The following is a 57671-nucleotide window of genomic DNA, read 5'->3' as shown; positions in this document are numbered from 1 at the left end:
TGCCAAAATACCTCGTTCAACCGGTAAAACGCGAGATATTACAGGTGGTTTACCACGTGTAACCGAGTTATTTGAAGCACGTAACCCGTCTAACCCGGCTGTAGTAACCGAAATTGATGGTGTGGTAACTTTAGGTGGTGTTAAACGTGGTAACCGCGAGATCACTATCGAAAGTAAAGACGGCCAGGTTAAAAAATACCTGGTGCCATTGTCTAAACACATCCTTGTACAGGATAACGACTTTGTTAAAGCAGGTATGCCATTATCTGATGGTTCTATCTCTCCGGCAGATATCCTTGCAATTAAAGGCCCTGCTGCGGTACAGGAGTACCTTGTTAACGGTATCCAGGAAGTTTACCGCTTACAGGGTGTAAAAATTAACGATAAGCACTTTGAGGTGATCGTTCACCAGATGATGCAAAAGGTTGCCATTGAAGATGCCGGCGATACCCGTTTCCTTGAAAGGGAAGCAGTGGATAGCTGGGACTTTATGACAGAGAACGACGAGATGTTTGATAAGAAGGTAGTTACCGAGCAAGGTGATTCAACTAACTTAAAATTAGGTCAGATCGTATCGCTGAGGAAACTAAGGGACGAAAACTCGATTTTAAAACGTAAAGATTTAAAATTGGTTGAGGTAAGGGATGCAATTGCAGCAACTTCAAGCCCGATGTTACAAGGTATTACCAGGGCATCATTAGGTACAAAATCGTTTATTTCAGCGGCATCGTTCCAGGAAACTACAAAAGTACTGAACGAAGCAGCCATAGCAGGTAAGAAAGACTTAATGCTTGGCCTGAAAGAAAACGTTATTGTTGGTCACTTAATTCCGTCAGGAACCGGTTTACGCGAATACGAAAATATCCGTGTAGGTTCTCAGGAAGAGTTTGACCGCCTGATGGCTTCAAAAACTGAGGAAGTGGAAGCTTAATCAGATTTTTTTAAATACTTTTGCAAAGCCTTCTATGAAAATGGGAGGCTTTGCTATTTTTATATCATCATGGAAGAACAAAACGAAAACCAGATCAACATTGAGCTTTCTGAAGAAGTAGCCGAAGGGGTTTACGCCAACCTGGCTATCATCACCCATTCAAGCTCGGAGTTCGTGCTCGATTTTATCCGCGTTATGCCGGGCGTGCCCAAGGCTAAGGTTAAATCGCGCATAGTATTAACACCCGAGCATGCCAAGCGCCTGTTAGCAGCTTTAGAAGATAATTTAGAAAAATTTGAAGCCATAAACGGCCGCATCAAAATTCAGAACGAGCCAACCGGCTTCCCCATGAATTTTGGCGGCACAATGGGGCAGGCGTAGGGCGAAAGTTCATGGATCATAGTTGATAGTTCATAGTATTTGAGCATTGCGATGATATGATCTATCAGCTATCAATCCTATCCGTTTTGGGCCAATAGTTCACCGTACTAATTCCTACTATGAACTATGAACCATCAACCATGAACCAACAAATGAATAAAAACGATAAAATATACATTGCCGGTCACCGGGGCATGGTAGGTTCTGCCATTATGCGCAAGCTGCAGGCAGAAGGTTTTACAAATTTTGTAACCCGCACCTCGGCCGAGCTCGACCTGCGCGACCAGGCCGCCGTGGCTGATTTTTTTGAGCAGGAAAAGCCCGGATACGTTTTTTTGGCGGCGGCGAAAGTAGGCGGTATTGTAGCCAATAACACTTACCGCGCCGAGTTTTTATACGATAACCTGCAGATCCAGAATAATATTATCAACTCAGCACATATAAACAACGTTAAAAAACTGATGTTCCTGGGGTCCAGCTGTATCTATCCTAAGCTGGCGCCACAGCCGCTTCATGAAGATGCTTTGCTAACGGGTTTATTAGAGCCAACAAACGAGCCATACGCCATCGCTAAAATAGCCGGTATAAAAATGTGCGATGCTTACCGGGCGCAATATGGCTGCGATTATATATCGGTGATGCCCACCAATTTGTACGGGTACAACGATAATTATCACCCGCAAAACTCGCACGTACTGCCCGCGTTGATCCGCAGGTTTCACGAAGCTAAAGAAAGCGGTGCGCCCGAAGTTGTTATCTGGGGGAGCGGTTCGCCATTGCGCGAGTTTTTATTTGCCGATGACCTGGCCGAAGCTTGTGTTTACCTGATGCAGAATTTTAGCGAGGCTGGTTTTATAAACATAGGCAGCGGTAAAGAGATCACGATAAAAGATCTGGCTTTGCTTATCAAAAAAATTGTAGGTTACCAGGGTAACCTAACCTTTGATGCCACCAAGCCCGATGGCACGCCACGCAAATTAATGGATGTATCTAAACTGGCAGCCCTGGGCTGGAGCTACAGGACTGAACTGGAAGAAGGGATTAAGCTTGCATACCGGGATTTCCTGGTGAAACATGTAGAACGATAAGCAGTTATATACATTACTTTGTAACCGATTGGATAATGAGTAAAACAATAGTGTTTGGTGCTTCGGGTCAGTTAGGGCAATGTTTTAAAAAGCTTGTTGCGGATAATGGCATCGATAATTTTATCTTCCCGGCAGAGGACGAGGCTGATATTTTGGATACCGACGGGCTGGAAAAGCTTTTTGCCCAACACAAACCCGCTTACGCAATAAACTGTGCCGCTTACACGGCAGTTGACAAAGCCGAAGATGACATCGAAACTGCTGTAAAGGTGAACAAAACAGGTGTAGAGAACCTGGCCAGGCTTTGCAGTAAACACGATACCGCGCTTATCCATATCTCAACCGATTTTGTTTTTAAAGGCGATGTATCCTCACCATTAACAGAAGATAGCGTAGCGAAACCTATAAGTGTTTACGGCCAAACCAAGTTAGACGGCGAGAAGGTGATACCTGTTTTGCTGGATAAATACTTTATCGTTCGCACGGGTTGGCTGTATTCCGAGTTTGCCAACAATTTTGTAAAAACCATGCTAAAGCTGGGCGCCGAACGCGATGAACTAAAAGTTATAGCCGACCAGGTGGGTACGCCAACCTACGCTATAGACCTGGCAGACTGTATCATCAAAATTATCCAATGCGACAGCACGGCATACGGCATTTACCATTACAGTAACGAGGGGGTAGCATCGTGGTACGATTTTTCAAAAGCTATTTTTGAGTTGTCGGGCACCAATGTAAAAGTTATCCCGATACCAACCAGCGAATATAAAACACGCGCCACAAGGCCCGCTTATTCGGTTATGGATAAATCAAAGGTAAAACAAACATTTGGCCTGCAAATTCCGTATTGGAGGGATAGCCTGGCTATTTGCATTGACAGGTTAAAGCAACAGAATTAATTAGGGATTTAAGACGGTCTCAAAATGTATGCGCTGATAGGAAATCACTATCCCGATAGCTCGGGACACTAACTCAATAAATCACTAATTACAACCATGAAAGGTATCATATTAGCAGGCGGATCGGGCACCAGGCTTTACCCAATAACCAAGGCCATAAGTAAGCAGCTGATGCCTATTTATGATAAGCCAATGATCTATTACCCGCTGTCGGTACTAATGCTGGCCGGGATAAACGAGATCCTGATCATTACCACTGCCGAAGATAACCCCGGTTTTGTGCGCCTGTTAGGCACCGGCGAAGAGATTGGCTGCCGCTTTGAGTATGCCATACAGGAAACCCCAAACGGGCTTGCACAGGCCTTTGTAATTGGCGAAAAATTTATTGGTGATGATAAGGTGGCGCTGGTGTTGGGCGATAATATTTTTTACGGTTCGGGCTTTAGCAAACTGATCCAGAGTTTTAATGATGTGAACGGCGCGGCCATATTTGCCTACCCCGTTGCCGACCCTGAGCGTTACGGTGTGGTTGAGTTTGATAAAGACCTGAAGGCAGTATCTATCGAAGAAAAACCGCAGAAGCCAAAATCCAAATACGCGGTACCCGGCTTATATTTTTATGATAACAGTGTAGTTGAGATAGCCAAAAACATAAAACCATCCCCGCGCGGCGAATATGAGATAACCGATATTAACCGCGTTTACCTGGAACAAGGCAACCTGCATGTTGGTGTAATGGACAGGGGCACAGCTTGGCTGGATACCGGCACCTTCGATTCCCTGAGCGATGCTACCGAATTTGTAAGAGTGATAGAAAAACGACAGGCAAAAAAGATAGGCTGTATTGAAGAAGTAGCCTACCTGATGGGCTATATTGATGCCGAACAATTGCAGGTATTGGCTAATAAATACATCAAAAGCGGCTACGGGGTGTATATACAATCGGTTTTGGATAACGGGTAGATTCAGTTTGCAGTTATTAGTTGGCAGTTTGCAGCGCCAGGTCAAGCATCCACGCTGATGGCCTACATTCGGCTAAGCCAAAACTCTAATGCCTTCATCAGGTGGTTGAAACCAACGGCAAGAAAAAATAAATTCATTGCCGCCCCATTTACGGGACGGAATAATGAGCGGATGATATTGGCTTTAGCCGAAATTTTACGCGCCGCTCCTCAAATATGTGCGCTTCGTCAACTCAAATGTTCACGCAATCATTTACTTAATTGATTGTTAATCAGATTTTTGCATAAAATTTAGACGAGTCTAAATTTTAAGTAACTGATAGTCAATTAATTGTGAAAATGCTGTATAGGTTTTGTATCGTGAACGTGAACACGATTGAATATCAAATAGTTAGGTGTTCATACGGGCGATCTCAGCCAGCATATTTTCAATAAGCTTTTCATCACGGGCATCCATCCAAACGATCTCTTTATCCTTACGGAACCAGGTAAGCTGCCTTTTGGCAAAGCGCCGGGTATTTTGTTTTATTTGCGCGATGGCCGTATCCAGGTCGGTTTTCCCATCCAAATAATCGAATAGTTCAGAGTAGCCTACAGTGTTCAGCGCGTTATATTGGCGGTATTGGGTTAAGCCGGCTACCTCTTCCAACAAGCCATCGTGTACCATCATATCAACGCGGCGGTTTATCCTGTCGTATAATTGCTCGCGCGGCATATCCAGCCCAAACTTTATAATATCAAAAGAACGCTTGTTGACTTTGGATGTGCGATAGGATGAGATAGGGTTACCCGTTGCCTCGTACACTTCCAGCGCCCGTATAACGCGCTGTGGGTTGCTGACGTCGACTTCGGCGTAATAGGCGGGGTCAACATCCTTTAATCGCTCCTGTAGCGCTGTTATACCGTCTACGGCTAATTCGGTATTTAAACGATCACGTATGTCGGGGTTTGCGGTAGGGAGGTCGTCAAATCCCTCGGTAACAGCCCGTATGTAAAGGCCCGAGCCGCCCGCCAGTATCACTACATCGTGTTTTTTAAAAAGCTCATCCAGCAATTGCAGGCATTCGCGCTCAAAATCACCAACAGAAAATGGCTCGGTGATACTATGCGAATTGATAAAGTAGTGCGGGGCAGCAGCCAGTTCGGCTACAGTAGGTTTTGCAGTGCCTATGGACATCTCGCGAAAGAACTGCCTGGAATCGGCAGAAACAACAACCGTATCGTAATGTTGCGCCAGCCGAATAGCCGCCGCCGTTTTCCCCGAAGCGGTTGGGCCGGCAATTACAATAAGGGTTTTTTTAAGAGGTTCATGGTTCATAGTTAATAGATCATGGTGGCTTCCATGCTTAATTTCGTGTTAGGGTTTACTATTAACCATAAACTATAGGCCATCAACTATTAATAGTCGTCGCGGCCGGGTTTATCTTCGTCTTCAAACTCTTCGTCGTCGCCAAAGCCAAATTCGTCTTCTTCTTCCTCTGCGTCGTCAACTTTCTTCTCGTCGGTATCATCAACGCCGGTATCGGTAACTTCGGTAAAATCTTCGGCATCGTCGGCACCATAGGCCATCTCGTTTAAAAAGTCGAAATCACCGTCGGGCGCTTCAGCGGTTTCAGCGGCAGGGTTAAATACATTGCCAAATTGTTTTGGCGCTTCGCCAACAGAGCGTACTACAGCCGGGTAAGTAACACCCGGTGCATCTTCCAGTATTATCTTCATCAGCTCCACATGAAAATCAAATGGCCTGTCGAAATTGAAGGTGTAATAGAATTTTTGATGCGGATCGTCAATAAAACTGCTCAGTTTTATTTTCTCCATCAAAGGTATTTTACGGTCGATCCGTTTTTGGTTTGGCATATAGGTGATCTCTTCACCCTTCATCCATTGGTCGTTACTGATGTAAAACGAGGACGGATACTCGTAGTTATAACCGGTGCTCTGGTGTATAGCTTTATGAAGATCCTCAAATGTCTGGTTAGATTTTACATCGATATCCCGGGTAACGTCGTCGTAATCTTCAAAAGTAACCCTGAACCTGTATAGTGCCATTGTTTAAGTAGTTTTTTGTCAAAAATAGTAATGTTTATTTTAATTTGTGTTTGCAACAACTTTCAAGCCAATTTCTGTGCCTTTTGCAATTGTAAAGTTTATTGCTGCTTCGCGTTCGTTGGGTATTTCGCCTTCCAGTATCGCTTCGCGGATCTTATTCTTTATAATTCCCACCTCGCGGCCCTCGCCAATGCCAAATAACTGCATAATATCCAGCCCGGTAACCGGCGGCTGCCAGTTGCGGATATTGTCCCGCTCTTCCACATCCTTTAACTTTTGCTGAACCAGCTCAAAATTGTTGCGGTATTTTTTAACCTTGTATTCGTTTTTTGTGGTTACGTCTGCTTTACACAACAGCATCAGGGCCTCTATATCATCTCCTGCCTCAAAAAGTAACCTGCGCACCGCCGAATCTGTAACGATGGATTGCGACAGTACAATAGGGCGCAGGTGCAGCTGCACCAGTTTTTGCACCAGCTTCATTTTCTCATTAAGCGGCAATTTCAACTGTGCGAAGATCTTGGGCACCATGCGCGCGCCCTTGTCCTCGTGCCCGTGAAACGTCCAGCCATGGCTTGGCTCAAAACGCTTGGTGGGTGGTTTGGCAATATCGTGCAAAATGGCGGCCCAGCGCAGCCAAAGGTCGTCGGTAGTTTCGCAGATGTTATCAAGCACCTGCAGGGTGTGATAAAAATTGTCCTTGTGGCCTTTGCCGTTGATGATCTCCACGCCGTACAGCGCCACCATCTGCGGGAATATGATATGCAGCAGCCCGGTATCAAACAGGTAATTAAACCCGATAGATGGTTTTGGTGAAAGGATGATCTTATTCAGTTCATCGGTTGTGCGTTCCTGCGATACAATTTTGATGCGGTGCAGGTTGCTTTTGATGGCGGCGATGGCCTCGTCATCGATCTTAAAATTAAGCTGACTGGCAAAACGTATCGCCCGCATCATCCTCAACGGATCGTCAGAAAAAGTTTCGACCGGGTTTAACGGGGTGCGGATCAGTTTTGCGTCCAGGTCGGCGATGCCGCCAAAGGGGTCTATCAGCGTACCAAATTCATCGCCATGTAAAGCTATAGCTAAAGCATTAATGGTAAAATCACGTCGTTTTTGGTCGTCTTCAAGTGTTCCGTTCTCAACAATTGGCTTGCGCGAATCTGACCGGTAGCTTTCCTTGCGAGCACCTACAAATTCAACCTCTACATCCTGGTAACGCAGCATGGCTGTACCAAAGTTTTTAAACACCGATACTTTTACGTTTAATGTTGCAGCCACTGCTTCGGCAAAGGCAATGCCGTTACCTAAAATTACGATATCAATATCTTTTGAGGGGCGCTTCAAAAATATATCGCGCACGTAACCGCCAATTGCGTAAGCCTGTACATCTTGTTCGGCAGCAAGTTTAGAAATAACAGAAAATACCGGATGTTGCAGGTGTTGTTTCATATAAAGAGGCTGCGAACAGGCTTGTATTACCGTGCAAATTTAGCGATTATAAAAAAATTAACGGCGAATAAATTCGAAACCGCCATTTGGGGCCAGGCGCATTATTGTAGATGGCTTTTTAATTTCGGTGCTATACTGGTCAATGTCAACTACATAATCTACTCCGTCTATGATCTCCTGGTCAATCTTTCCAAAATACTCAGGCGATGGTTGCCCGCTTATATTAGCCGATGTGGATACCAAAGGCTTGCGTAAACGCTGTATAAGCTGCTGGCAAAAGGGATGGCTTGTTACCCTGATACCTACGCTGCCATCTTCGGCAATTAAAGCGGGCGAGATGTTTTTGGCGCCGGGCATAATTAAGGTAAGCGGGTTTTCGGCGTATTCTATCAGGTCATAAGCAATATCGGGCACCTCGCTAATGTAACTTGGCAGCTTGTTATCAATATCAACTAAAATGATCATGCTTTTGCTTTCGCTGCGCTGTTTTAGCTGGTAGATCTTTTTAATGGCATCAGTGTTGGTAGCATCGCAGCCAATACCCCAGATAGTATCGGTAGGGTAGAGGATAATGCCGCCATCCTGTATAACCTTTAGGGCTTTGTTTATTTCGTCTTTAAGCATTGGCAGATAGGTTTTTATATAAATGCATCATTTGTGCAGCCAATTTATCATCGTCAAAATTACGTGAATATTCCTTGCCGTCAGCTATCATTTTTTCGCGAAGGGGGTTATCGGTTAAAACAAGCGCTATCTTTTCGGCAAGTCCGGCCGCATCATCCGGGTTAACGTATAAAGAACCCGGCCCTCCCGCTTCCTCCAGGCACGAACCTGTTGCCGCAATAACCGGTACGCCACTATTTAAAGCCTCTAACACCGGGATGCCGAAGCCTTCATATTTTGACGGATAAACAAACACATCGGCCAGCTGATAAATAACCGGCAGATCGGCAAATTCAACTTTATCCAAAAAAACCACCTGGTTTGTAATATTAAGTTTTGCCAGTTGGGCTTTTACTGCCGATGCGTAGGCAGTATGCCTGCCAACCACTACCACTTTAATATCGTTAATAAGCGGCAGGGCTTCTATTAATAAACCAAGGTTCTTACGTTCCTCTATAGTTCCTACGCTTAAAATAAATTTACCGGGCAGGTTGTATTTTTTTATTATTTCCTGCTTTTTCTCATCAGAGCAGGGGGCTTTAAATATCTCATCGCAGTTTTGGTACACCACTTCAATCTTATCCGGGGCTATATCCAGCAGTTCAACAAGGTCTTGCTTTGTTTTTTGGCTGATGGCAATAATGATATTTGCTGTTTTACAGGCATATGCAACCTTTAGCTTGTAAATGGCACGGCTTATAAGGCCAAAATACTGCGGAAAGCGCATGAAGATAAGGTCGTGAATGGTGACCACGCTTTTTATGCCCGGCGTTGTTATACCCAACGGCAGTTCGTGGCTTAGCCCGTGGTATATATCTATACCATCGTTACTCAAATTTTTTACAACACCCTTTGTACGCCACAGCGAGGTTAGCACACCCGGTTTTGGTAAAATGGTTATAACGTTTTTAATCAAGCGCAAAAGATCAGGCCATTTGCCGGGCCTGATCTTTGGGCTGTATAAATAATAAGTATTTTGAGGATAGCGGCTTGCCAGCAGCTTAATTAACCAGCGGCTGTAATTACCCAGCCCGGTACTGTTTAAAAAGGCCCTTTTAGCATCATAGCCTATTTTCATGAGCGTAGGCATGAGATCTGCGATTTTAGATAGGAGAGAAGTTGATTTGCTATACAGCGTGTTGCCTCATATCTCATGTCTAATATCTCAAATCTAAATTAAACTGCTACGTTATTTTCGCGCAAAGCATCATTTAACGATGTCTTTTTATCGGTAGACTCTTTGCGCTTGCCGATGATCAGGGCACAGGGCACCTGGTACTCGCCTGCAGCAAATTTTTTGGCGTACGAGCCGGGTATCACTACCGAGCGGGCAGGTACGCGGCCTTTATATTCAACAGGCTCGTGGCCGGTTACGTCAATTATTTTGGTAGATGCGGTTAATACGACGTTAGCACCTAAAACGGCTTCGCTCTCTACGTGTACGCCTTCAACCACAATAGCGCGCGAACCCAGGAAGCAGTTGTCCTCGATGATAACCGGTGATGCCTGCACAGGCTCTAACACACCGCCAATACCAACACCGCCGCTTAAGTGAACATGCTTGCCAATTTGCGCGCATGAACCTACAGTTGCCCAGGTATCAACCATTGTACCTTCATCAACATAGGCACCTATGTTTACATACGATGGCATCATAATAACTCCTTTAGCCAAGTATGCGCCATAACGGGCAATACCATGCGGTACAACACGTACACCAAGTTCTTTATAATTGGTTTTAAGCTTCATTTTATCATGGAAAACAAAAGGGCCGGTCTTAATTTCTTCCATGGCGCGGGTTGGGAAGTATAAAATAACGGCTTTTTTTATCCACTCGTTAGTATGCCAGCGGGTGCCTATCAGTTCGGCAACACGAATTTCACCTTTATCAAGGCGTTGTATAACAGTATTAATGGCATTAATGTAGTCACTTTCACTTAAAAGGGTGCGGTTATCCCAGGCATCCTCAATCATTTTTTTAAGGTCGATCATCACAGAATATAAATTTTGTCAAATTAAAGGAATTTTAAGGAGATTTGTTTTATAGTAGTGTTAAGAATATAGAGAGTGCAATGGCTGAGAAAGAAAAATTAAGGATAGACAAGTATTTATGGTCGATACGCGCGTTTAAAACACGTACCCTGGCTTCTGATGCATGCAAGGCAGGCCGGGTAAAATTAGATGGTAATAATATCAAACCATCGCACGAGGTTAAGGTGGGCGAAGTGTACCAGGTATCAAAAGGGCCGGATAAAAGGGTATTAAAAGTTACCGGCTTGTTAGAAAGCCGTACTGATGCTAAAACCGCGGTAATGTTTTACGAGGATATTACTCCCGAAGAGGAAACGCATGCATTTAAGTCTATGTTTCACACGCCTTTACTAACTCGCGACCGTGGTACAGGCCGCCCCACCAAGCGCGACAGAAGGGAAATTGACGACCTTAAAGATGATTTTTTTAAATAACTAAAAACAATTATCTTGTAAAGATGTTTAAACCACGCGTTGTAAGAGAATCCTATTTTTAATAATTATAATTTAATAGCCCGTTTTATTATAAATAATTCAATAAATACGGTAATACATATGCATTATATTAATTAAAAACCAGTTCATAAATGCCGCGGGCATTATTAACATTGGTTTATTTGATAAAAAAATCTATTTTTGCGCCAAATACACAGTAACCTATGAAAAAAAATATCTACCTTAATATTTTTTTGTTCTTAAGTATTATAGTTACATCCTGCACAAGTCAAAAAGAAATCGTTTATTTTCAAAAAGGGCTTAATCAATCCGACACCATAACGGTATCGCAGGTATATGTTCCTAAAATACAGCCGGGCGATATATTATCTATACCAGTAAATTCCTTAAACGCAGCCGCGAGCAGCTTTTTTAATCCATATAGCAATGCAGCACCCACCACCGGCGAAACCGGCGGAATAACTGCTGCCCCAACGCTTACACAATCGGCCGCAAGCGGTTACCTGGTAGATGCATCGGGTTTGATCGAGTTCCCCATTATAGGTTCTATTAAAGTGGGCGGCCTTACTACGGCCGAAGCGCGCGAGGTGATCAAAAACAAGCTTAAGGAATATGTTAAGGAACCTACTGTCAGCATCAGGTTTTTAAACTATAAAATATCGGTAATGGGCGAGGTGACCCGCCCATCGGTATATGTTATACCAAATGAAAAGGTTACCCTGCCCGAGGCTTTATCTATGGCCGGCGACCTTACCATTTATGCCAAGCGCGATAATGTGCTGATCATTAGAGATAACGATGGTAAAAAGGAATTTGGAAGGGTTAACCTTAATAACAGGGATGTGTTTAATTCGCCGTATTATTATCTCCACTCGGGCGATGTGATATATGTTGAACAGGGTAAGGCCAAAGCCGCCCAAAGCGACCAGGCTTACAGGATTTTACCAATAATATTGAGTACACTTACGGTAATTGGCCTTTTACTTTACCGACTTAAATAACCTCATTTGAACCTTATTTAAGTATTACAATTTTTTATGACGAACAATCACGAAACAAATAATTTTGAAGAGCAGGGCGAAAGCGATGTTAACCTGAGAGACGCATTACACAAATACATTACGCATTGGAGATGGTTTCTAATTTCGCTAATTGTTGCAATGGCTTTGGGCTATGTGTACATCAAGTTATCTACCCCGCAGTTTAAAATAGAAACAGACTTACTAATAAAAGACGATAAAGGTAGCCTTGGCGGACAAACCGACCTGTTAAAGGACCTTGACCTGTTCTCGTCAGATAAGATCATTGATAACGAGGTCCAGATCCTTAAATCGTACACCATTTTAGATAAAGTTGCCAGGGGCTTAAACCTGCAAACTTCGTATTTTGGTATCGAGGGCGTTAGAAGACACGAAGTTTATAACGACCTGCCGTTTAAGTTAGAACTGATTACGCCGGCTAAAAGTATAGATTACAGCACTATTTATACTGTAACCCTTTTAAACCCTAACGAGGCGGAAATAAACGGAAAGAAATATCCGGTTAACCGCCCCTTTAAGCTGGAATCGGGATTAGTATTGTTAACCACAAACCCCGATGACTCATCTAACGCGGCAAAGAGTGTTCTTGAAGTTAAATTTAACGATGTAAGAGACATTGTTGAGCTTTACAGCAAAAAACTAAACATTAGCCCCATAAGCAAGCAGGGTACCGTACTTATCATTACTATTGAGGACGCTGTTCCCGGTAAAGGAAAAGACTTTTTAAACAGGCTTGTTTTTGAATATAACAAAGCGGCTATTGAAGATAAAAACAAAGCAACATCGGCAACCTTACTGTTTATTGTAGACAGGTTGAGGAAACTGCAGGAAGAGTTAGGCTCTGTTGAAAAGAATGTTGAGCAATACAAATCCAGCAACCAGATAACGGATATCAGTTCGCAGTCGCAAATATTTTTGCAAAGCGTGCAGGGTAACGATATTCAGTTAAGCAAGGTTAATATACAGCTTAGCGTAATACGAAATATTGAGAACTATTTAAACAATATTAGAAACGAACAGGCGCAGGTGCCATCTATGTTGGGCATTGAAGACCCTACTTTGCTTGGCCTTGTAAACCAATTGGCCGAAACGCAGCTTAAAAGGCAAAGCCTGCTGCAAACTATACCCGAAACTAACCCAATTGTATCATCGGTTAACGATCAGATCCAATCTTTAAGGGCGGCCATTAGCCAGTCTGTTAAGAACTTAAAAAGCGGACTGGAAATTACCAAGAAACAGTTAGACAGTAAGAACGCGTCGTTCCAGTCGGTAATAAGCCAGGTGCCTTCAAAAGAACGTGGTTTACTTGATGTAATGCGCCAGCAGGAAATAAAAAACAACCTGTTTACGTATTTACTGCAAAAACGCGAAGAAACAGAAATATCACTTGCTTCAACAGCGGCAGATAGCCGTACCATTGATGTTGCGCGCAGCAGCCGTTACCCGGTTAAGCCTGTAAAATCGTTAGTGTTTTTAATGTTTATTTTGGGTGGTGTTATAGTGCCGGCAAGTATTATTTACCTTTCAGACCTGTTAAACTTCCGCGTATCTAAACGTGTGGATATAGAGCGGGTTACAAAAGCGCCTATCCTTGCAGAAATATCGCACTCAGAAGATGTATCGGCATTATTGGTAGCCAGCAAGCCACGATCTATGGTAGCAGAGCAGTTGCGAGCGTTACGTACCAACCTTAACTTTGTTATACCATCGCCAGATCAAAAAGTTATCCTGTTCACCTCAAGCATAAGCGGCGAGGGTAAATCATTTATATCGCTTAACCTGGGCGGTAGTTTGGCCTTATCGGGAAAAAGGGTGGTGATCCTCGAGCTAGATCTTCGTAAACCAAAACTACACGCGGGGTTAGAAATTGGTAACGAAAAAGGTTTATCAAACTACCTTATTGGCGAGGTTGATTACAAAGGTATTATCAGGAACATTCCGCAACAGGAAAACTACTTTATCATAACAAGCGGGCCTATACCGCCAAACCCGGCCGAATTGCTTGTAAACGGCAAAATTGAAACGCTTATTGAACAGCTTAAGCAAGAGTTTGATTACGTAATATTAGATGCTCCCCCCGTAGGGCTGGTAACAGATGCGCAAATACTTGCCGCATACGCTGATGCCGTTCTATTTATTATACGCCATAATTATACTGCTAAGGCGCACATCCATTCTATCGAGAACTTTTACCGTACCAAGAAGTTCAAGAACCTTAACCTTGTCATGAACTCTATTGACACACAAGGCGGTTATGGTTACGGTTACGGTTATGGATATGGCTATGGCTACGGATATGGTTATGGAGGATACTATCAGGAAGAAACACCGAAAAAGAAGAAATCTTTTTTCAGCAAAATGTTTAAAGGTTAATAGCCTGTAAATACTTGTTGCTTCGTTTTTTTTTGATTATCCGTAAAAGTTGGTTTCACTTATAATTTAATTATATATGCCCTTACAGAACAATGAAGGTATACATACGCAAAAATTTAAAATTGCTGTAATAGGTTTAGGCTACGTGGGCCTGCCGCTTGCCTTAGAGTTTGCAAAAAAGTATGATGTACTTGGTTTTGATATTAATAAAGATCGCGTTGAGGAGTTAAGCCAGGGCGCCGACCGTACTAAGGAGGCCAATATCGAGGAGCTTCAGCATGTTATCGCCCTAAAAAAAGGTAATTCTGAAACAGGGTTACGCTTTTCTTTCAATAAAGAGGACCTTAAAGCGTACAATACTTTTATTGTTACTGTACCAACACCCATCGACCAGTTTAAAGCGCCCGATCTTACGCCATTAATAAAGGCATCAGAAATGCTTGGGTCTATATTGAAAAAGGACGACCTGGTTATCTACGAATCTACCGTATACCCGGGCTGTACCGAGGAAGACTGTGTGCCTGTACTTGAAAAAGTATCCGGCCTTAAATTTAACGTTGATTTTTACGCGGGCTACTCGCCCGAGCGCATCAATCCCGGCGATAAAATAAATACTTTAACAAAAATAAAAAAGGTTACCAGCGGCTCCACTCCCGAAATTGCAGAGCGTGTTGACCAGCTTTACAAATCGGTAATTGTTGCCGGTACGCACAAAGCATCAAGCCTTAAGGTTGCCGAGGCATCAAAAGCTATCGAAAACGCGCAGCGCGATGTGAACATATCTTTCGTTAATGAGCTTTCACTTATTTTCGACCGTATGAACATCGATACCAATGATGTTTTGGACGCGGCAGGTACAAAATGGAACTTCTTAAAATATAAACCAGGGTTGGTTGGCGGCCATTGTATTGGCGTAGACCCTTATTACCTGGCACATAAGGCCGAGTCGTTAGGTTACCACCCGCAAGTAATATTATCGGGCCGCAGGGTTAATGATAATATGGGCTCGTTTGTAGCCAATAAGGTGGTGAAGCTGATGATCGATAAGGATCATAAGATCAAAGGATCAAAAGCGCTGATAATGGGCATCACCTTTAAAGAAAATTGCCCGGATGTGCGTAATACCCGTGTTGTAGATATATACCACGAATTGGTGCAGTTTGGGGTGCAAGTTGATATTTACGACCCCTGGGCCGATGCCGAAGAGGTGCATGAAGAGTACGGCGTAAAGGTATCTAACCAGTTAGATGATACTAAGAAATACGACGCGATAGTAGTTGCTGTTGCACACGACGAGTTCCTGGCGCTTGATTATCAAAAAATGAAACAGCCAAACGGGGTTATTTTTGATACGAAAGCCTTTTTAGACAGGGGCATTGTTGACGGCCGCCTGTAAGCGAGCATAGTTACAGGCAACTTACATGCATTTAATAAACATTGATGCGTGGATTAATTTACAAGTACGAATAAATAATGAAAATTTTAGTTACCGGCGCAGCAGGATTTATTGGTTACCACTTAATACTTAACCTTGTTAAAAATAAAGATAACCAGGTTGTGGGTATTGATAACCTTAATACCTATTATGATGTTAACCTAAAATATTCGCGCCTGGCAGATTGCGGCATCGCCGAAAATGCAGTAGTAAAAAATTCACTTATAAAAAGTACTGTATTTGATAATTACCATTTTCAGCAAACAGATATTATCGACTACGATGTTTTAGACGAGTTTTTTAAAACCCAGCAGTTTGATTACGTTTTAAATATGGCGGCACAGGCGGGTGTTCGTTATTCTATCGAAAACCCCCGCACTTATGTTCAAACCAACCTGGTAGGGTTTAATAACCTGCTGGAGTGCTGCAGAAACTACAAGATAAAGCACCTGCTTTATGCCTCAAGCTCATCCGTTTACGGTATGAACGCGAAAGTGCCTTTCTCTGAAGATGATAAAGTAGACCACCCAGTAAGTTTATACGCGGCTACCAAAAAGAGCAACGAATTAATGGCGCATGTTTACAGTAACCTGTTTCAGTTACCAACAAGCGGCTTACGATTTTTTACGGTTTACGGCCCGTCCGGCAGGCCGGATATGTCGCCAATGCTTTTTGCCGATGCCATATCGGCAGGCAGGGCAATAAAGGTATTTAACCACGGCGATATGCTGCGCGATTTTACCTATGTAGATGATATTGTAGAAGGGGTTGTGCGCCTTATTGAAAAAGCGCCCGATGCAAGCACCGAGCGCCCTTATTACAGGGTGTTTAACCTGGGCAATTCGCAGCCGGTGGCATTAATGGATTTTATAAAAATTATGGAGCAGGCCCTTGGTAAAGAGGCTAAGCTGGATATGCTGCCCATGCAGCCCGGCGATGTTAAAGTTACTTATGCCGATACAACAAAATTGCAGGAACTTACAAATTATAAGCCATCTACAAGTTTAAAGGATGGTATAGCTAAGTTTATAACGTGGTATAACAGTTACCATTCTGCTTAACAATTATAGTGTGAGTTACCCGACTATGAACTACAGCCTTATAGATGCACTGCTAAGTGCATTTAAAGAGAACGATATTAATTATGTACACTGGAAAAGCAATACAAATATTGATAAAGCTTTAATTGGTGTTGATGATTTAGATATCCTTGTAGCCCCGGCCGACGCTCAAAAAATAAACAAGATCTTCTCAGAACTGGCCATTATAAGGGCTTACTCGGCCAAGGATGCCTGGCAAAAAGATATATACCATTATTACGGGATAGATACCAATAGCGCTCAACTGGTACACGTACACCTGCATTACGCCCTGGTGGTAGGGTACGATTATGATAAGAATTTTAACCTGCCCATTGTTGCCCAATATCTTAACAACAGGCAAGGTTATAAAAACATTCACTTACCGGTTGTAGAAAAAGAATACATCCTGTTAATCATCAGGCTGCTGTTAAAAAATGCCTTAACACCGTTCCTGTTATCGTTGCCGCCGGTACAATTGCGCAAGCTAAAAAATGCCGCCAAAGGCGTTGTAACAGGCGGGGGATACAGGGAGTTTGAAGACCTGTACAACCGCGCCGATCACCAAAAGGTGAAGGAGATCATCGAAACCGAGTTTACATTCCTGTCGTACACTTCCTTTCAGTATTACGAGTCGGTTGTAAAAAAGAACAACTCGATAGCCGGATATTTTAAGGCTGCCAAAAAATTAAAGAGCGAGATAAGCAAAACCAGGGTTAAAAATGAGCTAAGCTCATTTTTTGTTTCGTTGGCCCGGCTTACTAACGATAGGTTCATCAACCTGTCGAAAAAGATAAAACGGGCTAAAGCCACAGGTAACAAACTACCGGGCAATGGTGGCCGCGTTATAGCATTTGTTGGCGGCGATGGCGCGGGCAAATCAACAAATGTTAACCTGCTTTATAAAGTTTTAAGCAGGCATTTAAAAACGCATATCATCCATATAGGCAGGCCGGGTAAAAGCGTTACCGGTACCTTAATTAAGGTGGTAAACAAATTTGTATCGCTTGCCGGGTTTAAAAAATATAGCCTTGCCTTGTACTACCTGGCATTAGCTTACGACAGATTGAAGGCCTTTAACAAGGCGCAAAATATACGCCAGAACGGTGGTTTGGTATTGCTGGACAGGATCCCGCTTAAGGGTATTACCGCTATGGACTGCCCGCGCATCCACACCATTGATAACAACCGCTTTGCAGGGCTGTCAAAACTCGAACAAAAGATCTATAACAAAATTAAAGGAGTAGACCAATTGTTCATCCTAAAGCTCGACCCGCAAATAGCCATAGCCCGGCGGCCCGAGGATGATAAGGAGGAACTGCTGATAAGGTCCGGCCAGATCTGGAACAACCATTGGGAAGCCCCATACGCCATTGAAATTAATACCGGCGAGAATACTATGGAGCAAGTGCAAACGCTTGTGCTTACCAGGGCATGGCAGCAAATAAGCACCCCATTTATACGCACCGAGGTATTAGGCCTTAACGGTACCGGTAAATCTACGCTGATCAAAGCGGTTTACAACCGTATACCCAATACCCTTATCAACATCCCGGTTAAAAATTATCCGTTACTTGTTGCCGGCAATATGCTTGTTAATGGCTTTAAAGCAATAGCTATTGCCCTTAAGCTTAAAAATAAAGTATTTGGCGAGGCATATCTTCATTTTAACATATCGGTAGATATTATTAAAAGCTGGACAAACTCCGGTAAAGCCCCGGCCACTAATTTTATAATGGACCAGGGTATCATATTCCAGATGGTAATGCTGTTAAAGGAAGGTGTTATAAGTACCGGGTATTGCTTAAAGCAACTGAAACATATAAGCAAGTTTATATCGCATATATACTTATTAGAGGCGCCACGCGAGGTTTTATGGGAGCGAATAAATAACCGGCCAAACCAGATAGCAAGGGGTGCGGATAGCAAAGATTGGGATGCATTTAACAAATTTTGTGACGACTATACAAAAGCGTTTAGTGTTCTATACCAGTCGGAGATAAAAATAGTATCATTAAATACAGTAGGGAACACCCCTGAAGAATTAGCCAGCTTTATACAAAATGCCGAAAGATAAGAGCAATAGTTTAGTACGACAGGCCAAATTAAACGCCTTTACCAGCTATATTAATTTTATAGTAAACGCTGTTTTAAGCTTCATATTTTACCCTTTCCTTTTAAGGTTCATGGGTTCGTACGATTTCGGTATCTGGAAATCTATCCAAAAGATACTGGATTTTGCCAGCATTGCCGATGGGCGCGCTTCGCAAGCCTTAAAATGGGTTATCGCCAATAAAAAAGAAAGCAGTACCGACGATGAAAAGAAGGAGGCTATTGGCAGCGCCATAAAAATATGGATCTACTTTTTACCTATTCTTATTATTTTGGTAGGGGTTATTATATGGATCCTGCCATCAACCATCAAAGGCCTGCACACCGATGCGAATAGCATAGTGCGCATTGCCGGTCTGGTTTTAGGGATGAACATCATTCTTAACCCATTACTGGGCATACCCGATGCGGTGTTGGTGGGCATAAACCAGGCACATAAATCAACCTCGGCGCAAACCCTGTGGGTAATTATATCAAACATATTGCTGGTTGCAGCCGCGTTTATGGGTTACGGCGTTATAGGCCTTGCCTGTGTAATATTTATAGTTACCTTATTAAAAGGCTTAAACGTATTTTATATATGTAAAAAAAACGCGGTTTGGTTTGGCAGTAAAAAGCCAAAAAAAGACCAGGTAAACCAGTTGTTTGGTTTCAGTTTTTGGGTGATGATATGGTCATTAATATCAAAGCTGCTGCTATCTACCGAAACCATTTTGATAGGGTATTTAATAGGCCCCAATTTGGTTACCAACTATACATTCACCTCGTACATTTTTCAGGTAGGTTTATCAGTAGCATTAATTACGGGTAGCGCTACAGCGCCTGGTTTGGGTAATGTTTTAGGCACAAAAGATTTTGAAAAAGCGAGGCGAATTGTTAACGGCACGCGCGAAATGGTGTTTTTTGTTGCAATTGTTTTTGCAGGTGCCATGCTGGTACTTAATAAGGGCTTTGTTGTGTTATGGATGGGCCCCAGCTACTACATGGGCGACTACCTTAACATGCTGATAACCGTTGTAATGGTTCAGCTGATATTGATACGTAACGAGAGCCAACTGCAGGATATAAGCATGCAAATACGCAATAAAGTAATAATGGGCGGTATAAGCGCGGCTTTAAGTATTGTTTGCGGTATAGTTGTTTACAAGCTTTTAAATAACGCTGTAGCCGGTATTTTTTACGGGATACTTATTGGCAGGGTGTTTACCAGTATTATTTTCCCAATTATGGTAAACAGGATAATAGGTTTAAAAGAGAGCTATTGGAAATACCTGGCAGGCATTGTTATTTTAGTACTGTGTTACCTGCTTGATTTGCGTTTGCCAACTCCGGGGTCGTGGTTTAAATTTATAATGTTTAGCGCGGTTTTTGGCATTGTGCTTACAGCCGCTTGCTTTTATACTTTACTATCAAAACAAAACAGAAGTGTGCTGCTGGGTAAGCTTAGGAATAAATAAGTGTAACTTCGCAGCTAATTAAATTAATTTAAAGATCAGATATGCGCAATAGCCGCAGTAATAACGGGTTAATAACAACAATTCACTTAATTGCGATATTGCCATTGTTGCTGCTGTTTTTTACCGCCCCCAAAGGCGCCGACGAGGTAATTATATGGCCCTGCCTTATTATATTTTATGTGATTTTTTACAGATCATACAAAAGGCCGGTAAAGATCAATAACACATCCTCGTTCATTAAGATCGATCTTCTGTTCCTCATTTTCTATTATATTATTTATTACCTGCCATACCAGGGCTATATTTTAGGGTTAAATACGCTTAACACCAAGCTTAAATTTGACCCCTACATACAGTATTCCGATATGTCGATGCTGGCATCAACCATAGGGTTGCTTGCTTTCTCGGCGGGGTACACCAGGATACAAAGAATAAAGATCGATCAGAAAACACTATCGGTTGATGCCAAGCTGCCAAATAAATATTTAAACCGGTTGTTACTAACCATAGTAATATGCACGGTAGTATGTTTAGGTGTGTTTTCGTCATCGGCAGGTAAACTGGTTGTTGGTTCTTACTCAGGGTCGTCAACCGGCGATAAGGATGCCGATGGTGTGTTTTTCCTTACAACGTTTTTTGTGATGCTGTTAGAAGGTGCAGCCATATTCAACTATAAAAACTACGGTAGGTTAACCAGGCCATTAATACTTATTTCGGTTGCCATAGCAATTGGCTGGTCGGTGTTCCTGCTTATTCTTGGCGATAGAAATACGTTCTTTCTGGTGGCTATTGTGGCTATTGGTGGGTACTATGCTATTATTAAAAGCATAAGCCGTATGCGGATATTTGTGTTGCTTGTTGGCGCACTGCTTTTATACCAGGTTGTGGCCATCAGCCGTACAGCAAAAGAGCGTTCGTTCGATGCCATTATAGAGTCATTCAATAATAGCGACAGTTACGATGCCAACAGCCTTGTGGGCGAAGAAAGCTCGTTTACTACTACTACAGTAGGTGCCAGGGCAGGGTTTTACCTGGTACCAAACCGCGAAGATTACTATTACGGCAAATTTAAGGCATTGGGTATATTAGGGGTTATCCCATACTCGCGTGCGTTTATTGTTGATCCTAACGATAGGTTTATATCCAGCTCAAAAGTTTTGGGTTATTACCTATTGGGTTCTAACGCAACCTGGGGGGTAGGGTCTAACATTGTAACCGATATTTATTTTGACTTTGGCATTTTAGGCGTAATTGCCCTGATGTATATAGTGGGTTGGTTTGCCCGGTATTTTCAGAATAAGGTACTGGTAAACCCCAACTCCATCAAGTGGACCACCATTTACCTGCTGGCCATTGCATTAATTGCCGAAATGCCAAGGTACACGTTCGATTTTCCGGTACGAAACCTGGCGTGGGCATTCCTGTTCTTTTCAGTTTTTGATTTCTTTATGAAACCGAGGATACTTAGGCGCAGATATAAATTCTAATAAGATGAAAAGGTTAATAATGTACTTATACCGGCGCTTTTACCCTATTGAATATGCAAGGCATATTGGGGTAAAAGTTGGCAAAAATTGCCGGCTTATAAACGTTATGTTTAGTACAGAACCATACCTGGTTACTATAGGCGACCACGTAAGCGCAACCCTGGTTAAGTTTGAAACCCATGATGGCGGCGTATGGTGCTTTAGGGATAAGGAGCCCGAGATAGATATAGTTAAACCTATAATTGTAGGTAACAATGTTTACATAGGCTATGGCGCGCTTATTTTACCCGGCGTTACCATTGGCGATAATGTGGTTATTGGTGCAAACGCTGTGGTATCCAGAGATATCCCGGCAAATAGTGTGGCTGTTGGTGCACCCGCTAAAGTGATAAAAACGCTGGCCGAATACCAGGAGAAAGCAATGACCGTTGGCGAAAACACCAAAAGCCTGTCGATGCAGAAGAAAAAAGAATTTTACCTGGATAAATATAAGGACCTGCTAAAATAAAGAATGAGTTTACCAAAATCCATATTATGTTTAATACCCTCGCTTGGTTCTGGTGGTGCCGAAAGGCAAATGATCCAATTGATACAGTTGTTGAACAGCGAATATAAAATTCATCCTACAGTAGTTACTTACTCTAACAAAAATAAGGATTACCCGAGTGATATAATTGTAACACGGGTTAAAGTTAACGAGGCATCGCCCATTAAAAGGTTTTTTGCCATATTAAAAGCCGTAAAAAACGCGCAGCCCGAAGCCATCCTATCCTACGGCGACCTTTCTAATATTATTTCGGTGTTAATGCAGTTGTTTTACAACAAAGCTAAGGTTGTTGTATCAGAACGTAACACATCGTTAAAATACGATATGTTTACCCGTTTGCGTTTCAACCTGTTCAGGTTTGCCGATGCAGTTGTGGTAAACTCAAACAGCCAAACGGAGTTTATAAAACAACATGCAAGGTTTTTGATCCCTAAGTTGAAGACTATCAACAACTTTACTGATATCTCAAAATTCACGTTCGCTCCGGGGCAGATAAACAGCATTTCCAAAATAGGTATCTTTGCAAGGTATCATTCTCAAAAAAACACCGTCCGGTTTTTAGAGGCGGTAAAAATGTTGAATGATAAGGGATATAACCATGTACAATATTACTGGTACGGACAAAACTACTTAAACGCCGATGGCGGGCCTACACCATTATCAGCGTATTATTTTGAATGCCTTGAGCTGCAAAAAAACCTGGGCTTAGCCAATGTATCTTTGAACGGGTTCGAGAAAAATGTTGGCGACAGGCTTAACGAAATGGATGCCATTTGTTTACCATCGTTATACGAGGGCTTTTCGAACACACTGTCGGAAGCCATTTGTTGCGGTAAGCCCATATTAACGGGTAACGTATGCGATAACCCTACGTTTTGCATCGATGGCGAAAACGGGTTTCTTTTTGACCCGTTTAATGCCGGGGATATGGCTTCGGCAATTGAGAAAGCGGTAACATTAAATAACGACGAAGCGCAGCGTTTCCAGGCCAAAAGCAGGGAACTTGCAGAAAATATATTTTCGAAGGATAAATTTTTATCTGCGTATGTACTTGCCATGAGTAAGTAATATTAATTATTAGCGGGGTTGAACTTACATATGAAAAACAATATATTAATTGACCTTTCGCCGCTTAAGGCAGGCGGTGGCTGTCAGTTAGCACTAAATTTCCTGGTCGAACTCACTTCAATAAAAGACGATATCATTAACTCGTTTATTATTTTAAAGCCTGATGCCGGCCCGCTTAAAAATGTCGAAGAAACGTTCCCGCAGTTTACTTTTATAACCGTACCTACAAGCTCGCTTAAAAACAGGTTATCGTTTGAATTTTCGGGCATCAACTCAATTGTCGAAAAACATAACATCAGCGTTTGCTTTACCTTTTTTGGGGCAGGGCTTAAGCTACCTAAACAGGTGTTTTCGGTGGTAGGGGTAGCCTATCCTATTATATGTTATGATGAAAGCCCGTTTTGGAAGTATGTTAGTTTTAAAAAGAAACTGTCGCAAAAAGCGGTTAACTTTTTAAGGAAGAACCGTCTTGGCCGGGCAGATATGTACCTGGTAGAAACCGATGTAATGAAAGCCCGGCTCATGAAATACCTGGGCAGGCCCCAAGCTGACTTTGACAAGTTATTGCCTTCGCCATCAGATTTTATAAAGGACGGATTAAATGCCGATAAATACCCTGTAAAAGCGCCGCGCTTTTTATTGCTTAGCGGGAATGCCCCGCATAAAAACCTTTGGCGCTTACCCGAAATTGCCTTACAGCTAAGATCATTGCTGCCCGATTTTACCTTTTGCCTTACATTTTCAGAAAATATTTACCTGCCTTCGTTATCAGCAGAAAGGGCTAAAATTTATGAGCAGGTAAAAGGCCATTTTAAGTTTATTGGTAACCTGCCGCCGGACAAGGTGCAGACCGCTTATGACGACACAGATTTTCTGTTATCATTAAGCGACCTGGAAAGCTTCAGCAATAATTACATGGAGGCCTGGAAAGCAGGGCACCCTTTAATTGTGAGTAACCGGGATTTTGCATCAACCATATGCCGGGATAGCGCGGTGTATGTAGAACCGCATGATCCCACGCAGGCAGCAGCAACAATAGCCGGTTTTGTAAAGGATAAAGATGCCATTACCGCTTGTTTAATTAACGGTAAAGCCTATTTAAAGGAACTACCGGATACGCGGGGACGAACGTTAAAGATATTGGATGTGATAAAACAGCATTTGGATACCGCTAAACGGAATAAAATTTAACACAAAACAATGAAATTTTGGTTGAAAGATTTTGCAATTGCCTCTTTTGAATTTTTAAGTTCAATTGTATTCGCGTTGCCCAGGCATAAGTTCCTTAATTTTTTTAAGGCTAACTTTTTAAGGCTGCTGGGTTCAAAAGTGGGTAAACGCATTACTTTTTATCCTGGTATAAAATTAAGCCCCGGCAATAATTTAATACTGGGCGATCATGTTGACCTTGCCTGGGGTGTTTTAGTAACCACATCGGGCGGGGTTGAAATTGGCGACCGTACTTTGGTAGGATATAATACGATGATATTTTCGGCAAATCATGTTATCCCGCCGGGTATCGACAAAATATTTTACGCCGGGCACGATAAACGGAAAGTAACCATTGCCAATGATGTTTGGATAGGTGCGGGCTGTATCATACTGCCGGGCGTAACTATAGGCGAAGGGGCTGTAATTGCTGGCGGCAGTGTTGTAACAAAAAATGTAGAGCCATTTACAATGGTAGGCGGCATTCCCGCCAAATTAATAAAAAAGAGAAATGAAGCAGATAATACAATCGTTTAAAACCGGGGAAACAATTCTTGAAGAAATACCTGCGCCGCAAATACGCCGCGGCAGTGTGCTTATCCAAACTTCAAGGTCGCTGGTATCATTAGGTACCGAACGTATGCTGGTTGAGTTTGGTAAATCAAACCTGATATCTAAAGCAAGGCAGCAGCCTGATAAAGTAAAGCAAGTACTTGATAAAATAAAAACAGAAGGCCTTATGCCAACGCTGGAGGCTGTTTTTAATAAACTGGGCGAACCATTGCCTTTAGGCTATTGCAACGTAGGTAAAGTTATTGCCGTTGGCGAAGGTGTAAGCGAATTTAGCGTAGGCGACAGGGTAGCATCTAACGGGCAGCATGCCGAGTTTGTGTGTATCCCTAAAAACCTGGTAGCGCAGATCCCCAATAATGTAACCGACGAAGAGGCCGCCTTTACCGTAATTGGTTCAATTGGTTTGCAGGGCATCCGTTTACTTAAGCCAACCCTTGGCGAAACCATTGTAGTTGTTGGTTTGGGCCTGATAGGGTTGCTAACCGCCCAGTTATTAGTAGCCAATGGCTGCCGTGTAATTGGTGTTGATATTGATGAAGAGAAATTAAAATTAAGCGAGCAATGGGGTATTATCCCGTTCAACCCAAAAGGGGGTGATAGCGTTAAGTTTGTGGAATCGGTTACCGGTGGTATTGGTGCCGATGGCGTGGTAATAACCGCCTCTGCAAAAACCGACGAGATAATTTCGCAGGCTGCAAAAATGAGCCGTAAACGTGGTCGCATAATATTGGTTGGCGTTATCGGTTTAAACTTAAGCCGTGCCGAGTTCTACGAAAAAGAACTTAGCTTCCAGGTATCGTGCTCATACGGGCCGGGCAGGTACGACGAAGATTACGAGCAGCGCGGTATAGATTATCCGCTGCCATTTGTGCGCTGGACAGAAAAAAGAAACTTTGAGGCGATCCTACAGTCGATCTCATCGGGCAAGCTGCATGTTAAGGAACTGATAACCGAGGTAGTACCAATTGAGGATTATAAAAATATCTATGGTGATATCGGTTCGCGAAGATCGATAGCGTCTTTACTAAAATATCCCGAACAGGATAACCTTACACCTGCCGAAACCATTGTGTTAAAAGATACAAGCTTTAACGGATCTAAAGGTGTTATAGGCGTAATTGGCGCGGGTAACTTTACCAAAATGACCATGCTGCCGGCTTTAAAAAACAGCGGCGCGGGTTACAAATACGTAGCCAGCGCAGGCGGTGTAAGCGGCACGTCATTGGCAAGCAAATACGGGTTTTCGCATTCCACCACCAACTACCACGAGATACTGAACGATAAGGACGTTGACCTGGTATTGATCACCACCCGCCACAATAAGCATGCTTTAATGACAGCCGAAACATTGGCTGCAGGCAAACACGCCTTTGTAGAAAAACCATTGGCATTAAACAACGCCGAACTCGATACCATAGTTGAACAGTATAACAAGCAAGCAAACCCGCCTACGTTAACAGTTGGTTTTAACCGCCGTTTTTCTCCGCATTCGGTAAAAGTAAAAAGCATCATAGGCAGCGCGCCCATCAATGTAATAGCTACCATGAACGCGGGCTTTATTCCTGATAACGTTTGGGTACACGATATGAATGTTGGCGGTGGGCGTATCATAGGCGAGGCATGTCACTTTATCGATCTGATCACCTATTTCACGGGAAGTACTGTGGTAGCTGTTTGTATGAACGCGATGGGTGTAAATCCCGAAGAAAACACGGATAACGCCAGCATCTTACTTAAATATGAGAACGGCTCAACCGGTGTAATAAACTATTTTTCAAACGGTTCAAAAGCTTATTCAAAAGAACGGATCGAGGTTTACAGCCAGGAGCGCACCGCCATTATAGATAACTTTAGGGTAACTACGGGTTATGGCTTCAAAGGCTTCTCTAAACTAAAAACAAGCCTTGATAAGGGCCATAAGGATCAGTTTCAGCAATTAATAGCATCAGTAAAAAATGGCGGCGCCTCGTTGATCCCGCTAAAAGATATCATCAACACAACCAAAGCATCGTTTGCGGCAATTGAAAGCCTTAAAACACAAAGCTGGGTAAATATCAAATAGATTAAAATCAATAGAATGCAAGTATCCATAATAGCGGGCGCGCGCCCAAACTTCATGAAGATAGCACCTATCATTCATGCTATAGTAGAAGCGAGAGATAGCGGGGCCGATATCGATTTTCGCCTGATCCATACAGGCCAGCATTACGATAAAAAAATGTCTGGCGACTTTTTCGACCAGTTAAATATCCCCGAGCCACATGCCAACCTGGAAGCAGGTGGAGGTTCGCAGGCCGAGCAAACAGCAGCCATTATGATACGGTTTGAGCAGGAGTTGCAAGCCCACCGCCCCGATCTTGTACTGGTTGTTGGCGATGTTACCTCTACCATGGCATGTGCCATAACCGCGCAAAAAATGCACGTAAAGGTAGCCCATGTAGAAGCCGGGATCCGCAGTAACGACTGGACGATGCCCGAAGAGATAAACCGTTTGGTTACCGATGCCATCACCAACTATTTCTTCACTACATCGGCAATGGCAAATGATAATTTGCGCCAAAGCGGTGTAACAGATGACCGCATATTTTTTGTGGGCAACACCATGATCGATACCTTGCTAAAGAACAGGAGTAAATTTATTTGCCCGCCTATATGGCAGGAAGCTAACCTGAACGATAAAAACTATTTTGTACTAACCTTGCACAGGCCGGCCAATGTAGACCAGGAGCAGGGCTTAAAAGTGCTTATGGAGCAGATCATCGAGCATAGCAATGGCTTGCCAATTATATTCCCGGTTCACCCCCGTACAGCCAAAGCCCTTACCGGCTTGGGTATCAGCGCGCCGAACCTGCACTTTGTTGAGCCCTTAAGCTACCTCGAATTTAATTACCTGGTAGAAAGAGCCAAAATGGTGGTAACAGACTCGGGTGGTATTACCGAAGAAACTACGGTACTGGGCGTGCCTTGTATTACCTTAAGGGATAACACCGAAAGGCCCGAAACCATAACCGTTGGAACCAACGAACTGATAGGCACAGACCCTAAAGCGGTTAAGCCTGCATTTGAGAAATTATTTTCGGGTGACTGGAAAAAGGGCGGTATTCCCGAACTTTGGGACGGAAAAACGGCACCAAGGATAGTAGAACATTTACTTGCCTTGCAGGCACAGGAAGTGAAATAAAGGATGTTAGACAAAATTGTAAAAGCGGGCCAATTGATCGGTAACATGGGCTGGAGATATGTATTTTTCCGGGCCGGTTTCGAGTTGAAGAAAAGGTCGGGTCTTTTACAAAAAGCTTTCCTCACAAATCCTGCTGTTAAAACCAACTTAACGCTTGCGCAGTGGCGTGGAAGGGATATCCCCTTCTTTTTTAAAAATAAGGCATCAGTTGAGTTGGATCAGCCGCTATCTGAGGAGTTAACGAAACAGTATCAAAAGCTATCCACACACACCTACCCGTTTTTTTCGAGCCTGGAGTTTAACCTGGGTGTAGATCACAATTGGTTTAAAAACCCTGATACGGGTTTTTGTTACGATGGCAATGCCCACTGGTTAAACATTAACGATTACAGCAAAACTGCCGGCGATATCAAATTTGTGTGGGAGCCTTCGCGTTTTTCGCACCTGTACACGCTTATCCGTTACGATAAGCATTCGGGAAAGGATTGCTCGAAACAGGTTTTTAGCGAAATTGAGAACTGGATAGATGCTAACAAAATAAACCAGGGGCCAAACTACAAATGTAGCCAGGAAATATCCCTGCGGATCTTGAACTGGACTTTCGCGCTGTATTATTACCGCGATTCGGCAAGCCTTACCGATGCGCTGTTTGAAAAAATTCAGCATTACCTATACTGGCAGGCACAGCATGTGTACGATAATATCAATTTTTCGCGCATAGCGGTCAGGAACAACCACGCAATAACCGAAACACTTACCCTTTACCTGATGGGGATGCTTTACCCGGAGCTACCAGGGGCTGCAAAGTGGAAGAAGGATGGTAAGCACTGGTTTGAAGAAGAGATAGCCTACCAGGTTTATGAGGATGGCACCTTCCTGCAATTCTCTATGAACTATCACCGGGTGGTGGTGCAATTGCTAACCTGGGGCATCCGTTTAGCTGAAATAAATAACGAACGCTTTGCCGGTGTGGTTTATGATCGCGCCAAAAAAAGCCTGTTGTTTTTAACAAGCTGCATGGATACCCAAACCGGTATGCTGCCAAACTATGGGGCTAACGATGGCGCATTGTTCTTTAAATTAAGCGATAACCATTACCGCGATTACCGGCCTCAATTGCAGGCATTGAGTAATGCCCTTGGCGTAAAATGGAATTATGGTGATTTTGAGGATAGCAATTGGTATGGCTTAAACGAAAAAAACAAAAAGGATGGGCTAAAGTTAACTGAAGGTTATTCCCATTTTGATAAAGGCGGCTACCACATCTACAGAAAAAATAACGCGCTTAGTTTTATAAGGTGCGGCGATCATAAAGACAGGCCATCGCAGGCAGATAATCTGCACCTGGATATTTGGCACAAGGGCCTAAACCTGTTGCACGATGCTGGTAGTTATAAATACAACGGCGCGCCCGAAGACCTGAAATACTTTATGGGCACACAATCGCATAACACGGTTATGCTGGGTGATAACGACCAGATGGAAAAGGGAGCCCGCTTTATATGGTACCATTGGACACAGTGCCAATCGATTAAAACAGAGGAGACCGACCAATACTTTTACTTCGAGGGGACAATCAAAGCGTTTATGCACATTGATAAGAGCATCAGGCATACCCGTCGGGTAAAGATCGACAAAACAGCCCCGGTTTGGGAGGTTGAAGACGTTATAACAAACAAGCCTGCAGATTTAGCGTTAAACCAGCTATGGCACACCTGTTTCCCCGAAATGCTCAGCATCAGATCATCTACTGAAACAGATAACGATATACAGCCTGTAATTTCTGATGGGTATTATTCATCATTTTACGGGCAAAAAGAAAAATGTACCGAACTGCGGTTTTCAACAAACCAAAGCCGTATAAAAACAATAATCACTATTAATTAATGAAAGTACTTTTACTGCACCAATATTTTTTAGAACAGGACGATCCCGGAGGTTCGCGTTTTAACGAACTTACCGCGCAATGGACAAGCCAGGGCCACCAGGTAACTGTTATTGCGGGTATGATGCATTATAACGGCCACGAAAAACGCGCCGAGTACAAAGGCAAGTGGTTCAAAAAAAATGAACAGGGCGATGTTACCGTATGGCGCACCCACGTATCCGAAAGCTATAACTCGGGATTTATTGGCCGCTTATGGGGATATTTTTCATTCGTATTTTCGGCCTTATGGGCTGGTTTATTTAAAATAAAAGGCAAGTACGATATTATCCTGGTTACCTCGCCGCCATTGTTTATCGGTATAACCGGTTACTTGCTTTCGCGATTAAAGGGCGTGCCCTTCGTGTTCGAAATTCGCGACCTTTGGCCCGAGTCGGCTATTGATACCGGTGTGGTTACCAATAAGCTCATCATTAAAATGGCCTATGCTTTCGAGTCGTTTATTTACAAACGGGCTAAAAAGATCAACGTTTTAACACCAGCTTTCCGTAAAACGCTTATCGAAAAAAAGAATGTATCGCCGGATAAGATCATTTTTATCCCGAACGCATCAGATTTCAGCCTGTCGGACCACCTGCTGGAAAGCTTCGACACTGCAGCCTTCCGTAAAAAACATAACTGGGAAGGCAAGTTTGTAATAACCTATGTAGGTGCGCATGGCGTAGCTAACCATCTGGAGCAGGTAATAGAAACAGGCGACCTGCTGCGCGATACCAATGTGTTATTTGTGCTGATAGGGCAGGGGATGCAAAAAAACCATCTTAAAGAAATGGCCGCTAATATGAAGGTGGATAATGTGCTGTTTTTAGATCCGGTATCAAAAGCGGAGGTGTTTAAATATATTTTTGCATCGGATATGGGTGCATCTGTGTTGAAAAACGTGGAAACCTTTAAAACCGTTTATTCAAACAAGACCTTTGATTATATGGCTTGTAAAAAACCTATCCTGATGGCTATTGACGGCGTATCAAGGGAATTGGTTGAAGAGGCAGGGGCAGGCATTTTTGTTGAGCCCGAGAACCCAAAAGATTTTGAAGCTAAAGTAAGGTTATATTTGAACGACCCTGAGAGAATTGTACGCGAAGGCGAAGCCGGTTACCGGTACGCCAAAGAGAACTTCGATCGTAAAAATTTAGCAAATAAGTACATTAATTACCTTCAGACTTTTAGCACCGAAAAATAATACGCAGCACATGGCAGGCAAACTATACAGCAATTTTTTTAAACCTTTAATTGATACCATTTTAGCATTAATGGGGTTTATTATTTTGTCGCCGGTATTTTTAATAGTTGCCGTGTTGCTGTTAATATTTAACCGGGGAAAGGCGTTTTTTTTACAACCGAGGCCGGGTAAGGGGGGCAGGATCTTCAGGGTTATAAAATTTAAAACCATGAACGACCGCCGTGGAATAGATGGGCAGCTACTGCCCGATGCCCAGAGGATAACGCCGTTTGGCTCGTTTGTACGCAAAACATCGCTTGATGAGATCCCGCAGCTGTTAAACGTTATTAAAGGTGATATGAGCCTGGTTGGGCCAAGGCCTTTACTGGTAGAATATTTGCCGTTGTACACTACAGAGCAAAGCAAACGGCACAATGTAAGGCCCGGCATAACCGGCTGGGCGCAGGTTAACGGCCGCAATGCCATAAGTTGGGATGAGAAATTTAAATACGATATTTGGTATGTAAATAACATAAGCCCGGCCACCGATATTAAGATCATATGGATGACGTTCAGCAAAGTCTTTAAATCAGAGGGGATAAGCCAGCAGGGGCATGTAACCATGGAAAAATTTGGAGGTACACGATCATGATCTATCTATACGGTGCCGGCGGCCATGCCAAAGTTATACTGGAGATCTTAGCAGCAGCCCAAACCCCTGCACAGGGTATTTGGGATGAGCACAAAGAGGGCGGGTTGCTTGGCTGTAAGATAGCGGGAAAATTTGATCCTGAAAACTTACCGCACGGCCACGAAATGATACTGGCGATAGGCAGCAACCAGGTACGTAAAAAGTTATCCGGGCAGCATGCCGGGATTAAATTTGCATCAGCCATACACCCAACAGCGTGCATATCGCCAACGGCAAAAATTGGCACAGGTACAGTGGTTATGGCAAACGTAACCGTAAATGCGGATACGGTTGTAGGTGAGCACTGCATCTTAAATACCAATTGTTCTGTTGACCACGATAACCAAATTGGTAATTTTGCGCACATATCGCCAAATGCTGCTTTGGCAGGCAATGTTGTAGTAGGCGAGGGTACACATATTGGCATTGGCGCATGTGTGATACAGGGTATAAAAATTGGTAAATGGGCCACCATCGGGGCGGGGACAGTAGTTATAACTGATGTGCCCGACTACGCAGTTGTTGTAGGCAACCCCGGAAAAATAATTAAGTATAATACGATATAAACTAATATATGAGCGCTAAAATATGGCTTTCGAGCCCGCACATGGGCGGCGAGGAATTTAATTTTGTAAAAGAAGCATTTGATACCAACTGGATTGCACCTCTTGGCCCAAATGTTAATGGTTTTGAAGCCGACCTGCAAGCCTTCACAGGTTCAACACACGCGGCTGCGCTATCATCGGGTACTGCCGCTCTACATTTGGCGCTAATTATGTTAGGCGTTGGCCCCGGCGATGAAGTGATATGTCAAAGCTTTACATTTTCGGCTACGGCTAACCCAATTGTTTACCAGGGCGCAACGCCTGTTTTTATCGACAGCGAAGCCGAAACCTGGAATATGTGCCCCATACAGCTTGAAAAAGCCATTAAGGAGCGCATAGCCAATGGCAAAAAGCCCAAAGCGATTATACCGGTACACCTGTATGGTATGCCCGCGCAGATAGAACGTATCATGGCCCTGGCCAACCAATACGAGATCCCTGTTATTGAGGATGCCGCTGAAGCGTTGGGCTCATCGGTAAACGGCAAAGCTGCCGGCACATTTGGTGTTATGGGTGTGCTATCATTTAATGGCAATAAAATAATAACCACCAGCGGCGGTGGCGCGTTGATATCTGATAACGATGAACTGATCAGCCAATCGCGTTTCCTGGCCACTCAGGCCAGGGATAACGCCCCGCATTACCAGCACTCGCAAATAGGGTATAACTACCGTATGAGCAATGTTTGCGCCGGTATAGGCCGCGGGCAGATGCAAGTATTAAACGACCGGGTAAACCAACGCCGTAAAAATTACGATACCTATGTAAAAGAACTTAGCTCGTTACCGGGTGTCAGCTTTCTGCCTGAGCCTGCAGGTTACAAAAGCAACCGCTGGTTATCAACCATTTTAGTTGATCCTAATGCAAGCAATGGCGTAACCCGCGAAGATATCCGTTTGGCTTTGGAGAAAGAAAATATAGAGTGCCGCCCGTTGTGGAAACCCATGCACCTGCAGCCGGTGTTTGAAAAATATCCATCGTACGTGAACAACGTAAGCGAAGAATTATTCAATAACGGCTTGTGTATCCCTTCAGGTTCAAACCTGAGCGAAGGCGACCTGCAAAAAGTAATAAGCCATATAAAAGCCCTGTTTAATTAAACAAGGCTTTTATAATTTTTTTATATAAAGTCTAACCCTTTAAAGCTTTTATTAAGCACCTGGCTGTTATTTATATTCAGCCATTTATCAAGGAAGGTAGCATAAACATCCCTGAAATCTATCTGGTACTTAAGGTCGCCGTTATCAAGGGTTGCAAGATCAGGGGCCGCATTATATATGCCGGCCTTTTTTAATTTACCGCCATATATAAGCACGTTGTTAGCTGTTCCGTGATCGGTACCGTTACTGGCATTCTGCTCTACCCGGCGGCCAAATTCAGAGAACGTCATCACCAGCGTATCATCAAGCTTATTGGTTTTTTTCAGGTCTTTTATAAACGCGGCTACACCATCGGCATAAATTTTTAACTGTCGGTTTTGCTGGTGCTGCTGAGAGATATGCGTATCAAACCCGCCCAGCGAAACATAGTAGATCCTGGTTTGCAGGCCCGAGTTAATAAATTTAGATACGGTTTTAAGCTGATTAGAGAACGTGTTGGTAGGGTATACCGACGATACATTGTACAACTTTGATTTTTCGTGTATATAATCAACCGATGAATAGGTTTCTATCATGGTTTTATACAGGTAGCCCAGGTTATCCTCGTTCAAATTGGCATCATGATCGTTGGTCACCAAGTCTTTAAACAGTGGCTGCCTTGTAGATGCGTAAAGCTTATTTGGGTTTTGTACGGCTATGCCTTTTTTAGTAGCGCCTTTCATTACCAATGATAGGGAACTATCCACCTCAATGGCATCATACGGGTATTGGCAGGTTTGGCAGTTCGAATCGAGGTAACGGCCTATCCACCCGGTGCTTAAAAACTGGTCGGCATCACTGGCGGTTTGCCATATATCCATCGACCTGAAGTGAGAGCGATCGGGGTTTGGATAACCAACCGAATTGATGATGCTCATCGAGCCCTGGTCATAAATTTCTTTTAACGAGGCCATAGCAGGGTTCAGGCCCAGCATTTCGTTTAGTTTTATCACGTTAGCCTGTGGTATACCAATGGTTTTCCTGCTGCGGTAATATATATCGTTGCCATAAGGCACAATGGTATTAAGCCCATCGTTACCGCCCGATAGCTGTATAACTACCAGGTTTTTGTATTGGCTAAGCTGGCTCATGGACATAGCTTCCAGCGGCTTTAAAAAAGCCGGAATAAGAAAAGCTCCTGAGGCAAGTGCTGTATTTTTTAAAAATTCTCTGCGTTGCATAATTAAATTTTTTGTGGTCGGTTATAAAAAGCGCCTGGTTTAATCACTTAACAAAGTTGGTATTCTGGCGTCGACACTATCATCATCAGCATGGCCCTGGTATCGGGTTGCTTTTTGATCCTGGCAGCTAAATTAGGCCCGATATTGCTATTCAAAATATAGCCTGCAACCTGTAACGGTGCCAGGCCTTTTGGAATGGATTGCACCAATTTTGCCCAGTTTGGTATTGATTTGGTGGTGTTTGCCGCAACGTTTGAATCCTGCTTTTGCATAGCGGCTACATATAACTCATCTTCGGCGCTAACTTTGCCGGTAGCCTCCAATACCCCCGCGCTTAAAATAGTAGATGGTAATTTAAGCCTTGCCATTAACGACGAACTATCTATCCAGTTGCGTCCGCCCGACCATCCGGCCACATTTGGCGGCCTGAACAAGGTTTGCCCAAGCACACGTTGCACCTGCATAAGCATTAACGGGTCCTGGTAGCTTACATAAAATTGGCGGGTTAAACTACATAGCAGTTCAATAGGCGATTTTATAAGCGTACCAACATTTTTATCCTCATAAAACCAGGTTGATTTAAACACATGCTCCAGCAGCGGCCTTACTTCATATTTAGCATTATACCAAACAGTAGCCATTTCTTCTACCTGTGCTTTGTCCGGAACCTCGTTTACCAGGTACCTGTAAAGCTTGGTGCAAATAAAGCGGGCGGTTTGCTTATCGGCCAGCAGCATGTCAATCACCTGTTCGCCGGTAAAACTGCCCGATTTGCCACGGAAATTTTTAGGGCCTGTATCATGTACTTTTGCATTAAATATATAATCGCCGGTATCTTTATTAAATGTCCACCCGGTAAAGGCACGTGCCGCTTCTTTAATGTCCTGTTCGGTATAATTGCCGCGGCCAAGTGTAAATAATTCCATCACCTCCCTTGCAAAGTTTTCGTTAGGGTGCGATTTCCGGTTCTGCTCGTTATTTAAAAAGTGAAGCATGGCCGGGGATTGGGATACCTTAAGCAGCATATCCCTGAAATTGCCCAGGGCATATTCACGGTGAACATTGTTCAGTTGCTGTTCAAACAAAGGGTTAGCCACACTGCAGGCAAAGTGATTATGCCAAAACAGGGTCATCTTCTCGCGAAGCTGGGCCTTACTGTTGCACATTTGTAACAGCCAGGCCGTATTAAGGCTTACATCCTGCATATGCCTTTGAACCACTTTTATCCTCTTATCTTCGGGTGTAAGCTTTTTAGGGTTCACCATATCAATGTTCTCTGTAATTACATGGATTGGCGATCGTGTTTCCGAATCTGCAAACAAGGCGCTTACAGCACTTTTAAGGCTAATGTTGTTAAGGTTAGTATTAAATGTGATGCCGAAACCGGCCCTGGAATACAGATGTTTTAACTCATCAAAATTATTCATACCTGCGGTTTAATTGTTTCTGACAATCATTTTTTAAATTAGTTTAAAACTAAAACGTAATGCTAACGTATATATGTTGTATTTGTGTTTAAAGTTTACAAAAAGTAATGCTAATGTTACCTTTATAAAACTATTCATAAGGGGCAATAATGATATATAATAATAGTATTTTAGATCATATCATTTATTGCATAATGTATTTAATAATTTTTAAGCTTTAAATTAATATTAAACAACACCGCGTCCCTCCGCGGTGCTAATATTTTAGATTGATAATAATAGCGGCGTTTAAATATTTAATTGGTAAATAAAACGGAAACTACTGTTAATTTTGGTTATTAATTAGTTTTAATGTAATTTTGCACCTCCGTTATTTTCTATTTTTAGGTATTTGTAATGCTTGTGACTTAGAAGTAATTCTGCCATATGAAAAAATATTTACTTTTTAGTAAGGTTGTACCCAGGTGGATAATAATGTTATTTGACTTTGTTATTGTTACATGGTCATTTGCTTCCTCATATCTTATCGTTCATCGTTTTGAATTCGCCAATATATTAAGAGGGTACTTTTTTGTGTATACAGGCCTGTACTGTATAATTGCAGCGTTAGTAATGTATGCAATGCGTATACACACCGGGCTTATCAGGTATTCAAACACACGCGATGTATTGCGCATATTCGGTTCGGTATTTATTAGCAGCATAGTATATATAACGGTAATTACCCTTTGGGTTAAACCATTTTTATCAGTGAATACTGCTACTATCGATCTGGTCCTTTTAGTTAACTTCTCGGTATCCAGCACATTACTTATCTTACTCAGGAGTGCTGTAAAAAGTGCTTTTAATTATTTAAATAACTATTCAAGCTCAAAAAAAACCGTTGTACTTATATACGGCTCAGATACCAGCGCGGTGCTGGTTAAGCAAGCTTTAGAAGCCAGCGCCAAAACAAATTTTGTTATTGCCGGCTTTGTTGATGATGCCGATTCGAGCAAGATCAATAAAGAGATACAACAGGTTAGGGTTTACGACATAAATAAGCTTGCCAAGCTTAAAGAGAAGCGCGCTATTGATAAAATGATCATCATGAACCATCATCTTGATGAACAATCGAAGAAAACCGCGTTGGAAGCCTGCCTTGCTTTAGGCATACAGATACTTACCGTACCACCGTCTGATCAGTGGATATATGGTAAACTTAATATGCAGCAAATAAAAGACCTTAAAATTGAGGACTTATTGCAGCGTAAAACTATCCAGATAGATACTACCCGCATATCTGAAGACCTGCAGGGTAAACGTGTACTGGTTACCGGTGCGGCCGGTTCTATCGGGTCCGAAATTGTGCAGCAGGTATTACAATATAACCCCGCAATGGTTATCCTTTGCGACCAGGCCGAATCACCGTTGCACGACATTCGCCTTGAGGTAGAAGAAAAGTTTGCGCAGGTGCCTGTTAAGATCTTTATCGGCGATATCAGGAACTATTACCGCATGGAGAAACTTTTCTCTGATTACCGGCCCGAGGTTGTTTACCATGCCGCTGCTTACAAGCACGTGCCAATGATGGAAGAAAACCCATCTGAAGCGGTAAGGGCAAACGTATTGGGTACAAAAAACATTGCCGATCTTTCGCTTGCTTTTGGTGTAAACAAATTTGTAATGGTATCTACCGATAAAGCGGTTAACCCATCTAACATCATGGGCACCACCAAGCGTATTGCCGAAATTTACATACAATCGCTTAAGGATAGCCCGGCTAATAAAGGTACTTGCTTTATCACTACCCGTTTTGGTAACGTGCTGGGCTCAAACGGTTCGGTTATACCACGCTTTAGGGCGCAGATCCAAAAAGGCGGGCCTATAACAGTTACCCATCCCGAAATTACCCGTTACTTTATGACCATCCCCGAAGCCGTACACCTGGTGTTAGAGGCGGGCACGATGGGTAGCGGCGGCGAGATATTTATTTTTGATATGGGCGAACCGGTTAAAATAGTTGACCTGGCGCTTAAAATGATAAAACTTGCCGGTTTACAGCCCGACAGGGATATAAAAATTGTTTACTCAGGCTTACGCCCGGGCGAAAAATTATACGAAGAACTGCTTAACCAGGGCGAGAATACTATGCCTACCCACCACGAAAAGATCAAAATATCTGAAGTGATAACCTATCCTTACAAACAGGTAGCTGATGATATCAACGATCTTATTTTATTAAACAAGCAGAACGATGAAATGGCTATGGTAAACAAAATGAAGGAGATAGTTCCGGAGTTTATCAGCAAGAATTCTAAATTCGAAAACCTGGATAGCAACCGCGAAGTAAGCATACCTGCCGAAACAAGTAAGTTGCGCGTACTTCAGGATTAAGCTGTTTATTGCTTATTACATCGTCAAAATTCAACCTGGGTATAAGGCACCATTTAGCTTATCAAATTTTATTGAGTATAATTGCAATACAAAATAAGTCTCCCGGCTTCTGCATTTAATGAAAAGTATTGCCCAAAAAGTATTTGATATAGAAATAGCATCGTTGCAATACGTGGCTTCGATGATCGACGAGCAGTTTAGCCAGGCTGTTGAAGCCATCCTGCGGTCTGCAGGTAAGCTTGTAGTCTGCGGGATGGGCAAATCCGGCCATATCGGCAAAAAGATCTCCGCTACATTTACCAGTACAGGCAGCCCCAGCTTTTTTATGCACCCTGCCGAAGCCTTTCATGGCGATTTGGGCATGATAAATGCCGACGATGTGGTAATACTCGTATCCTACTCGGGCGAGACTGAAGAGGTGCTAAAGATCGTCCCTTACCTGCAATACAATAAAAATGTATTCGTAGCCATTACCGGTAACTCCAATTCAACCCTTGCAAAAAATGCCACCTACCATTTAAATGTTTGCGTTAAGCAGGAGGCATGCCCTTTAGAGTTGGCGCCGACATCATCAACCACGGCCACATTGGTTATGGGCGATGCGCTGGCAGTAGCTTTAATGACGGCGCGGGATTTCTCACCTGCCGATTTTGCACGGTTCCATCCCGGCGGCAGGCTTGGGCGTAAGTTATTGGTAAGGGTAAAAGATCTGATGCGTACCGATAAGCTTCCGTTTATTGATACAAAAGCCACCTTTACGCAGCTTGTACTGCAAATGAGCGAAGGCAAGTTAGGCATGGTAATAGTGGGCACACCCGATAAGGTAGCAGGTGTTATAACCGATGGCGACCTGCGGCGGGGCCTGGTAAAGTACGATGATCTGCATAATTTGCCTATTACAGAAATTATGAACACCAACCCCAGGATCATTAACGAGCATGAATTGGTATACGATGCCGAAACGTTAATGATGGAACGAAAAATAACTACGCTGTTGGTGCATAACGACGAAGATGTACTGACAGGCGTTTACCAGATCTTTAACCAGGCTTAATAATGAAAGCGATCATTGTTATACCCGCACGCCTTAAATCTACCCGGTTGCCGCGCAAGGTGCTTGCCGATCTGTGTGGTAAGCCGGTTATACAACGGGTTTATGATGCCTGCCTTAAGGCCACCCTGCACCACGAGATATGGATAGCGGCCGACAGCGATGAGGTATTTAATGTTTGCAAAGCTTTTACCCCAAATGTTGTAATGACACGCGAAGACCACCCCAGTGGTACCGACCGGATTGCTGAGGTAATTGAAAATATAGCCTGTGATATAGTTGTGAATGTACAGGGCGACGAACCATTTTTTGATGCAGGGATAATTGACAGGCTGATAACCGCGCTGCAGCAAAGTGATGCGGTTATGGCCAGTGTTTGTGCGCCGGTGCAGGATTTAGAAGAATTGAATAACCCCAACCTGGTGAAGGTGATAACCGATGTAAATGGCAATGCCATATATTTTTCCAGGCACGCTATCCCTTTTTCGAGAGATGGAGAAGTGGTTGATACATCGGTTTATAAAAAACATATGGGGGTGTATGCTTACAAGGCCTCGTTTTTAAAAGAGTTTATTACCATGCCGGTTTCGTTTTTAGAAAGCATCGAAAAACTGGAGCAGCTAAGGGCGATTGAGAACGGCTACAAAATTAAAATGATAGAAGTAAAGGGCATCGAAAAGGGAATAGATACCCCTGCCGACCTGGAACTTGCACGTAAAAAAATAGCAGATGGCACTATATAAAGATATTACCCAAAAACCTTTTTTTATTGTTGGCCCATGTGTAATGGAAAACCAGGACCTGCTTTACACCGTAGCCGAAAAGGTTGCCGAAATAGGCAGTAAATACCCGGTAACGGTTGTGTTTAAATCGTCATTTGATAAAGCTAACCGCACCAGCGTAAATGCCTACCGCGGCCCGGGCTTAGCAAAGGGTATGGAGATGCTGAATAATGTAAAAGAAAAATTTAACCTGCCCGTTACTACAGACATCCATGAGCCTTTCCAGGCTGCTGCATGTGCCGAAGTGGTGGATATATTGCAGATCCCGGCATTCCTTTGCCGGCAGACAGACCTGCTTGTGGCCGCGGCCGAGACCGGCAAAATAGTGAACATTAAAAAAGCGCAGTTCCTGTCTGGCCAGGATATGTTTTACCCGGCGCAAAAGGTTAAAGAATCGGGCAACGACCAAATCATATTGACCGAGCGTGGTAACTCATTTGGCTATAACAATTTAGTGGTCGATTTCAGGAACATTGCCGATATGGTGCAGTTTGGCTACCCGGTTTGTATGGACTGTACCCATTCGGTGCAGCGCCCGGGCGGTGCAGGTGGCAAAACCGGCGGCGACCGTAAATTTGTGCCAAATATGTCGCACGCGGCAAAAGCATTTGGGGCAAGCGGCTACTTTATCGAAACCCATCCCGACCCTGACCACGCCATGAGTGATGGTCCTAACATGCTTTATCTAAAAGATCTGGAAGAATTAATAAAATCGTTAATAAACTAAAATTATACCCGTTGAAACTTATGCTATTGGTTTTGATGGGAAGTTTTAATTTATTGACCGTGCTGCGGCCCTTGTTACACTACGGGTTGCATTTTTTAGCGCCGGGGCTGCTGGCTTTTATATTTTTCAGGGATAGGTGGAAAAAGGCCTGGCTGATAATGGTTGCCACCATGATAGTTGATGCCGACCACCTGCTGGCTAAGCCCATTTTTAACCCGGCAAGGTGCAGTGTAGGTTTCCACCCGCTGCATTCTTATTATGCAATAGGCGTGTACCTAATTCTTTTGTTTTTCCCGAAAACAAGGATAGTAGCGGTAGGCTTGCTTTTTCATATGCTTACCGATTTTGAAGATTGCCAATGGATTGGCCTGATAAACTAATAGTCCTTTTTACTTTCCGAGATCTCCCATTGTTTAAAGATCGCCAGGGCTTCGTTGTGCATCAATTGTACAAAAGGTAACTCGCGCTTTTCCATGGGCTTGGCTAATTCATCATAAATAAAGTGATCGTCAAAGCCAATATCGGCAGCATCTTTTTTGGTATTGGCATAATATATTTTACTTATACGCGCCCAGTAAATAGCCCCCAGGCACATAGGGCATGGCTCGCAACTGGTGTATATCTCGCAGCCTTCTAAATTAAATGTGCCCAGTTCCTGGCAGGCTAAACGTATAACAAATACCTCGGCATGCGCGGTAGGGTCGTTTTGTGGTATAACCCGGTTTGCGCTGCGCGCCACAACCATACCGTCTTTCACTATAACAGCACCAAAAGGGCCGCCCTGTGCCTGCCTTACGTTATATTCAGACAGGTCTATAGCCATCTGCATAAATTTTTCGTTCCCGGTATCTTCCATATCAGCCTAAAATTAAAAAACCCCGGCTATAAGCAGGGGTTTTAAATTATTATTTTTTAATCTGCACATCTGCATATTCGCACATCTGTCATATTATTTTTTGTCTTTAGTGTAAGCTTCGTTCAGGCGTTTAACCACATCGGCGGTTACGTCAAGGCTTGGGTCGCCGTAAAGCACGGTAGTGTTACCTTTTTGGTAGGTTAATATCATTTTGTAACCCTTTTCTTTAGCGTAAGCTTTGGTAAACTCAACCAGTTTGTCGTAAAGCTTGGTTTGTTCGCTCAACTGGTCGTTTTGTACCTGTGCGCCGGCATTTTGCTGGTATTGCTGAAACTCCTGGCCTTTCTTCTGTAAACGCTGCTCGGTAGCCTGGCGCTGATCTGCAGGCATGGTAGCAGCAGCTTTTTGGTACTCTACATATTCGCGCTGAATGGCCTGCTGGCGCGATGCAACGTCAGACTGCGCGGCTTTGCCTTTTTCGCTAAGGCGTTTATCCATATCCTTTATATAGTCGTATTTACTAACCAACGAATCCTGGTTGATGTAAACAATTTCAGGCGCTGCACCGGCAGTGCTTGCGGTTGTAGACGCGGCTGGTTTGCTATCAGTTTTATTTTGGTTACAAGCAGATACACCTGCGGCAATTAATATTGCCAATACTGATTTTGTAACAATTGATGCCTTGATTTTCATTGTGTTTATCTTAAAAAAAATTTTGACAAATATAATCTTTCGCCACAAGTTTCCTAACCATTAATTAACATGTTTATTACCAGTCATATTTATCCACAATCGTACTTATGTTACACATTGTTTAAGGTTATGTGAAGCGAAAATCTTATTTTTGTGTATAGAACTCCACTTGGAGAAAGGTTATTGTTTTAATCAAATATGAGCGAAGAAAAACAGGATAAATCAAATTATTCAGCGGATAATATACAGGTTTTAGAAGGTTTAGAAGCGGTACGTAAACGGCCTTCGATGTACATTGGTGATACAGGCGTTAAAGGCCTTCACCACCTGGTTTACGAGGTAGTTGATAACTCGATAGATGAGGCGCTTGCCGGGTATTGCGATACCATTAACGTAACTATTCATAAAGGGAACTCCATCACAGTTGTAGATAACGGCCGTGGTATCCCAACAGGCATCACCACAAAAGAAAAAGTATCGGCATTGCAAATTGTAATGACCGTTTTACATGCCGGCGGTAAGTTTGATAAGGATACTTACAAAGTATCGGGCGGGTTGCATGGTGTGGGGGTAAGCTGTGTTAACGCGCTGTCAACCCACATGAAAACCGTTGTTGAGCGCGAGGGCAAAGTATTTACACAGGAGTATTCACAGGGTAAGCCTTTATTTGAAGTGAAGGAAATAGGGGTATCAGACCGTACAGGTACCACGCAAACTTTTCAGCCCGATCCTGAAATATTCAGCCTGACCACCGAATATAAATTTGAAACATTGGCTACCCGCTTACGCGAGCTGGCTTTTTTAAATAAAGGCATCCGTTTAACCTTAACAGACGAGCGCGAAACCAATGATGATGGTTCTTTTATTGTGGAAGAATTTTTCTCTGAAGGTGGGCTGAAAGAATTTGTTAAATACCTTGATGGTACCCGTGTGGCCATCATCCCCGACCCAATTTACCTGGAGGGTATCAGGCAGGGTATCCCGGTTGAACTGGCTTTCCAGTACAACGATACCTATACCGAAAACGTGCACTCGTATGTGAATAACATCAACACCATTGAAGGTGGTACGCACGTAGCCGGTTTCCGGATGGGTTTAACGCGTACGCTTAAGGCTTATGCCGATAAATCGGGCTTGTTAAAAAATATGAAAATTGAAATTACCGGTGATGACTTCCGCGAGGGGTTAACCGCTGTAATTTCGGTAAAAGTGCAGGAACCGCAATTTGAAGGGCAAACCAAAACCAAACTGGGCAACAGCGAGGTAAGCGGGGCCGTTAACGTTGCCGTAGGCGAAATTTTAGGTAATTACCTGGAGGAAAACCCGCGCGAAGCTAAAATGATTGTGCAGAAGGTTATACTTGCCGCTACAGCCCGCGCAGCAGCCCGTAAGGCACGCGAAATGGTGCAGCGTAAAAGTGTAATGAGCGGTTCGGGTTTACCGGGCAAGCTATCTGATTGCGCTAACAGCGACCCAACCCTGTGCGAATTATACCTGGTTGAGGGCGACTCGGCGGGTGGTACCGCCAAGCAGGGCCGCGACCGCGAGTTTCAGGCAATATTACCTTTAAGGGGTAAGATACTGAACGTGGAGAAGGCCATGGAGCACAAGATCTACGAGAACGAAGAAATAAAGAACATGTTTACCGGGCTTGGTGTAAGCATTGGCACCCCAGAGGATGCCAAAGCATTGAACCTGACCAAACTGCGTTACCATAAAATTGTGATCATGACGGATGCTGACGTGGATGGTTCGCACATTACCACGTTGATCCTGACCTTCTTCTTCCGTTATATGAAAGAACTGGTTGAATACGGATACGTGTACATTGCATCGCCACCGTTATACCAGGTTAAAAAAGGTAAGGAATCTGAATACTGCTGGACCGACGAGCAACGCGATACTGCCATACAACGCCTTAAAGGCGCAGGTAAGGAAGATAGCGTACACGTACAGCGTTACAAAGGTTTGGGTGAGATGAACGCCGAGCAACTATGGGATACTACCATGAACCCGGCCAACCGTACCCTTAAAAAGGTAGCTATTGAAAATGCTGCCGAGTGCGATCATACCTTCTCGATGCTGATGGGAGACGAAGTTGCCCCACGACGCGAATTTATTGAGAAGAACGCGCGCTATGCACGTATAGATACATAGGGTTTTCAACTGTGCAGAATTTAACTGTGCAGATATCTTTTTCTATTAATATTAAGCTCCGCTAAAAAGCGGGGCTTTTTTTATAAACGAGATATCCGGTCATGACCTTTTAAATTTATATACATAATTTTCTTATGTATATAAAATAAATTATATATTTGGGGCATGAGCACTAATCCATTGCTAAAAGGCAGCCTGCAAACCATTATTTTAAAACTGCTGGAAGATAACGACCAGATGTATGGCTACGAGATAACCCAAAAGGTTAAAGAGGTATCAGAGGGTGGCATAATGCTTACCGAAGGTGCATTGTACCCGGCACTGCATAAACTGGAGGCCGATGGCTTCCTGGAAACTTTTACACAGGTGGTTGATAACCGGGTGCGAAAATATTACCGCTTAACTGAGCAGGGTGGCAAAGAGGTAACCAGCAAACTCGACGAAGCACAATCGTTTATAGACCAGCTGCAAACATTGTTGAACCTTAAACCGGCAACCAAATGAAACCTACGGAAAAACAACTGAAGGTACTGCAAGACTATCTGCACAATACGCTTACATACCGGGAAAGCTACGAGGAGATCTACGATCACATCCTATCTGCGATAGAGCACCAGCCGGATAGCATTAAGTTTGAGGATACCATCAATACCATTATCATTAATGACTTTGGCAGCCATAAAAATTTGCTGAAGATAGAAAAAGCCGGGAAGGATGCGTTGGTGAAAGAATGCACCAGCAAATTTCTTGACTACTTTATATCCTTTTTTAAGTTTCCTGCCTTATTTTATACGCTGATATTTGCTTTGGCAGTCTATTACACATTAACACATGCAAGGCTTGTTCCGTTTACTATTGAAACAATTTTCGCGCTGATGACAATAGTGCCCGGCGGCATTTATTTATTAAGATTGTATAACACCGGGTATATTTTAGATACTACCCGCAAATCTGCAAAGGATAGATTATTTGAGACTATGGCGGGCATACCCATACGCATTTTTGTAGTAGTGATGGTATTTGGAAATACAACTTCGTACCAAATTTGGGATGCTGATCAATTCTATGGTATTACCATTTTATTGCTGTTGGCCCTGGTTTACAATATAGCCTTATACAAATTATATAAGGATGAGTTTAACACAGCGCTATCCAAATAATAATATGTTTTTTATCACTTCAGCTTTAACGTCTTTTTCCCAAAATCAATAACGGCGTTGTACTTCATCAGTACATCGCTGCCCAAAACGCCTAAAACTTCGGGGTGGCCCATTTCGCGGTAAGCTATGTTGATGGTAGACAGGTCGAGCACCGCTACTTCCAGCTCCGGGATCAGCAGGTCGCCTATCCAGATATTTTCTATTACCGCCGTGGCCGATTCCATAGTATTGGTGCCCAGCCCGGTTGATAACCTCTCGCTGGCAATAATAGGGGCTTCCTGGTTGACCTGTACCAGCAGTTCGTGGTCAAATGCCGTGCGCGAGGCGCCCGTATCCAGCACCACCTTAAATGGCTTGTTAAATATCACAATATCCAGCACCGGGTGAAACCCATCGCCATGCAGATCGATAATATTCAAAGGGACGGAAACGGAAATTTTAGTCATTGTGTCATTTGCTTCGCTGTCATTGGGTCATTCGCTTCGCTGTCATTCGCTGCGCTGTCATTCGCTGCGCTGTCATTGGGTAATTACGCTTCGCTGTCATTCGCTTCGCTGTCATTGGGTCATTACGCTTCGCTGTCATTGGGTCATTTTCAAACGGCGGCAATATAGCGATCAATCACTAATTCACTAAATCAATAAATAATCAAAACGGATAACCGATAGCGATATTAAAGATGGCATTTTTAAAGCTTGGGGTTATCGAACGTGTGCCACCGGCAGGCGTGTAAGGCCTTATCAGCGGGAAACCCAAGTCGGTACGCAATACCAATATGGTGGCATCAAACCTTAAACCAAAGCCGGCATCTACCGCCATTTGCGTTAAAAAGTTGGGGCCAAATGTACCACCCACCTGGTGTGGCTTGGCGTTCCAGATGTTACCGGCATCGGCAAACAAAGCGCCATATACAATGCTGAACAATTTTTGCCGGTACTCGATATTGGCTTCCAGTTTTATATCGCCGCTTTGGTCGGCAATAAATGTATTGGCATCACCCGGGCTTGGGTCAACCGTGCCGGGGCCTATCGACCGGGGCCGGAAGCCTCTTAAACTGTTAGGGCCGCCTATAAAAAACTGCTGGTTATACGGCAGTATAGTAGAGTTGCCATAGGGCAAACCAACCCCCACCAATAACCGGGTGGCAATTTTACTACCTGTGGTTAATTTATGGAAGAACCGTATCTCCGCCTCGGCTTTAACATATTGGTTAAACACGGCACCAAATAATGTTTTTACTTTACCGGCCAGGGTATCGGCACCACTTATAATGCCATACAAGTTATTTGACAGGCTTAACTTGCCGCGATAATAAAGGCTGTTGGTACGATAGTCTTCGGTAGTGTTATCATAAGTATAGGCATAGCTTGGGCCCATGGTAAATTGCGGGTCGATAACGTGCTTAAGCGAAGGGTTACGGTTATTAGGGTTCCTGATGCTATCTGTATACAGGTCGGTAATGTTACGCGGCTTTACATAGGCTACCTCCAGTAGGTTTAACTCATGCGTTTTATGTATATCAGATTTAAACTGGTAACCAAATGACCCGGTAAACGAGTTAAGCGAATACAGCTTTTGCCTTACTACAGATGTATAGCCCAGCGTTAAAATGGTGCGCGGTATATAGGCGTTAGCCGACCGGAAATTGAACGGGCTAATTAACCGCGGCCACGACAGGCTGGTTTGGGCACCATATTGGAAAACGTTGAAGCCATTGTTTTGGCCGCCAACCTGCACATCGGTACTACCAAAAAGGGTAACGGTTAAAAGCTCGCCGCCTTTAAAAGCGTTGCGGTTTTTCCAGCTAAGGTTTATTTGGGTACCGGTGTAATTAGCCGATGTGGTACGGCCTATAATTTCGGCCTGTAACGATTTGCGTTTGTATGGGGTTAGGAAATAATAAACATCCAGCTTTGGCGAGTCGGGTGTTACATCCTCGAACCTGTTTTTTACGTAACGGTACGGCCCCAGGTTAATAAACCTGTTTAACGAGTTATTATGCACCTCGCGGCTGTACACATCATTAGGGTGCAGCAATACCGTATTAGCAAAGATATATGGCCTTACGGTTTTGCGTGGGTCGATGATGTTATACCAACGGTAGGCTTGTGCCTGGTCCAGCTTTAGCGAGGTATCGCGCAGCGAATAGTTTGGGTAAACATAAATATTACGGATGGTGTAAATTTCACGGGCCTGCTCGGGGGTGGTTTCTTTAATCTTAACAACAAGGTCAACCTTGTGTGTATCCACCGTACTATCAACCCTTACTATCAGTTGCTCGGGCGCGAAGTAGAAGAAGCCCTCTTCCTTTAACCGGGTATCGATACGGATGCGCTCCGATTTGATAACATCAAGGTTATACTTATCACCGCTTTTTAACAGGGTACCGGCCTGTGTGCCTTTAATAGCGGTATCAAGGCTGTTATCTGTAGCGCTTGGGAAAGTGATGTTACGGATGGTGTACGATGGGCCGGGCAAGGCGGTAAAAACAGCCTTGGCGGTTTTCTTTTTTCCGATGGTATCGCCGCTAACACTTGCCTGGAAATAACTTTCGTTTTGCAGGCGGTTAGTCATAATTTCGCTGTTCTTGGCCAGGTCAACCTGGCTTACATACACTGGTGGCTCGCCGTATTTGCTCAGGAATTTTTGGATAAACCCTTTACGATTTTTGGTTTTATAATATAACCACAGCTTTATACGCATGCCTAATATTGCCGAGTTTGGTTTAGGGCGTATCAAGGTCTTCATTTCGGCGCTGATGTTTTTCGAGTCACTTTTTGAAATGGCTTTATCCTCAACCTTTACCGTGCCGCCGGTATATAACTTTTCACCCTCGGGTACGTATTTGGTGGTACTGCAAGCGTTTAGTATAACGGCCAGTGATAATAAATATATTATACGTTTTATCATAAGGTTGTGGTCTGGGTCTTAGTTCTTTCGTCTTTATCTTTTTGCTGCGATGCTTTTTCCTGCTCGTCTTTTATTTTTTGCTCTTCTTTGTATTTACGGCGCATTTCTTTTTCCTGCTCGGTACGTTTGCGGAAGATCTCGCGGAAGCGGTTATAATCTACAGTGAGCGAGAAGCCTACACCGGTTTCGATGATCTGCCCCTGTATCACTACAAACTCATCTTTACGGTAAGCGCGCAGGGTATAGCGGCCGTCTTTGCTCAGCTTATAATTAACCGAAACGTTACCGGCTATGTTGGATGTTTTTTGCCCCTGTTGCGCGCCTTCCAGGTTAAAGTTATTACCTACCGATACGGTAAGCCTGTCGTTAAGGAAGCGTTTTGATAAACCTACGTTCAGGTCTGTTCGGTTGGTGGCCGTACCGGATGAGTAGTCCTGCCCGGATGTTAAACCAAAGTTGAGGTCTACGCCGGAGATCAGGCCGCCGGCAAGGCTGTTCAGTTGGTCGGTTAATAAACTGCTTACGCTGTTGCGGATAGCGCCCTGCACACCTGCGCTGCCGCCCTGGCTTTGCAGCGGGTTATCGCCAATAAAGTGGCCAAGCACTAAAACACCAAGCACCTGTTTGTTCAGTTCGTTAGGGTCCTGCCGTATTTGGGCAAGGCGGGTATCCACGGTGTTGGTTACCTCGCCTGATACGTTGTAGTTGCTATCGGGCAGGGTAATATCAAAGCTGATATCGGGTTTCATTAATTCGTTACGTAAGTTAAGGTTTACGTTGAACGGCAGCTTTTGCTTGTATTGCGTAGTGTTTTGGTCGCTTAGCTGATTGGCTACCAGGTCTATCGGCGGAACGTTGGCTACATAAATAGCGGTCAGGTCGATATTGGCGGTGGTTGGGTCGCCTGTCCAGGTGATGGTGCTGCCCTGCTTAAAGTTAAACTTACGCGATACGGTAGCGTACGATAAATTGTACGAGCCGCTGTTTACAGTAAAGGTACCGGTTAAGCTTGTTTTACCACTTGGGTCTATCCCGCCGCTAAGGTGTGCTTCGCCTTTCAGGTGTACCACATCGCCGTTGCGCTCATCAACTACAATGGTAAAGGCGGCGTTCTTATCAATATTTACGGTGGCATTCACGTCAAGCCCGGTAATTTCCGATTGTTTCAGCGAATCCAGCTGGCGTGCCATTAGTATCGAATCGGTTTTGGGCGCGCTGGCATCAAAAAATTCAACCACACCTTTACGGTCTTCAACACCCGGGTCGCTGGTTGGCAGTACAAAAACCATATCTGTTTTATCGTTAACGGTAAGCGTGGCGTCAACTACAGGCTTGGCCATATCGCCCCGCACTTTAATATTGCTATCCATGTAAAGCTTACCGTAAAATAATTTATTGTCGGCTTTGGTGGAGTTAATAACCCTGAAGTTATCCGACCGTATGTTCATCCCAAACTTAAAGTCGGTGTAGGTTTTGGTGTAGATAGAACCCGAGATAACCGCCTTGTTGTTGGTAGAATCAACCAGCGTAAAGTCGTTAAAGCGGATGCCCTCGTCGTTAAATGTAATGCTCTCCTTGGGCATGGTAAAGTAGGAGTTGAGCATACTTACGTTAAAGGCCACCTTGTTGAATTGTATATCGCCCCGCACGGCCGGCGCGGTGGTTGTGCCCGTTATTTTTAACTGACCGGTGATGTTGCCGCTGGAGTTGCGGATGGCGCCAAAGCTAAAACCCTCGATACTCTTCATCCCCAGGTTAACAATATTCAGGTTCAGGTCAAACCGGCTTTCGGGCGTGGTGTAATACATGCCGTTCAGGTCTACCTGGTTACCTTTGCCGGTGATGCTCATTTGCGCGGCGTAAGCATTTTGGGTTTGGTTGTTTACCTTAAGGGCTATGTTACCCACGGTATCGCCTTTAAAGTTAAAATCGCTTACATTAAGTGCCGCGGTAAATACAGGCGATTTCTGGAAGTTGCTTACCACCGCATTACCATTGATCATGCCGCCAACCAGTAACGAATCCTGTTTGGCCAGTTTGGTCAAAGTTTCGATGCGGAAATTCCTGAAATCAACTGTTATAGGCGAATTGTACTCGCCCGAGTTACTATTGGCGCTCAGCACCTGGTTGCTGTTGGTAATGCTGAAGTTGCGCGCCAGTATCCCCTTAGCGCCGTAAAACAAGGCGTTATCCGCGCTAACTGCCCATGGGGTATAATCAAGCAGCAAACCGTTCTGCAAAAAGCTGAACTGATACTGATCTGGCAGTACGCTAAACTGGCCTGCAATGCGATAACGTTCTTTTTTGGCGGCATCCCTTACCTGCAGGTTTATACCTAATTTGTTATTTTGAGCCGCGCCGGTTATGCTGGTGAAAAGCAGATCGAGCGAGGACCCTACTTTTACCTCGTCGACATTAAAGCTGTAGTTTAAAGCATTATTGCCGGTGTTGATAGCCAGTTTAAGGTTATTAACCGTATTGGTGCCATAAACAACCTTTGGTGCCGAGCCATTTACCACCAGCTCGCCGGTGGTGCTGTTAAAGCGGCCGTTAAATAATACCGGGTCAAGTTGTTTCAGGTCGGGTACAAACTGGGTTACCAACGGGGTTTTAACCAGTCGTGCATCAAACGTAAATTGCTGCGGCGAGTATTTGATCTTTACGCGCGGGGTTTTGCTGCCCAGGCTGGTATTGTAATATTTATCAACCACATCCTGTATAGCGGGGGCAATTTGGGTTAGCTTGTATTTGCCACCCATGTGCGCGTAAAACATGGGGGTTTTTAATTTTAAGGTGCTGCTATCGGCGTTGGCGGTTGATATCAGGCTGATGGTATCCATTTGAATGCGCTGCCCGTTATTGTTCACCACCAGGTCTGTAGCCAGTATGTTGGCGTTCAGGTAATCCGGGTCGGCAGTAGGTACATCGGCAATAATTTTGCCGTGGAAGCGCATCGGGGTTTTGGTAAAGTTCAGTTTCTGCAGATCAATGCTATCCACCAAAAGCGTTGCGTTAACCGATGGATACTTCTTGTTCATATTGGCCTTAGCATCCAAAGTAAAATTGATGTTAGGGTCTTTCATGCGGGCTTTGGCTACGTAGCTGCCGTTGCGGGCGGTACCGTTCATCACCAGGTTACGGTAGGTGTAGCCCTTAACGTTGGCGCTTACAACATCGCCGTTAAATTTAAGGCTGGCGGTTTTTGGGTCGAGGCCGGTGCCGCTGATATTGGCTTTCATGGTTACAAAACCCACCATTTGCGGTTGTTTAGTTAACGCCCCAACGTTTAAATTATTGGCCTTTATATTGGCCGAGTAAGTTTCGCTTCCTTTGCGTTTACCGCTTTTCATGGCTGCCACCAAATCAACCGCGCCGTAGCTGCTGCGCAGGTTTAGTTTGGTGTTAAAGTTTTTCATAGTGCCTTTAAAGGTGCCTTTCAGGTCCATATTTTCGGGGACGCTCACATTTGGGGGGATGGTGCCTTTTGGTGCCAGGCGGGCAATATCATTGCGTGTGGTACGGAAATCGTTGATGTTAAGGTCTACATAAGCCTTATTCACATCAGGCAGGCCACGCATATTGGCCGATGCTTTTACGTAAGTGTTGCCAAAACCGCTTATCTCGATATTGGGGATATGCAGGTTGTCAACCGTACCATTTACGCGCCCGTTTATTTTGATGACCGAGTTTGGCGATGATTTAAACGGCTCCATCGAGGCCATGGTTGGCATCAGCAGCAATACATCGCGCAAGCCCAACTTGCTGCCATCGAGATTGGCGTTGATGCTAAGCTTGCCCAGGTTTTTGGTTAACGATTCGATAGAAGGATAACCCACCTGCAGATCCTTTTGTATCACTGATGTTGGCGTTTCTACCAGCAGGTCTTTCAGGTAAGCACTTCTTGGGCCATAAAAAAACGTGGTATGGAATTTATTGATCTTTAACCCGCTTTTCTCTGCAAAGGTGAAGGAGTTAACCTTACCCGATAAGCTATCCGGGGTGTAGTTAAGGTCCTGTATGTCGGTATTTAAGTTTTTGATACCCATGTGTGCAAAATCCAAACCACGTGGCAGGGGTTTTTGAGCATCATTATCAAACTTAATATTATCGTTGGTAAGGGTTATACGGTTCAGGCTGGCTGTCCAGCCTTTGGCTTGCGTTCTTGAAGTCAGCGTGTCAATTTTTTTAATTGTTTTTTCAACCGCTTTGGTAACGGTAGCCGGTTTGGCAAAGGTAAGCCCCGCGTTGGTATTATCCAGCTTGATAGATTTGATACCCACATGCTGGTTCTTCATATCTATCTTATCCATCTCCACCAAAAAGGTACCCAGGTCAACCTTGGCGGCCATTTCGCTGCTTTTGTAATCAACCTTAACCTTGTCTATGTTTATCTCGCCCAGGCTAAGGTCCATGTTTAACGGCGCGGTGGCGGTATCAATGGTAGCGGCTTGTTTAATTGACGAACCAGCAGGGGTTTGAATAATTTTAGCGTTCACGCCGCTCAGGTTTATCTTGGGGATGGTAAACTTCATCTTATCCAGGTCAAAATCCTTGATGCGGGTATCAAAGTGGCCCAGCAGGAATTTCACGTCGTTGCCGGTAGTTACATCCTTGTACTTAATGTTAATCCTGTCCAGGATGATCTTATCTACCGAAAACTTCATGGTAGAGGTAGTGTCTTCGGGCTTAACTTCTTTCTTCTGCTCGCCGGCAAAAGCTTTCATGATATAATCGAAGTTGAACAGGCTATCCGGTCCACGGCTAATGTTGGCAGTAATGCCTTCCAGGTTTATCTCGTTTATCTCGACCTTATTTTTCAGCAGCTTTAACAGGGTGATGTCAACCTTCAGTTTATCGCCCGCTATAAGGGTGTCTTTTTTCTGGTCTTCAAAATAAACATCTTCCAGCACCAGCAATTTAGGCAGGCCAAGGCTGATGTGGCCTATCTCTACTTTAGTATGGATTTTATTTTGTAAAAAAGTAACAGCCTTGTCTTTCGCATAGTTTTGTACGGCGGGTACCTGTATTAAAATAACTACAAGCAACACCAAAAAGATGACACTTGCAATTATCCAAAGTATTGTTTTAAGGGCTATACGTCCAAATCGTTCCAAATTCTTAAAGGTTAGGGTTATTACCTATTGTTATACAAATTATGTGCTAAACACACCGTGCTCTGCGTTTTTTAACATTACTAAAAAAGAAATGTTTGAGGAAAATGGCTATAAGGATAATTTTACAATACATAAGTGACAACACGCCAGTATTGTAAGCCGCCTGTGGAAAGATTTGCTTCTTTTTAATATCCAAAAAACATCCTTTTCGCTAAATTTGTAATCCACCGGATTAGTTGATTCAGATATAATATGCCCGATTTTTCGCACTTACACGTACACACCCAATTCTCGTTGCTTGACGGGGCCGCCGATATATCAAAGCTATATAAAAAAGCGGCAGCCGACGGGATGAAGGCCCTGGCCATTACCGACCACGGCAACATGTTTGGCGCGTTCAAATTTGTGGCCGAAGCGGGTAAACACAATGTAAAACCCATTGTGGGTTGCGAGTTTTACGTGGTTGACGACAGGCATAAAAAGCAGTTCACAAAAGAAGTAAAAGATAAGCGCTACCACCAGCTGATGCTGGCCAAAAACGCCGAAGGCTACCAAAACCTGATAAAGCTTTGTTCGTTAGGATATATTGAAGGGCTTTACAGCAAATGGCCGCGTATTGACAAGGAGCTTATCCTCAAATATCATAAGGGTATTATTGCTACTACCTGCTGTCTGGGGGCTTCGGTACCACAGGCTATTTTGCGCGACGGCGAAGCCGCTGCCGAAATAGAATTTAAATGGTGGCTTGACCTTTTTGGCGAAGATTTCTACATCGAAATGCAGCGCCACGATATCCCCGAGCAAAATATTGTGAATGCAGTGCTGGTGAAATTTGCCAAAAAGTACAATGTAAAAGTTATCTGCTCAAACGATTCGCACTATGTGGATCAGCAGGACTCAAACGCGCACGATATTTTGCTTTGCGTAAACACCGGCGACTTGCAAAGCACCCCCATAGCTACCGACGAAGAAGGTGGCAAGGGCTACCGTTTTGGATTTACCAACGACCAATTCTATTTTAAAACGCAGGAGGAAATGGGTAAGCTGTTCCATGATATTCCTGAGTCGCTTGATAATACGCAGGAGATAGTTGACAAGGTTGACGTGCTTAAACTAAAGCGCGATATCCTGTTACCAAATTACGTTATCCCGCCGGAGTTTAAGATCCACAGTGAAATGACGCCTGATTCGGATACCCTAAACCAATGGGAGTACCTGAAGCACCTTACCTTTATGGGCGCTAAAGAGCGTTACAAAGATATTAGCCCCGAGGCCGAAGAGCGTATCAACTTTGAGTTGTTCACCATCCGCACCATGGGTTTTGCAGGATACTTTTTGATCGTAGCCGACTTTATAAAGGCAGGGCGCGATATGGGCGTATTTATTGGCCCGGGCCGTGGCTCGGCGGCGGGATCGGTAGTGGCGTATTGTACGGGTATCACCAATATCGACCCGCTGAAATACAACCTCCTGTTCGAGCGTTTCCTTAACCCCGACCGTAAGAGCATGCCCGATATTGATACGGATTTTGATGATGCCGGCCGCCAAAAGGTTATTGATTACGTGGTTGATAAATATGGTAAGAACCAGGTCGCGCAAATTATTACCTACGGCTCTATGGCTGCCCGTACAAGTATACAAGATGTGGGCAGGGTTTTGGATATGCCGTTAAGCGATGTGAACGCATTGAAGAAACTGGTGCCCGAAACATTGGGTATCAACCTTAAAACGGCTATTGAACAGGTGCCCGAATTGCAGGCCATCTACAAATCAACCGATCTTAAAGGTATAGTGCTTCGCGAAGCGGAGAAACTGGAAGGTTCGGTGCGTAATACGGGTGTGCACGCCGCAGGTATCATTATAGCCCCGTACGATCTGACAGACATTGTACCGGTGGCTACCGCTAAAGACTCCGACCTGCTGGTTACCCAGTACGATGGCCGCGTGATTGAGGATGCAGGGGTTATCAAGATGGACTTTTTGGGCCTTAAAACCCTTACCATTATTAAGGACGCGCTAAGGCTTATCAAGCAAAACCACGATGTACATATCGATATAGATTATATCCCGCTGGATGATGTAAAAACCTATGAGCTTTACCAGCGTGGTGATACAAACGGTACCTTCCAGTTTGAAAGCGACGGGATGCAAATGTACCTGCGCGACCTTAAGCCGGATAAGTTTGAAGACTTAATTGCCATGAACGCCCTGTACCGGCCCGGCCCGATAGAGTATATACCATTGTTTATTAAACGTAAGCACGGTATCGAACCCATCGCCTTTGATTTGCAGGACATGGAAGAATACCTGGGCGAAACCTATGGTATTACCGTGTATCAGGAGCAGGTGATGCTTTTATCGCAAAAGCTGGCGGGCTTTAGTAAAGGCGATGCCGACGTTTTGCGTAAGGCGATGGGTAAAAAGCAAATTGAGGTACTTAATAAAATGGAGGCCCAGTTTATGGATGGGGCCATTGCCAAAGGCCACCCCAAAGATAAGCTCACCAAGATCTGGAACGACTGGAAAGCCTTTGCACAATATGCGTTCAATAAGTCGCACTCTACCTGTTATGCTTTTGTGGCGTATCAAACAGCATATTTAAAAGCGCATTACCCGGCAGAATATATGGCAGCGGTATTAAATAACCAGAACAACATGGAGAAGATCACCTTCTTTATGGAAGAATGCCGCCGCATGGGTGTTGAGGTTTTAGGCCCTGATATCAACGAGAGCGATATGGCTTTTACCGCCAACAGAAAAGGTGTTATCCGTTTTGGAATGACAGGTGTAAAGGGTGTTGGCGAAAAGGCGGTTGAAAGTATAATTGAAGAACGTAAGGAACGCGGACCATATAAAACCGTTTATGATTTCGCGCAGCGGTCAAACACCCGCTCGGTAAACCGCAAGGCTTATGAGAATTTGGTTTACGGCGGCGCCTTTGATGATTTTGGCTTGAACCGCGCGCAGTTCTTCGCTAAAACAGAGAACGGTATTTTAACCGGGGTAGAACGGCTGATAAAATATGGTAATGATTACCAGAACACACAGAGCAGCTCGCAATCGTCTCTTTTTGGTGGTTCGGTAGCATCTTATATCCCCGAACCGGCCTTACCCGAGGCTGAAGAATGGCCATTGATAGAAAAGCTGAAATATGAGAAAGAAGTTATCGGCATCTATTTAACCGGCCACCCGCTGGATAACTATAAACTGGAGCTTGATAAAT

Annotated in this window: 45 protein-coding genes and 1 pseudogene (2 of these 46 only partly in view); 33 read left to right on the top strand and 13 right to left on the bottom strand. The window is 43.8% G+C overall.

Annotated features, from left to right (window positions below; genetic code table 11):
* From rpoC to rfbA, 5 genes are all read left to right on the top strand, one after another.
* Positions 1–931 carry the 3' portion of a DNA-directed RNA polymerase subunit beta' gene (gene rpoC, locus EWM62_RS11945; RefSeq protein WP_129876895.1) on the top strand. Its footprint begins 3356 nt before the window's first position, so 931 of the gene's 4287 nt are visible here — the last part of the coding sequence; its start codon lies off the left edge, out of view; the stop codon is at positions 929–931.
* A 69-nt stretch (positions 932–1000) separates the two neighbouring features.
* Positions 1001–1312, top strand: coding sequence for a DUF3467 domain-containing protein (locus EWM62_RS11940; protein ID WP_203235035.1), 312 nt, complete (start codon positions 1001–1003; stop codon positions 1310–1312).
* A 152-nt stretch (positions 1313–1464) separates the two neighbouring features.
* The gene (fcl, locus tag EWM62_RS11935) at positions 1465–2400 is read left to right on the top strand and encodes a GDP-L-fucose synthase (protein ID WP_129877052.1); all 936 of its coding nucleotides are present in this window, start codon (positions 1465–1467) and stop codon (positions 2398–2400) included.
* 35 nt (positions 2401–2435) lie between these two features.
* Positions 2436–3299 (top strand): dTDP-4-dehydrorhamnose reductase, encoded by an 864-nt coding sequence (gene rfbD / locus EWM62_RS11930; protein ID WP_129876893.1) that lies wholly within the window; start codon positions 2436–2438, stop codon positions 3297–3299.
* 96 nt (positions 3300–3395) lie between these two features.
* Positions 3396–4262: a glucose-1-phosphate thymidylyltransferase RfbA gene (gene rfbA, locus EWM62_RS11925; RefSeq protein WP_129876892.1), complete on the top strand. Its 867-nt coding sequence runs from the start codon at positions 3396–3398 to the stop codon at positions 4260–4262.
* Positions 4263–4652: 390 nt separating this feature from the next.
* On the opposite strand, the gene miaA is transcribed toward rfbA, so the two are convergent.
* The 6 genes from miaA to EWM62_RS11895 form a co-directional block, all read right to left on the bottom strand.
* Complete coding sequence (gene miaA, locus EWM62_RS11920) at positions 4653–5579, bottom strand: tRNA (adenosine(37)-N6)-dimethylallyltransferase MiaA (RefSeq protein WP_129876891.1); 927 nt, start codon at positions 5577–5579, stop codon at positions 4653–4655.
* A gap of 80 nt (positions 5580–5659) precedes the next feature.
* On the bottom strand, positions 5660–6310 hold the full coding sequence (locus EWM62_RS11915; RefSeq protein ID WP_129876890.1) for an IS1096 element passenger TnpR family protein: 651 nt from the start codon (positions 6308–6310) through the stop codon (positions 5660–5662).
* Between the two features lie 39 nt (positions 6311–6349).
* A complete protein-coding gene (locus tag EWM62_RS11910; protein ID WP_129876889.1) occupies positions 6350–7762 on the bottom strand; it encodes a CCA tRNA nucleotidyltransferase in 1413 nt (470 codons plus the stop codon).
* A 57-nt stretch (positions 7763–7819) separates the two neighbouring features.
* The gene (locus EWM62_RS11905; RefSeq protein ID WP_129876888.1) at positions 7820–8386 is read right to left on the bottom strand and encodes an L-threonylcarbamoyladenylate synthase; all 567 of its coding nucleotides are present in this window, start codon (positions 8384–8386) and stop codon (positions 7820–7822) included.
* Positions 8379–9503: a glycosyltransferase family 4 protein gene (locus tag EWM62_RS11900; RefSeq protein ID WP_129876887.1), complete on the bottom strand. Its 1125-nt coding sequence runs from the start codon at positions 9501–9503 to the stop codon at positions 8379–8381. The genes EWM62_RS11905 and EWM62_RS11900 overlap by 8 nt, the downstream gene beginning before the upstream one ends.
* Positions 9504–9601: 98 nt before the next feature.
* Positions 9602–10417 (bottom strand): 2,3,4,5-tetrahydropyridine-2,6-dicarboxylate N-succinyltransferase, encoded by an 816-nt coding sequence (locus EWM62_RS11895; RefSeq protein ID WP_203235034.1) that lies wholly within the window; start codon positions 10415–10417, stop codon positions 9602–9604.
* An 80-nt stretch (positions 10418–10497) separates the two neighbouring features.
* Here EWM62_RS11895 and EWM62_RS11890 point away from each other — a divergent pair, with 80 nt between their 5' ends.
* The 19 genes and pseudogenes from EWM62_RS11890 to EWM62_RS11800 all read left to right on the top strand — a co-directional run bounded on the left by EWM62_RS11890 (position 10498) and on the right by EWM62_RS11800 (position 33975).
* Positions 10498–10890, top strand: coding sequence for an RNA-binding S4 domain-containing protein (locus tag EWM62_RS11890; RefSeq protein WP_129876886.1), 393 nt, complete (start codon positions 10498–10500; stop codon positions 10888–10890).
* A gap of 224 nt (positions 10891–11114) precedes the next feature.
* Positions 11115–11912: a polysaccharide biosynthesis/export family protein gene (locus tag EWM62_RS11885; protein WP_129876885.1), complete on the top strand. Its 798-nt coding sequence runs from the start codon at positions 11115–11117 to the stop codon at positions 11910–11912.
* Positions 11913–11948: 36 nt separating this feature from the next.
* The gene (locus EWM62_RS11880) at positions 11949–14324 is read left to right on the top strand and encodes a GumC family protein (protein WP_129876884.1); all 2376 of its coding nucleotides are present in this window, start codon (positions 11949–11951) and stop codon (positions 14322–14324) included.
* Between the two features lie 76 nt (positions 14325–14400).
* The gene (locus EWM62_RS11875; protein WP_129876883.1) at positions 14401–15720 is read left to right on the top strand and encodes a nucleotide sugar dehydrogenase; all 1320 of its coding nucleotides are present in this window, start codon (positions 14401–14403) and stop codon (positions 15718–15720) included.
* Positions 15721–15797: 77 nt separating this feature from the next.
* A complete protein-coding gene (locus EWM62_RS11870) occupies positions 15798–16820 on the top strand; it encodes an NAD-dependent epimerase/dehydratase family protein (protein ID WP_129876882.1) in 1023 nt (340 codons plus the stop codon).
* A 25-nt stretch (positions 16821–16845) separates the two neighbouring features.
* Positions 16846–18915 (top strand): nucleoside/nucleotide kinase family protein, encoded by a 2070-nt coding sequence (locus tag EWM62_RS11865; protein ID WP_129876881.1) that lies wholly within the window; start codon positions 16846–16848, stop codon positions 18913–18915.
* Entirely contained in the window at positions 18902–20407 is a 1506-nt protein-coding gene (locus EWM62_RS11860) for a lipopolysaccharide biosynthesis protein (protein ID WP_129876880.1), read from the top strand. The genes EWM62_RS11865 and EWM62_RS11860 overlap by 14 nt, the downstream gene beginning before the upstream one ends.
* Positions 20408–20448: 41 nt before the next feature.
* Complete coding sequence (locus EWM62_RS11855; RefSeq protein WP_129876879.1) at positions 20449–21894, top strand: O-antigen polymerase; 1446 nt, start codon at positions 20449–20451, stop codon at positions 21892–21894.
* A gap of 4 nt (positions 21895–21898) precedes the next feature.
* Positions 21899–22402 carry an acyltransferase gene (locus tag EWM62_RS19745; RefSeq protein WP_129876878.1) on the top strand — a complete coding sequence of 168 codons (504 nt, stop codon included), beginning with the start codon at positions 21899–21901 and terminating at the stop codon, positions 22400–22402.
* Positions 22403–22405: 3 nt separating this feature from the next.
* Positions 22406–23509: a glycosyltransferase gene (locus tag EWM62_RS11845; protein ID WP_129876877.1), complete on the top strand. Its 1104-nt coding sequence runs from the start codon at positions 22406–22408 to the stop codon at positions 23507–23509.
* Between the two features lie 30 nt (positions 23510–23539).
* On the top strand, positions 23540–24700 hold the full coding sequence (locus EWM62_RS11840; RefSeq protein WP_129876876.1) for a glycosyltransferase: 1161 nt from the start codon (positions 23540–23542) through the stop codon (positions 24698–24700).
* A gap of 372 nt (positions 24701–25072) precedes the next feature.
* A pseudogene (locus EWM62_RS19795) lies at positions 25073–25228 on the top strand (DapH/DapD/GlmU-related protein); the annotation flags it as partial.
* Between the two features lies 1 nt (position 25229).
* The gene (locus EWM62_RS11830) at positions 25230–27353 is read left to right on the top strand and encodes a bi-domain-containing oxidoreductase (RefSeq protein WP_129876875.1); all 2124 of its coding nucleotides are present in this window, start codon (positions 25230–25232) and stop codon (positions 27351–27353) included.
* Positions 27354–27368: 15 nt separating this feature from the next.
* Positions 27369–28472, top strand: a complete 1104-nt coding sequence (wecB, locus tag EWM62_RS11825) for a non-hydrolyzing UDP-N-acetylglucosamine 2-epimerase (RefSeq protein WP_129876874.1) — start codon at positions 27369–27371, stop codon at positions 28470–28472.
* 3 nt (positions 28473–28475) lie between these two features.
* Positions 28476–30359: an alginate lyase family protein gene (locus EWM62_RS11820; RefSeq protein WP_129876873.1), complete on the top strand. Its 1884-nt coding sequence runs from the start codon at positions 28476–28478 to the stop codon at positions 30357–30359.
* Positions 30359–31600 (top strand): glycosyltransferase family 4 protein, encoded by a 1242-nt coding sequence (locus EWM62_RS11815; protein ID WP_129876872.1) that lies wholly within the window; start codon positions 30359–30361, stop codon positions 31598–31600. Before EWM62_RS11820 ends, EWM62_RS11815 begins: the two co-directional genes overlap by 1 nt.
* 10 nt (positions 31601–31610) lie before the next feature.
* On the top strand, positions 31611–32231 hold the full coding sequence (locus EWM62_RS11810; protein WP_129876871.1) for a sugar transferase: 621 nt from the start codon (positions 31611–31613) through the stop codon (positions 32229–32231).
* Positions 32228–32836, top strand: coding sequence for an acetyltransferase (locus EWM62_RS11805; protein ID WP_203235032.1), 609 nt, complete (start codon positions 32228–32230; stop codon positions 32834–32836). Before EWM62_RS11810 ends, EWM62_RS11805 begins: the two co-directional genes overlap by 4 nt.
* Positions 32837–32844: 8 nt before the next feature.
* On the top strand, positions 32845–33975 hold the full coding sequence (locus EWM62_RS11800) for a DegT/DnrJ/EryC1/StrS family aminotransferase (protein ID WP_129876870.1): 1131 nt from the start codon (positions 32845–32847) through the stop codon (positions 33973–33975).
* Between the two features lie 20 nt (positions 33976–33995).
* Here EWM62_RS11800 and EWM62_RS11795 read toward each other — a convergent pair whose 3' ends face one another.
* Together EWM62_RS11795 and EWM62_RS11790 are read right to left on the bottom strand one after the other, a co-directional pair.
* Complete coding sequence (locus EWM62_RS11795) at positions 33996–35195, bottom strand: DUF1501 domain-containing protein (protein WP_129876869.1); 1200 nt, start codon at positions 35193–35195, stop codon at positions 33996–33998.
* A 47-nt stretch (positions 35196–35242) separates the two neighbouring features.
* Positions 35243–36622, bottom strand: coding sequence for a DUF1800 domain-containing protein (locus EWM62_RS11790; protein ID WP_129876868.1), 1380 nt, complete (start codon positions 36620–36622; stop codon positions 35243–35245).
* Between the two features lie 621 nt (positions 36623–37243).
* Here EWM62_RS11790 and EWM62_RS11785 point away from each other — a divergent pair.
* The 5 genes from EWM62_RS11785 (at position 37244) to EWM62_RS11765 (ending at position 41938) form a co-directional block, all read left to right on the top strand.
* Positions 37244–38998, top strand: a complete 1755-nt coding sequence (locus EWM62_RS11785; RefSeq protein WP_317127810.1) for a polysaccharide biosynthesis protein — start codon at positions 37244–37246, stop codon at positions 38996–38998.
* Positions 38999–39116: 118 nt separating this feature from the next.
* The gene (locus tag EWM62_RS11780; RefSeq protein WP_129876866.1) at positions 39117–40052 is read left to right on the top strand and encodes a KpsF/GutQ family sugar-phosphate isomerase; all 936 of its coding nucleotides are present in this window, start codon (positions 39117–39119) and stop codon (positions 40050–40052) included.
* A 2-nt stretch (positions 40053–40054) separates the two neighbouring features.
* Positions 40055–40792: a 3-deoxy-manno-octulosonate cytidylyltransferase gene (gene kdsB / locus EWM62_RS11775; protein WP_129876865.1), complete on the top strand. Its 738-nt coding sequence runs from the start codon at positions 40055–40057 to the stop codon at positions 40790–40792.
* Positions 40779–41558 carry a 3-deoxy-8-phosphooctulonate synthase gene (gene kdsA, locus EWM62_RS11770; protein WP_129876864.1) on the top strand — a complete coding sequence of 260 codons (780 nt, stop codon included), beginning with the start codon at positions 40779–40781 and terminating at the stop codon, positions 41556–41558. The genes kdsB and kdsA overlap by 14 nt, the downstream gene beginning before the upstream one ends.
* 20 nt (positions 41559–41578) lie before the next feature.
* Positions 41579–41938, top strand: coding sequence for a DUF6122 family protein (locus EWM62_RS11765; protein ID WP_238989339.1), 360 nt, complete (start codon positions 41579–41581; stop codon positions 41936–41938).
* Here EWM62_RS11765 and EWM62_RS11760 read toward each other — a convergent pair.
* Together EWM62_RS11760 and EWM62_RS11755 are read right to left on the bottom strand one after the other, a co-directional pair.
* Positions 41935–42414: a nucleoside deaminase gene (locus tag EWM62_RS11760; protein ID WP_129876863.1), complete on the bottom strand. Its 480-nt coding sequence runs from the start codon at positions 42412–42414 to the stop codon at positions 41935–41937. The genes EWM62_RS11765 and EWM62_RS11760 overlap by 4 nt on opposite strands.
* 93 nt (positions 42415–42507) lie before the next feature.
* On the bottom strand, positions 42508–43107 hold the full coding sequence (locus EWM62_RS11755) for an OmpH family outer membrane protein (RefSeq protein WP_129876862.1): 600 nt from the start codon (positions 43105–43107) through the stop codon (positions 42508–42510).
* Between the two features lie 198 nt (positions 43108–43305).
* Between EWM62_RS11755 and gyrB the strand changes: the two genes are divergently transcribed.
* The 3 genes from gyrB (at position 43306) to EWM62_RS11740 (ending at position 46424) form a co-directional block, all read left to right on the top strand.
* The gene (gene gyrB / locus EWM62_RS11750; RefSeq protein WP_129876861.1) at positions 43306–45264 is read left to right on the top strand and encodes a DNA topoisomerase (ATP-hydrolyzing) subunit B; all 1959 of its coding nucleotides are present in this window, start codon (positions 43306–43308) and stop codon (positions 45262–45264) included.
* Positions 45265–45429: 165 nt separating this feature from the next.
* Entirely contained in the window at positions 45430–45768 is a 339-nt protein-coding gene (locus EWM62_RS11745; protein WP_129876860.1) for a PadR family transcriptional regulator, read from the top strand.
* The gene (locus tag EWM62_RS11740; protein WP_129876859.1) at positions 45765–46424 is read left to right on the top strand and encodes a hypothetical protein; all 660 of its coding nucleotides are present in this window, start codon (positions 45765–45767) and stop codon (positions 46422–46424) included. Before EWM62_RS11745 ends, EWM62_RS11740 begins: the two co-directional genes overlap by 4 nt.
* Before the next feature lie 14 nt (positions 46425–46438).
* On the opposite strand, the gene EWM62_RS11735 is transcribed toward EWM62_RS11740, so the two are convergent.
* From EWM62_RS11735 to EWM62_RS11725, 3 genes are all read right to left on the bottom strand, one after another.
* Entirely contained in the window at positions 46439–46870 is a 432-nt protein-coding gene (locus tag EWM62_RS11735; RefSeq protein WP_129876858.1) for an aspartyl protease family protein, read from the bottom strand.
* A 202-nt stretch (positions 46871–47072) separates the two neighbouring features.
* Positions 47073–49334 (bottom strand): translocation and assembly module lipoprotein TamL, encoded by a 2262-nt coding sequence (tamL, locus tag EWM62_RS11730; RefSeq protein ID WP_129876857.1) that lies wholly within the window; start codon positions 49332–49334, stop codon positions 47073–47075.
* Complete coding sequence (locus EWM62_RS11725; protein WP_129876856.1) at positions 49331–54448, bottom strand: translocation/assembly module TamB domain-containing protein; 5118 nt, start codon at positions 54446–54448, stop codon at positions 49331–49333. Before EWM62_RS11725 ends, tamL begins: the two co-directional genes overlap by 4 nt.
* A 252-nt stretch (positions 54449–54700) precedes the next feature.
* Between EWM62_RS11725 and dnaE the strand changes: the two genes are divergently transcribed.
* On the top strand, positions 54701–57671 hold the 5' portion of the coding sequence (dnaE, locus tag EWM62_RS11720; protein ID WP_129876855.1) for a DNA polymerase III subunit alpha. Its footprint extends 620 nt past the window's final position; 2971 of the gene's 3591 nt are visible here — the first part of the coding sequence; the start codon lies at positions 54701–54703; the stop codon falls past the right edge of the window.

It is taken from the genome of Mucilaginibacter terrigena, from assembly GCF_004168255.1.
GTDB classification, from domain to species: Bacteria; Bacteroidota; Bacteroidia; order Sphingobacteriales; family Sphingobacteriaceae; genus Mucilaginibacter; species Mucilaginibacter terrigena.
This window is presented reverse-complemented; position numbering and strand designations above follow the sequence as displayed.

What these genes read in the sequence shown, in the direction of transcription:
- EWM62_RS11905 (WP_129876888.1), bottom strand. Translation starts at nt 8,386, where the DNA reads ATGCTTAAAGACGAAATAAACAAAGCCCTAAAGGTTATACAGGATGGC.
- EWM62_RS11755 (WP_129876862.1), bottom strand. Translation starts at nt 43,107, where the DNA reads ATGAAAATCAAGGCATCAATTGTTACAAAATCAGTATTGGCAATATTA.
- EWM62_RS19745 (WP_129876878.1), top strand. Translation starts at nt 21,899, where the DNA reads ATGAAAAGGTTAATAATGTACTTATACCGGCGCTTTTACCCTATTGAA.
- EWM62_RS11745 (WP_129876860.1), top strand. Translation starts at nt 45,430, where the DNA reads ATGAGCACTAATCCATTGCTAAAAGGCAGCCTGCAAACCATTATTTTA.
- kdsB (WP_129876865.1), top strand. Translation starts at nt 40,055, where the DNA reads ATGAAAGCGATCATTGTTATACCCGCACGCCTTAAATCTACCCGGTTG.
- EWM62_RS11760 (WP_129876863.1), bottom strand. Translation starts at nt 42,414, where the DNA reads ATGGAAGATACCGGGAACGAAAAATTTATGCAGATGGCTATAGACCTG.
- EWM62_RS11795 (WP_129876869.1), bottom strand. Translation starts at nt 35,195, where the DNA reads ATGCAACGCAGAGAATTTTTAAAAAATACAGCACTTGCCTCAGGAGCT.
- wecB (WP_129876874.1), top strand. Translation starts at nt 27,369, where the DNA reads ATGCAAGTATCCATAATAGCGGGCGCGCGCCCAAACTTCATGAAGATA.
- EWM62_RS11940 (WP_203235035.1), top strand. Translation starts at nt 1,001, where the DNA reads ATGGAAGAACAAAACGAAAACCAGATCAACATTGAGCTTTCTGAAGAA.
- fcl (WP_129877052.1), top strand. Translation starts at nt 1,465, where the DNA reads ATGAATAAAAACGATAAAATATACATTGCCGGTCACCGGGGCATGGTA.
- EWM62_RS11885 (WP_129876885.1), top strand. Translation starts at nt 11,115, where the DNA reads ATGAAAAAAAATATCTACCTTAATATTTTTTTGTTCTTAAGTATTATA.
- tamL (WP_129876857.1), bottom strand. Translation starts at nt 49,334, where the DNA reads ATGATAAAACGTATAATATATTTATTATCACTGGCCGTTATACTAAAC.
- EWM62_RS11890 (WP_129876886.1), top strand. Translation starts at nt 10,498, where the DNA reads ATGGCTGAGAAAGAAAAATTAAGGATAGACAAGTATTTATGGTCGATA.
- EWM62_RS11840 (WP_129876876.1), top strand. Translation starts at nt 23,540, where the DNA reads ATGAAAAACAATATATTAATTGACCTTTCGCCGCTTAAGGCAGGCGGT.
- EWM62_RS11900 (WP_129876887.1), bottom strand. Translation starts at nt 9,503, where the DNA reads ATGAAAATAGGCTATGATGCTAAAAGGGCCTTTTTAAACAGTACCGGG.
- EWM62_RS11865 (WP_129876881.1), top strand. Translation starts at nt 16,846, where the DNA reads ATGAACTACAGCCTTATAGATGCACTGCTAAGTGCATTTAAAGAGAAC.
- EWM62_RS11780 (WP_129876866.1), top strand. Translation starts at nt 39,117, where the DNA reads ATGAAAAGTATTGCCCAAAAAGTATTTGATATAGAAATAGCATCGTTG.
- rfbD (WP_129876893.1), top strand. Translation starts at nt 2,436, where the DNA reads ATGAGTAAAACAATAGTGTTTGGTGCTTCGGGTCAGTTAGGGCAATGT.
- EWM62_RS11785 (WP_317127810.1), top strand. Translation starts at nt 37,244, where the DNA reads ATGCGTATACACACCGGGCTTATCAGGTATTCAAACACACGCGATGTA.
- EWM62_RS11815 (WP_129876872.1), top strand. Translation starts at nt 30,359, where the DNA reads ATGAAAGTACTTTTACTGCACCAATATTTTTTAGAACAGGACGATCCC.
- EWM62_RS11735 (WP_129876858.1), bottom strand. Translation starts at nt 46,870, where the DNA reads ATGACTAAAATTTCCGTTTCCGTCCCTTTGAATATTATCGATCTGCAT.
- EWM62_RS11915 (WP_129876890.1), bottom strand. Translation starts at nt 6,310, where the DNA reads ATGGCACTATACAGGTTCAGGGTTACTTTTGAAGATTACGACGACGTT.
- EWM62_RS11810 (WP_129876871.1), top strand. Translation starts at nt 31,611, where the DNA reads ATGGCAGGCAAACTATACAGCAATTTTTTTAAACCTTTAATTGATACC.
- EWM62_RS11875 (WP_129876883.1), top strand. Translation starts at nt 14,401, where the DNA reads ATGCCCTTACAGAACAATGAAGGTATACATACGCAAAAATTTAAAATT.
- EWM62_RS11845 (WP_129876877.1), top strand. Translation starts at nt 22,406, where the DNA reads ATGAGTTTACCAAAATCCATATTATGTTTAATACCCTCGCTTGGTTCT.
- rfbA (WP_129876892.1), top strand. Translation starts at nt 3,396, where the DNA reads ATGAAAGGTATCATATTAGCAGGCGGATCGGGCACCAGGCTTTACCCA.
- gyrB (WP_129876861.1), top strand. Translation starts at nt 43,306, where the DNA reads ATGAGCGAAGAAAAACAGGATAAATCAAATTATTCAGCGGATAATATA.
- EWM62_RS11895 (WP_203235034.1), bottom strand. Translation starts at nt 10,417, where the DNA reads ATGATCGACCTTAAAAAAATGATTGAGGATGCCTGGGATAACCGCACC.
- EWM62_RS11820 (WP_129876873.1), top strand. Translation starts at nt 28,476, where the DNA reads ATGTTAGACAAAATTGTAAAAGCGGGCCAATTGATCGGTAACATGGGC.
- kdsA (WP_129876864.1), top strand. Translation starts at nt 40,779, where the DNA reads ATGGCACTATATAAAGATATTACCCAAAAACCTTTTTTTATTGTTGGC.
- EWM62_RS11790 (WP_129876868.1), bottom strand. Translation starts at nt 36,622, where the DNA reads ATGAATAATTTTGATGAGTTAAAACATCTGTATTCCAGGGCCGGTTTC.
- EWM62_RS11880 (WP_129876884.1), top strand. Translation starts at nt 11,949, where the DNA reads ATGACGAACAATCACGAAACAAATAATTTTGAAGAGCAGGGCGAAAGC.
- EWM62_RS11855 (WP_129876879.1), top strand. Translation starts at nt 20,449, where the DNA reads ATGCGCAATAGCCGCAGTAATAACGGGTTAATAACAACAATTCACTTA.
- EWM62_RS11765 (WP_238989339.1), top strand. Translation starts at nt 41,579, where the DNA reads ATGCTATTGGTTTTGATGGGAAGTTTTAATTTATTGACCGTGCTGCGG.
- EWM62_RS11800 (WP_129876870.1), top strand. Translation starts at nt 32,845, where the DNA reads ATGAGCGCTAAAATATGGCTTTCGAGCCCGCACATGGGCGGCGAGGAA.
- miaA (WP_129876891.1), bottom strand. Translation starts at nt 5,579, where the DNA reads ATGAACCATGAACCTCTTAAAAAAACCCTTATTGTAATTGCCGGCCCA.
- EWM62_RS11860 (WP_129876880.1), top strand. Translation starts at nt 18,902, where the DNA reads ATGCCGAAAGATAAGAGCAATAGTTTAGTACGACAGGCCAAATTAAAC.
- EWM62_RS11740 (WP_129876859.1), top strand. Translation starts at nt 45,765, where the DNA reads ATGAAACCTACGGAAAAACAACTGAAGGTACTGCAAGACTATCTGCAC.
- EWM62_RS11830 (WP_129876875.1), top strand. Translation starts at nt 25,230, where the DNA reads ATGAAGCAGATAATACAATCGTTTAAAACCGGGGAAACAATTCTTGAA.
- EWM62_RS11910 (WP_129876889.1), bottom strand. Translation starts at nt 7,762, where the DNA reads ATGAAACAACACCTGCAACATCCGGTATTTTCTGTTATTTCTAAACTT.
- EWM62_RS11805 (WP_203235032.1), top strand. Translation starts at nt 32,228, where the DNA reads ATGATCTATCTATACGGTGCCGGCGGCCATGCCAAAGTTATACTGGAG.
- EWM62_RS11870 (WP_129876882.1), top strand. Translation starts at nt 15,798, where the DNA reads ATGAAAATTTTAGTTACCGGCGCAGCAGGATTTATTGGTTACCACTTA.